Source organism: Prevotella communis (assembly GCF_022024175.1).
Classification (GTDB): Bacteria; Bacteroidota; Bacteroidia; order Bacteroidales; family Bacteroidaceae; genus Prevotella; species Prevotella communis.
On the sequence record NZ_CP091794.1, the window covers coordinates 2,941,249 to 2,998,919 of the forward strand.

49 protein-coding genes and 1 tRNA gene (2 of these 50 only partly in view) are annotated in these 57,671 nt (G+C 48.2%); 24 read left to right on the top strand and 26 right to left on the bottom strand.

Annotation, left to right across the window (positions count from 1 at the left end; genetic code table 11):
- The 17 genes from L6466_RS11760 to L6466_RS11840 all read right to left on the bottom strand — a co-directional run.
- On the bottom strand, nt 1-336 hold the 5' end (the start) of the coding sequence (locus tag L6466_RS11760; RefSeq protein WP_237802750.1) for a fimbrillin family protein. The gene continues 2,379 nt to the left of window position 1, outside the view; only the first 336 of its 2,715 coding nucleotides appear in the window; it begins with the start codon at nt 334-336; its stop codon lies off the left edge, out of view.
- Nucleotides 337-343: 7 nt separating this feature from the next.
- On the bottom strand, nt 344-1,528 hold the full coding sequence (locus tag L6466_RS11765) for a fimbrillin family protein (RefSeq protein ID WP_237802749.1): 1,185 nt from the start codon (nt 1,526-1,528) through the stop codon (nt 344-346).
- Between the two features lie 50 nt (nt 1,529-1,578).
- Nucleotides 1,579-3,405 carry a fimbrillin family protein gene (locus tag L6466_RS11770; protein WP_237802748.1) on the bottom strand — a complete coding sequence of 609 codons (1,827 nt, stop codon included), beginning with the start codon at nt 3,403-3,405 and terminating at the stop codon, nt 1,579-1,581.
- Between the two features lie 12 nt (nt 3,406-3,417).
- Nucleotides 3,418-5,337 (bottom strand): fimbrillin family protein, encoded by a 1,920-nt coding sequence (locus L6466_RS11775; protein ID WP_237802747.1) that lies wholly within the window; start codon nt 5,335-5,337, stop codon nt 3,418-3,420.
- Between the two features lie 8 nt (nt 5,338-5,345).
- Nucleotides 5,346-7,589, bottom strand: a complete 2,244-nt coding sequence (locus L6466_RS11780) for a fimbrillin family protein (RefSeq protein ID WP_091814466.1) — start codon at nt 7,587-7,589, stop codon at nt 5,346-5,348.
- A 70-nt stretch (nt 7,590-7,659) separates the two neighbouring features.
- On the bottom strand, nt 7,660-9,993 hold the full coding sequence (locus L6466_RS11785) for a fimbrillin family protein (protein ID WP_237802746.1): 2,334 nt from the start codon (nt 9,991-9,993) through the stop codon (nt 7,660-7,662).
- Nucleotides 9,994-10,011: 18 nt separating this feature from the next.
- Entirely contained in the window at nt 10,012-11,241 is a 1,230-nt protein-coding gene (locus L6466_RS11790; protein WP_237802745.1) for a fimbrillin family protein, read from the bottom strand.
- On the bottom strand, nt 11,225-12,613 hold the full coding sequence (locus L6466_RS11795) for a fimbrillin family protein (protein WP_237802744.1): 1,389 nt from the start codon (nt 12,611-12,613) through the stop codon (nt 11,225-11,227). Before L6466_RS11795 ends, L6466_RS11790 begins: the two co-directional genes overlap by 17 nt.
- 48 nt (nt 12,614-12,661) lie before the next feature.
- Nucleotides 12,662-13,837 (bottom strand): hypothetical protein, encoded by a 1,176-nt coding sequence (locus L6466_RS11800; RefSeq protein WP_237802743.1) that lies wholly within the window; start codon nt 13,835-13,837, stop codon nt 12,662-12,664.
- Nucleotides 13,837-15,111 carry a DUF3575 domain-containing protein gene (locus tag L6466_RS11805; protein WP_237802742.1) on the bottom strand — a complete coding sequence of 425 codons (1,275 nt, stop codon included), beginning with the start codon at nt 15,109-15,111 and terminating at the stop codon, nt 13,837-13,839. Before L6466_RS11805 ends, L6466_RS11800 begins: the two co-directional genes overlap by 1 nt.
- 345 nt (nt 15,112-15,456) lie before the next feature.
- On the bottom strand, nt 15,457-15,834 hold the full coding sequence (locus L6466_RS11810; RefSeq protein ID WP_091814483.1) for a hypothetical protein: 378 nt from the start codon (nt 15,832-15,834) through the stop codon (nt 15,457-15,459).
- A 254-nt stretch (nt 15,835-16,088) separates the two neighbouring features.
- Nucleotides 16,089-16,535: a hypothetical protein gene (locus L6466_RS11815; RefSeq protein WP_237802741.1), complete on the bottom strand. Its 447-nt coding sequence runs from the start codon at nt 16,533-16,535 to the stop codon at nt 16,089-16,091.
- Nucleotides 16,536-16,712: 177 nt separating this feature from the next.
- A complete protein-coding gene (locus L6466_RS11820) occupies nt 16,713-18,452 on the bottom strand; it encodes a hypothetical protein (RefSeq protein ID WP_237802740.1) in 1,740 nt (579 codons plus the stop codon).
- Nucleotides 18,452-18,931, bottom strand: a complete 480-nt coding sequence (gene ispF, locus L6466_RS11825) for a 2-C-methyl-D-erythritol 2,4-cyclodiphosphate synthase (protein WP_091814492.1) — start codon at nt 18,929-18,931, stop codon at nt 18,452-18,454. Before ispF ends, L6466_RS11820 begins: the two co-directional genes overlap by 1 nt.
- 40 nt (nt 18,932-18,971) lie before the next feature.
- Entirely contained in the window at nt 18,972-20,123 is a 1,152-nt protein-coding gene (gene porV, locus L6466_RS11830) for a type IX secretion system outer membrane channel protein PorV (protein ID WP_371836482.1), read from the bottom strand.
- A gap of 111 nt (nt 20,124-20,234) precedes the next feature.
- Nucleotides 20,235-23,765, bottom strand: a complete 3,531-nt coding sequence (porU, locus tag L6466_RS11835) for a type IX secretion system sortase PorU (protein ID WP_237802739.1) — start codon at nt 23,763-23,765, stop codon at nt 20,235-20,237.
- Between the two features lie 5 nt (nt 23,766-23,770).
- Nucleotides 23,771-24,388 (bottom strand): fumarylacetoacetate hydrolase family protein, encoded by a 618-nt coding sequence (locus L6466_RS11840; RefSeq protein WP_091814498.1) that lies wholly within the window; start codon nt 24,386-24,388, stop codon nt 23,771-23,773.
- Between the two features lie 85 nt (nt 24,389-24,473).
- Here L6466_RS11840 and L6466_RS11845 point away from each other — a divergent pair, with 85 nt between their 5' ends.
- A complete protein-coding gene (locus L6466_RS11845; protein WP_237803583.1) occupies nt 24,474-25,283 on the top strand; it encodes a carboxylesterase family protein in 810 nt (269 codons plus the stop codon).
- Nucleotides 25,284-25,350: 67 nt separating this feature from the next.
- Here the strand turns inward: L6466_RS11845 and tsf are convergent, their stop codons facing one another.
- The 5 genes from tsf to L6466_RS11870 all read right to left on the bottom strand — a co-directional run bounded on the left by tsf (nt 25,351) and on the right by L6466_RS11870 (nt 30,327).
- Entirely contained in the window at nt 25,351-26,346 is a 996-nt protein-coding gene (gene tsf, locus L6466_RS11850) for a translation elongation factor Ts (protein WP_091814501.1), read from the bottom strand.
- A gap of 54 nt (nt 26,347-26,400) precedes the next feature.
- On the bottom strand, nt 26,401-27,219 hold the full coding sequence (rpsB, locus tag L6466_RS11855) for a 30S ribosomal protein S2 (RefSeq protein WP_091814504.1): 819 nt from the start codon (nt 27,217-27,219) through the stop codon (nt 26,401-26,403).
- Between the two features lie 159 nt (nt 27,220-27,378).
- Nucleotides 27,379-27,765, bottom strand: coding sequence for a 30S ribosomal protein S9 (gene rpsI / locus L6466_RS11860; protein WP_091814507.1), 387 nt, complete (start codon nt 27,763-27,765; stop codon nt 27,379-27,381).
- 10 nt (nt 27,766-27,775) lie between these two features.
- Nucleotides 27,776-28,237 carry a 50S ribosomal protein L13 gene (gene rplM, locus L6466_RS11865; RefSeq protein ID WP_091814510.1) on the bottom strand — a complete coding sequence of 154 codons (462 nt, stop codon included), beginning with the start codon at nt 28,235-28,237 and terminating at the stop codon, nt 27,776-27,778.
- 233 nt (nt 28,238-28,470) lie between these two features.
- A complete protein-coding gene (locus L6466_RS11870; RefSeq protein ID WP_237802738.1) occupies nt 28,471-30,327 on the bottom strand; it encodes a hypothetical protein in 1,857 nt (618 codons plus the stop codon).
- Between the two features lie 141 nt (nt 30,328-30,468).
- On the opposite strand from L6466_RS11870, the gene argS reads away from it, so the two are divergent.
- Nucleotides 30,469-32,247, top strand: a complete 1,779-nt coding sequence (argS, locus tag L6466_RS11875) for an arginine--tRNA ligase (protein WP_237802737.1) — start codon at nt 30,469-30,471, stop codon at nt 32,245-32,247.
- A 1-nt stretch (nt 32,248) separates the two neighbouring features.
- The gene (locus tag L6466_RS11880) at nt 32,249-32,707 is read left to right on the top strand and encodes an RNase H family protein (RefSeq protein ID WP_091814519.1); all 459 of its coding nucleotides are present in this window, start codon (nt 32,249-32,251) and stop codon (nt 32,705-32,707) included.
- Here the strand turns inward: L6466_RS11880 and ribD are convergent.
- Nucleotides 32,652-33,617 (bottom strand): bifunctional diaminohydroxyphosphoribosylaminopyrimidine deaminase/5-amino-6-(5-phosphoribosylamino)uracil reductase RibD, encoded by a 966-nt coding sequence (gene ribD, locus L6466_RS11885; protein ID WP_237794708.1) that lies wholly within the window; start codon nt 33,615-33,617, stop codon nt 32,652-32,654. The genes L6466_RS11880 and ribD overlap by 56 nt on opposite strands.
- A gap of 20 nt (nt 33,618-33,637) precedes the next feature.
- Here ribD and prmC point away from each other — a divergent pair, with 20 nt between their 5' ends.
- The 14 genes from prmC to L6466_RS11955 all read left to right on the top strand — a co-directional run bounded on the left by prmC (nt 33,638) and on the right by L6466_RS11955 (nt 45,853).
- Nucleotides 33,638-34,498 (top strand): peptide chain release factor N(5)-glutamine methyltransferase, encoded by an 861-nt coding sequence (prmC, locus tag L6466_RS11890; protein ID WP_091850878.1) that lies wholly within the window; start codon nt 33,638-33,640, stop codon nt 34,496-34,498.
- Nucleotides 34,489-34,977, top strand: coding sequence for a regulatory protein RecX (locus L6466_RS11895; protein ID WP_237802736.1), 489 nt, complete (start codon nt 34,489-34,491; stop codon nt 34,975-34,977). The genes prmC and L6466_RS11895 overlap by 10 nt, the downstream gene beginning before the upstream one ends.
- Nucleotides 34,955-35,656: a ComF family protein gene (locus tag L6466_RS11900; RefSeq protein WP_091850885.1), complete on the top strand. Its 702-nt coding sequence runs from the start codon at nt 34,955-34,957 to the stop codon at nt 35,654-35,656. The genes L6466_RS11895 and L6466_RS11900 overlap by 23 nt, the downstream gene beginning before the upstream one ends.
- Before the next feature lie 92 nt (nt 35,657-35,748).
- Complete coding sequence (gene pyrE / locus L6466_RS11905) at nt 35,749-36,378, top strand: orotate phosphoribosyltransferase (protein WP_237794704.1); 630 nt, start codon at nt 35,749-35,751, stop codon at nt 36,376-36,378.
- A gap of 9 nt (nt 36,379-36,387) precedes the next feature.
- Entirely contained in the window at nt 36,388-36,801 is a 414-nt protein-coding gene (locus L6466_RS11910) for an SRPBCC family protein (protein ID WP_091814539.1), read from the top strand.
- 49 nt (nt 36,802-36,850) lie between these two features.
- Nucleotides 36,851-38,191, top strand: a complete 1,341-nt coding sequence (gene argH, locus L6466_RS11915) for an argininosuccinate lyase (protein WP_091850891.1) — start codon at nt 36,851-36,853, stop codon at nt 38,189-38,191.
- Nucleotides 38,192-38,207: 16 nt separating this feature from the next.
- Nucleotides 38,208-38,765, top strand: coding sequence for a hypothetical protein (locus L6466_RS11920; RefSeq protein ID WP_143005646.1), 558 nt, complete (start codon nt 38,208-38,210; stop codon nt 38,763-38,765).
- 63 nt (nt 38,766-38,828) lie between these two features.
- Nucleotides 38,829-38,913, top strand: a tRNA-Leu gene (locus L6466_RS11925).
- Between the two features lie 171 nt (nt 38,914-39,084).
- On the top strand, nt 39,085-40,773 hold the full coding sequence (locus L6466_RS11930; RefSeq protein ID WP_237802735.1) for a tetratricopeptide repeat protein: 1,689 nt from the start codon (nt 39,085-39,087) through the stop codon (nt 40,771-40,773).
- Between the two features lie 8 nt (nt 40,774-40,781).
- On the top strand, nt 40,782-41,822 hold the full coding sequence (locus L6466_RS11935; protein WP_176944232.1) for a TlpA disulfide reductase family protein: 1,041 nt from the start codon (nt 40,782-40,784) through the stop codon (nt 41,820-41,822).
- A gap of 13 nt (nt 41,823-41,835) precedes the next feature.
- Nucleotides 41,836-43,383 carry a YifB family Mg chelatase-like AAA ATPase gene (locus tag L6466_RS11940; RefSeq protein WP_091814555.1) on the top strand — a complete coding sequence of 516 codons (1,548 nt, stop codon included), beginning with the start codon at nt 41,836-41,838 and terminating at the stop codon, nt 43,381-43,383.
- A gap of 142 nt (nt 43,384-43,525) precedes the next feature.
- The gene (locus tag L6466_RS11945) at nt 43,526-44,272 is read left to right on the top strand and encodes an MBL fold metallo-hydrolase (protein ID WP_237802734.1); all 747 of its coding nucleotides are present in this window, start codon (nt 43,526-43,528) and stop codon (nt 44,270-44,272) included.
- 86 nt (nt 44,273-44,358) lie between these two features.
- Nucleotides 44,359-45,141: a ZIP family metal transporter gene (locus L6466_RS11950; RefSeq protein WP_091850905.1), complete on the top strand. Its 783-nt coding sequence runs from the start codon at nt 44,359-44,361 to the stop codon at nt 45,139-45,141.
- Between the two features lie 397 nt (nt 45,142-45,538).
- Complete coding sequence (locus L6466_RS11955; RefSeq protein ID WP_091814565.1) at nt 45,539-45,853, top strand: nucleotidyltransferase domain-containing protein; 315 nt, start codon at nt 45,539-45,541, stop codon at nt 45,851-45,853.
- Nucleotides 45,854-46,019: 166 nt separating this feature from the next.
- Here the strand turns inward: L6466_RS11955 and L6466_RS11960 are convergent, their stop codons facing one another.
- Both L6466_RS11960 and L6466_RS11965 read right to left on the bottom strand, forming a co-directional pair.
- The gene (locus tag L6466_RS11960) at nt 46,020-46,595 is read right to left on the bottom strand and encodes a hypothetical protein (protein WP_237802733.1); all 576 of its coding nucleotides are present in this window, start codon (nt 46,593-46,595) and stop codon (nt 46,020-46,022) included.
- A gap of 537 nt (nt 46,596-47,132) precedes the next feature.
- The gene (locus tag L6466_RS11965; RefSeq protein WP_091814572.1) at nt 47,133-47,957 is read right to left on the bottom strand and encodes a putative polyvalent protein kinase domain-containing protein; all 825 of its coding nucleotides are present in this window, start codon (nt 47,955-47,957) and stop codon (nt 47,133-47,135) included.
- A gap of 127 nt (nt 47,958-48,084) precedes the next feature.
- Here L6466_RS11965 and L6466_RS11970 point away from each other — a divergent pair, with 127 nt between their 5' ends.
- Genes L6466_RS11970 through L6466_RS11980 form a run of 3 tightly spaced genes read left to right on the top strand, consistent with a single transcriptional unit; the run spans nt 48,085 to nt 51,117 of the window.
- On the top strand, nt 48,085-48,705 hold the full coding sequence (locus L6466_RS11970; protein ID WP_091814575.1) for a flavodoxin family protein: 621 nt from the start codon (nt 48,085-48,087) through the stop codon (nt 48,703-48,705).
- 12 nt (nt 48,706-48,717) lie between these two features.
- Entirely contained in the window at nt 48,718-50,052 is a 1,335-nt protein-coding gene (locus L6466_RS11975; protein WP_237802732.1) for a DNA recombination protein RmuC, read from the top strand.
- A gap of 18 nt (nt 50,053-50,070) precedes the next feature.
- Nucleotides 50,071-51,117, top strand: coding sequence for an NAD(P)/FAD-dependent oxidoreductase (locus L6466_RS11980; protein WP_091814582.1), 1,047 nt, complete (start codon nt 50,071-50,073; stop codon nt 51,115-51,117).
- Between the two features lie 114 nt (nt 51,118-51,231).
- On the opposite strand, the gene L6466_RS11985 is transcribed toward L6466_RS11980, so the two are convergent.
- Entirely contained in the window at nt 51,232-52,218 is a 987-nt protein-coding gene (locus L6466_RS11985; RefSeq protein ID WP_237802731.1) for a malate dehydrogenase, read from the bottom strand.
- A gap of 183 nt (nt 52,219-52,401) precedes the next feature.
- Here L6466_RS11985 and L6466_RS11990 point away from each other — a divergent pair, with 183 nt between their 5' ends.
- The 4 genes in view from L6466_RS11990 to L6466_RS12005 are tightly spaced (at most 1 nt apart) and all read left to right on the top strand, a layout consistent with a single transcriptional unit that may run on beyond the window.
- Nucleotides 52,402-53,247, top strand: coding sequence for a hypothetical protein (locus tag L6466_RS11990; RefSeq protein ID WP_091814588.1), 846 nt, complete (start codon nt 52,402-52,404; stop codon nt 53,245-53,247).
- A complete protein-coding gene (locus L6466_RS11995) occupies nt 53,234-54,628 on the top strand; it encodes an aminopeptidase P family protein (RefSeq protein ID WP_091850920.1) in 1,395 nt (464 codons plus the stop codon). The genes L6466_RS11990 and L6466_RS11995 overlap by 14 nt, the downstream gene beginning before the upstream one ends.
- Nucleotide 54,629: 1 nt before the next feature.
- Nucleotides 54,630-57,029, top strand: coding sequence for a trans-4-hydroxy-L-proline dehydratase (gene hypD / locus L6466_RS12000; protein WP_237802730.1), 2,400 nt, complete (start codon nt 54,630-54,632; stop codon nt 57,027-57,029).
- On the top strand, nt 57,019-57,671 hold the 5' portion of the coding sequence (locus L6466_RS12005) for a glycyl-radical enzyme activating protein (protein ID WP_237802729.1). Its footprint extends 184 nt past the window's final position; only the first 653 of its 837 coding nucleotides appear in the window; it begins with the start codon at nt 57,019-57,021; its stop codon lies off the right edge, out of view. The genes hypD and L6466_RS12005 overlap by 11 nt, the downstream gene beginning before the upstream one ends.

Here is a 57,671-nt window from a genome sequence, read left to right on the forward strand (position 1 = left end):
CGTATGGCCGGTCTTTGGACTCAATGTGCCATCAGTCTTTAAGGTGTCAGGGCCATAGGTGCCCGTGCCAATGACCTTACCGTCGGCATACATGTCAATAGTAAACTCATAAGCCTTATTAACAGCCTGGAACTTATTCATCTCCTCCTCATAATCCTCTTGAGCGCCACGGGTGGCAGGAGCACCAGGCAGAGAAGTGGTAAACATCACTTCCTCGCCATCGGAGATACCATCGGAGAAGAGGCTGTCAATGGTCTCATTACAACCTGTCATTACAAGGATGAAGGTCATCATGAGCACCAGCTGTGATAGTTTATATAGATAGTTTCTCTTCATGTCTTTCTTAGTTCTGATTATCGTCCTTTATCGTACCATCAGCAGAATAGTTGGCTGTATCCATATCCCAGGGTTTGATTTTGGCAGTGACCTCTGCTATCAGACTGCGGCGCAACTCCATATTGTAGATATACTTAGTGCCACTTTTCAACGTCAGGTTCTTCACACCTTTATAGGTGGTCACGTGCTTGACGGCATCGGCAGCGTCGGACTCTCTCCAGGTGATACGGATACCCTGCAGGGTGCCGAATGCTATACATTCGAACGACTTGAGATAGCCGCCCACAGGTGTTGAGCGCTTGAACATGTTGAAAGAAGAACCATAAGGATTGTCTTTTATTGTGGACTGATATTTATTATCGTCAACATTGATGGGAAGGGAGGTGGCGGCAGGAAGCGTACCGTCGGACAGAATGCAATAAGGCACATAGCCCGTCTCGGCCACGCCCAGCAGTTCAACACGCTCTATCCAGGCTGAGTCAATTACAGCAGACTGGTCTAACGAGCTCTTCAGGTTGACCTGTACCTGTGCGAACTGGTGCTTAAAGAACAGTTTTACACGGTTGGCCTCGGGAGTACCACCAGAAGGACGTGCAGTTTCCAAAGCCAGGATAGGGTCTGGTTGCTCCGCCATCGACGTCTTATCACCTCTTGTCAGATCGTAGGCCAGCATATACTTATCCTTATATTTATCGGTGACATCCGGATAGATTTTCAGGGAACTATTGCTAATGCTCCCATCAAGATCATTATTGTCTGTCAGCGCCAGGAAGATATGGTTCAAGCGGTTCTGCCAATAGAAACACTTGGAGTTCACATCGAAGCCATAGATATCCAGACTATCTTTAACTACCTCGGAGTATGCCTTATTCCAATAGACGGCATTACCCGTGCTGTTACTAATCTTCAGCCAGGCTGTGGTCATGTTGACATCGGCAACAGGAGCACCAAACTCAGAACCGATAGTATCGTTTACACCGGCATGGAAGAACATGGAGCAGACAAAGTGACTGTTCTTAGGCATATAGGATGCCGAGGCAGCACGCGTGATAACTGCATCCGTATTGCCAGCCGAGAAAAGCACAGGCATGCGCTCTATCTGCTGTAGTCCTTCGTCAAATGTCTCCTGTTCGGCAGTACATCCTGCCAATACCAAGGCCATGATGATATATATGTTAATCCAGAATTTCACGTCTAAACTCTCAATTTTCAATTCTCAACTTGCGGCAACGCCGCACATCTCTAGTCCCAGTCGAGCGTGGCATTACCGCTACCAGTCTCTTCTATCCAGTCCTTCACTAAAGCACGGAACTGAATCTCTTCTTTTTTTAGTGTGATGGTGTAGGTATAACTCTTGCCACGTTCCCAGGTGGTAATGCCTTCATTATCTTTGTCTTCGCACAGGTTCAACTGCAACTTATACTTTGTGCTATCGGCCAGGGTGACAGTGATGAAAGCATCGTTGGTGATGGTCTGCGGCAGCACGATGACTGTTTCGTCCTTACCCAGTCTGCTGATAGCATCGGTTGCAGAAGTAATACCCGTGATGACTCCATCCTCCATGTTGATAGTACCAGCGGTAATAAGGTTGCTGACGGCAATCGTAGCTTTTTCAAAATCCACGGCATCGGCACCGGTGGTGGTCTCCAGCTTGAAAACGACCTTAGTCATGGCATGCTCAAAAATCAGGGGCACATTACGCGTACGGGGTGCGATGGCCGCACCAGCATCAATGTTGTTATGTTTGGCAGTGGTTCCCCAAAGGACATCCTCATTCTGTTTTACCTCGAGATTGTTTTCGTTACCACTCAGTGCACGGAAGAAGAACTGGTCCGTGCCGTTGGGCCAGTAGATGGCAGGAGAGTTGGTCCACTCGCCAGAGTTAAGAGTGGAAGTGGTGGCCAATGCGTATTCATTGGAGGAAGAAGCCTTCTTCCAGAACAGGCGGAATGAAGCCCCATCCTTAAAGGCTTCACCGGCATCTTCAACAGTCACGTTGACAATGTCATGATCAAAGGCGATGTCGCCATTGCCCTCGGCAGTCACCGTGGTCCAATCTTTCAGAGAGGCTTCCACCGTTATTGCGGTTTTGCTGACGTTTACATCAAGATGATAATCGACGCCCGACTGAGTCGCGATAGCGGTCTGATTAGCATCATAGCCCTCTTTGGCCCATGCCGTAGCCTTCAGCATATCATCGGTGATGGTAAGTGTGTAGTTATTGCCCTCCACGTCAACAATGTTTAGTAGTTTGTCGCCCACGTTGAGCGGTGTGCCGGGGGCCACAATAGCGGTGAAGGTACGAGTGGCGCCCGATGTGTAAGGTTCGCCATACATCTGGATGTTCGCTGCTGTCGTACTTGTGATTGTTCCTTCCGGCGCATTCACCTCTGACACTGCCAGCATCTGGTTCAGCATCAACTGGGTGTCTTTCATCGGTGTCGTACCAAAGGTTTTATCTGTCTTGATGGTGACCGTCACCTCACTCATGGCGTGGGTGAATGGTACTGTCAGTTTACCAAGTTGGGTCTTTGCGTGCTTATAGGTTACGGCAGCCTGTTCGGCCGACCACAGCAGGTCGGCATGCTGCACAACCTCGGCAGATGTCTGCTCTTTACTGATGGTCCAACCCAGTTTGCCAGTCGTTTCTTCCAAAGTGGTTGTAGGTGCTCCACCATTATAGCAATAGCCATAATAGGTCTGCAGTGCATGGCCAGCGGTACGCAGATCCGTGGTCTCAGCACTTGAGTTACTGAAATCATCCCAATAGAGTACGGGCGGTACAGAAGCCTTGAATGTAACAAGTTTCGGAGCTTGGTCTGTAACCACAGTGGTATAGGTGCCTTTCTCGCCTCCTGTGGTATGACGGATATATACCAGCAGCTGGTCATCATCAGCAAAGCTGCCGTTGACTGCTCTTGTCACGAGGCGCTGTGAGTTCAGACTGGTTTCCAACAGTAGGGGTGTCTTCCCACTGCCCGACAGGGTGTCGCTCATGTTTTCATCGCTGGCACATCCTGTCAGCATCAGCGCTATACCAATATATAATATGTTTCTTTTCTTCATCATGTGCATTGTTGCTTAGAACCAAACATTCTCACTGGCATTTACCTTTTTCCAATCAGTCAGTGTGGCTGAGACCGTGAGCTTTGTTTTCTGCAGGTTCAGCACATAAACATAGTGCTCGCCCGACTTCCATGCGGTGATCTTCTCATTAGAGGTTTGATCCACAATCGAAGCCACGTCAGCGTAATAGACATCGGTCTCATCTGTTCCGTTTGTGATGGTGATGCGGAACTTCATGTCGCTCAAATCCTGAGGCACGATGGCACTCAGACGTTTGCTGGCATCGTTGGCATCTTTGTCAAGTACATATTCGCCTGCCACACCCGTAGGAACAACCTCGCGTGTGCCCAGTGTCACGTCTCCAGTATTTTTCACATTTACCAGTTCCACCTTGGCTCCTGTCAGATTCACTTGATTATCACCTGATGATGCCGTGATGAGGTTCACCTCCACCTGTGCCATCATATAGCGGAAGTTCAGGTTGATGTTACCTTCGGTGGCGCAGATACCACCCTCAAAGAGTTTGGTGGTAGTGTGACCTGGTTCCTTGTTGGTGCATACTGCATCCTCGGCAATCTCCGGACGAGCAATCAACAGGTCAGAAGGGAATGTTCCTTCTTGATAAGCCACATTATTGACCTTGATAACCTGCATGCCCATGGTTGCATCTTCGCCATCAACAACCTTTGCTGTCGTAGGCCATACACCACGGAACTGATAGTGCGTCAGGTGGTCGGGCCAATAGAGCTGAGGCGTCATCGTCCAGCCTGTGGCAGTTGCATAGCTCATCTCGGCATCCTTAGAATAGCCATTGTTGAGCGATGTACTGCGATAGAAATCGAAGGCTTTGTCGAAACTCTTTCCCTTGTCGCCATAGGCATTGTTCACGAGAATCTTGGGAAGTTCCTCTGCAGCCTCTACGGTTGTCCAGTCCACCACGGTGGCAGATACCTGAATGGCGGTCTTGTTGACCGTCACCTTGATGATATAGTTCTTGCCCGCCTTGGTGAGGTCATCAGTATCATGGTCTGCAGCATTGATAGCCGCACGAATCTTTTCGGAAGACACATAGTAGATGTTGTCGTCGGCATTGATTCTGATGATGTCAGCACCTTTTATGAAAGCGCTGCCTGGCATCACCAGTGCTTCTTTGGTCACGTTGTAACCGGTGGCGGCAGTGGCAGCCTGATACATGGTGACGCCCGTATTGTTACCTAATGTGACGGTACCATCAGTCACGTTCACCGTGCCGTTAGTATGTGCCCAGTCGAGCAGCGTCACCGTGGGATCATTGACAAACTTGCTATCAGCAAATCCCTCTCCAGCCTTGAGGCTTACGGTCACCTTACTCAAGGCATGGCGAAACTCCAATTGCTTGCCAGTGCCACGTGCATCAAACTTATAAGTATTATTAGCTTTTACATTATTTGATATCAGCAGATTTTTCTCGCTCCAACCAGTGGTTTGGTCGGCATTGACATCCCACACCAGTGCGGTATAGTCGGAAATCGCCGGTGCCGTTGTCAGACCATTAACGGCTGCACCATAGATGGTAAGACCGGTGGTGCGGCCGGTTGTGGCATTAGCAGGGTCGGCCATACCATAGTCGTCCCAATAGAGGACGGGTGTGAGCGACAGACCATTGCTTGTGTTTGTCGATAGTTCGGCTTCTGCCGTTGTGGTTTTCACCACTTCCTCTTGCGTATGTCCTGTCCATGTGCCACTCACCTGCAGGGCGATGGCTGTTCCCACGGTCAATGCCTGATAGGTATCGCCGGCAGCACGCGTCACCACAGCATGACTGCCTTTCACAATGCCGGCAGACAACTGGATGGCATCGTTGGCACGAGGTGTGCCGTCGGTCAGCTCGTCGCTATTGTTGCAAGCAGTGAGCAACACCAGAGTCGTGATATATAAATAATGTTTAAGTCTCATTCTCTTTCTTATCTGATTTGAACATTGTCATCGCCAGCCTCCACGTCTTCCCAGTTGGCCAGTGTTGCAGAGAGCTTGGCAATGCCGGCCTTGGTGAGTTTGAAAGTGTAGGTGTACTTGTAGTTGGGTAACCAACGATTAATGACGTATTTCCCGTTGCCATTTTGAGGGTATGGATTGGCAATAAGGTTATTTCCAACTGTTGTGGCCACAACATCCTCCATCGTTACGATATACTGGTTGTTGTCGGCCGTGGTGATGGTGAGCATCACATCGTCGAGCGACTGTGGAATGAAGCCGTAGTGCCATGGAGTTTGGTTGTTGCCTGTCGTCTTCTCGTTGTTCACGGTCGCAGTACCATTGTCGGGAATTACGAGTCCATTACCCATCAGTACCTTACCTGTGGTGTGGATATTACTCAATTCCATCTTGGCATTAGTCAGGTCTACCTTATCGTCGTCTTCGGTGGTAGTCAACTTGATGTTGACATCGCTCATCATGTGGAACAATACCATGGTGATGGAACCCTCGGTAGGACCGATAGCCTTGAAAATCTGATGACTGGTGCTGCTGGCATCAAAGCCGTTCACATCGTGGTCATAGGTCAACTTACCTGATGTTGATGCAAAGGGTGCGCCCCAGCATACGTCTTTATAAGTATCACCGAAATCCGCCTTCAATGTGACATAGTCGCCATGTTCACTGTCAGCATTTACCTTCCAGCTGTCATCCGTCTTAGGCATTACTGTGCGGAAGTGGTAGAACGTCTTGTTGTCGGGCCAATACCAGGCAGTGTTCGTGGCCGAGGCGTCCTGTGCGGCATAGATACCTGAGTTCTGCGATGCCTCCACCAGCTGTGCTTTACTGTCGGTAAGACTGTAGCCTGTGTTCCACTCATAACTCTCGAATGCATCGTCGATGGTAGCCGAGATGTTGCTGGCCCTGAACAGGTCGAAGTCGGCCTCTCCGGTCTTCTTGTTGTTGTTCTCAAGCAGAGACACCAGGATGCGGGCGTTGGTGGGTTCCATCTCGTCGGCTTCCACCGTTTCCCAGTCAACAACGGCAGCCGTGAAGTTGTCCATTTTCTTTTTGCCCACACTCATGGTAAACTCGTAATGCACACCGGGGCGCATCTTGTTGCCGTCAAGGGCCGGTGTTGTGCCGTCGCTCAGTGTTTTGCCAGCCAATGCCGTCATCAGCATCGACTTACTCATATGATAGAGGTTGTAATCGATGGTGAAGTAAATCTCGTCAGCATTAATGCTACTTAGGTCTGTACCAGGCACCATAAGTCCGTCCAGCACATAGGCATAGGTGCCATTGGTACTGCGATTATCCTCGGTCACCGCCAGTTGACTGATGGTCTCAGTGCCTGGCGTTGTCTGGAACTCGCCTTCGGTGATGTCAAAAGTGCCGCTGGTGTTGAAACCCTTGAGCACAATGTTCTCGTTTGCCTCGGTAAAGGCAAACGCATCTTTGTCTGTAAAGCCCTCACCTTTCTTTATTTTAAAGGTGATGCGGGTCAGTGCGTGGTAAAAGACCAGTTTTCCGCTACCGAATTTTTTGTGCTCAGAACTGAACATCACGCGTTTGTCGTCAGTTTCGCTTAACTTCGCCACATTGTTGCTGAAGCAGAGGTCCTGACTGGCGATAAAGTTATCTTGATTCTGATTGCTAACTCCCTTTTCACGCAATGGCCACGTCAGGGTGGTGGTGCCGTTATCCCTGTCCCAAATGTTATCGTATTGATAGGAACCAGCGATGGCCCAAGTCGTTGCATCTTTCGTTCCATTGGGGCTGCCTTCCAGCGTCTCGTTGACAGAGCCCTCTAAGTAATAGCCAGGTACACAGGCGGCATAGGCCGACAGCTGAGAGTTGCGCGAATAGCTATCCTCCCAGAAACGTCCGAAATCGCTGGCAAAGTGCACGGCATTGGCTTTTGCTGCTGAGGTACCCTGCAGATAACCAATGGTGCGTGTGTAAACTGCGCCGGCGTTGTCCTTTTCACTCTTTAATACCAGATAAACACTGGTACCTGAGGCGAACGGCTTGGCAGCATTCTCGTTGGTGGTTGTCACCGAGCGTGTCACGGCACGATGAATGGCAGGACTGTCGTTCAACACACCCGCTGTCAGTTCTATAGGGGTTTTACCCTGATTGTCGGGAATAGACAGCGCATCGTCTGAGTTGCATGCTGCTGTGAGCATGCAACTCAGTGCGAGTGCTATATATTTTTCCGCCTTTTTAAGCATCTTGTTGTTTTATGAATCTTTTGTTTGTATAGTGCATACCAAGCATTGTTACTTTGGTATGATACAAATATTAGTTCTCCAAATCGATGGTACCAAGGTCACCAGTTACGGTTTCCCAACCAACAACGGCAGCTGTGATACGCTCAACACCTGTCTTCTTGATGGTAACGGTGTAGTTGTACTTAAAGCCTGGATACCATGCATTGATGGTGTAGTTGCTGCCGGAAACTAGAGTATATGGATTTGCGATATTATTAGAAGATACAGTTGCGGTGCAAGTGCTTAGTTCTTTCACAACATACTGGTTACCATCGGGAGTAGTGATACGCAGACCGATGGTGCCACCACTATAGGTCAGAGACTGAGGAACGATACCATAGGTATAACCGTTCACGCAGTCGGGGTCGGAATCTGTGGCAGCAGAGTATGTACCGTTTGTCATTGCGGCAGAGTTTGTTCTGGTGGTAGAGGTGGTAGAAACCAGACCATTACCCATCAGCACCTTGCCATCGGGCAGGAAGTTGAGAATCTCAACCTTGGTGAGCGGTAACTCAGTATTGGTTTCATCCTTCAGGGTTACCTTACTGGCATCAGTAGTGGTTCTGACATTTACCGTAATCTGACTGGTCATGTGGAATAGCAGCATGTTGATGGTGCTGGCAGTAGTACCAATGGCTTGAGAAATCTGATGAGTGGTACCGCTGGCATTATCAAAACCGTCATTTGTAGAATAAGTCAACTTATCTGATGCTGCTGTTTTGAAGGGAGCACCCCAAACATAGTCCTTATAGTCAGAGTCAGAAAGGGCACCAGACTTAATAGCGAAGTAATCACCATTTGTTGCGTCTTGGCTGATTGTAACACCTGTTTCAGAACTGTTATCAGTATAACCAGCAGCGCGGAAGTGATAGTAGGTCAGGTTGTTCTCCCAGAACCAGCCCGTTGTCTTCCAATGATCGCTTTCATACTCCTTAGTAGCTGCTGCACCATAACCTGATTTCCAGTCATAGTTTGCTTCTGTTGCGCCAGTGATGTAGTCGGAAGCGGTCTTTGCTGCACGATAGAGGGCGAACTGATTCTTGTTGGTATCAGTGAGTTTAGTACCGCGATCGTCCAGCGTAAATTCGGGATAGGTATTCTCAGCTACAGCATCTTCTGAGTTTACAGTTTCCCAATCAATAATGGCAGCAGTGATGCGGTCGACGCTCTTCTTTGATACGCTGAGGTTGATAACATAATGCTTGCCAGCCTCGATGGTGGTGAAACTCTGATAAGATGCTGCCTTTGCATCATCCTTACCAGCACCGGTTGTATAATAATTACGAATAGCCTCTGCAATCTTCTGACCAGAAACATAGTACTTGGCATTGTCGATCTCGAACTCTACGACATTTGTCGTGGTGTTATAGAGGTTGGTGCCGGGCAACACGTAGGCATAGAGCTGGCGAGTGGTCTTTCCATCGGGAGTACCGGTTTTCTCAACCATCTGAGTGATGTTGGTCTGTGTTTGACCAGACCACGAACCTTCTGCCACGTCAAAAGTGCCGGTGGTGTTAAATCCTACCAGTGTGATGTTCTGGGTTGCTGATTTTTGACTCTTTGTCCAAGTGAAGTCGGTGTTAGCAGAGTTATTGAATCCGTCACCTTCCTTCAGGTTGATCTCAATCCAAGCCAAAGCGTGATTGAAAACGAGGTGGCCCTTGTCGAACTTACCGGTAGTCTCACCAGCATTATCAGTCTTTACTGTCCATACCAGTGGACCATCACCGAACTTGGTTTCTGTCCAAGCATCATTCTCGTACTTATAAGCATAGCGACCGCCCTTACCACTTTTACTGATATTGTTACTATAGGTAAGGTCCTGGGCAGTCATCGTTTCTGAAGTCTGTTTAGTAGCAACTTCCCAGCTTACCTGAGTGCCGTCAGCAGAAGAAGTATACCAGTTAGGGTTGGTCTGTGCATCTACAGCAGTCCATTCGCTCTTACTCCACGTTGGAAGTGTTGCAGATGTCTGACCGGGAATAGCGAAAGCATAGATGGTCAACTGAGACTCACGACCAAAGGCGTCGTCCCAATAGCGCTCCAGACCTGACGCATAAGAAAGATTAGAAAGATCGCTGCCAGTTGCAGCAGAAGCTGTAGCAGTGGCCTCTGCGTAACGAGCCTTTGCGCTCGGGTCATTTTTGTTGATAGCCTTGATGCGCATTTCTACCTTGGTCTCAGCACTGAATCCACCACGGGTCAGGGCAGCACGGGTAACGCCATTGTCATTGCCAGACAATGAGATGAGTTCCTTACCATTGTTAGGATTAAAAACACCATCGGTGGTGGTGTCGTCAGAACATGATACCAGGGTGGCACAGAGGGCAACCACAGGCAGAGTGTACTTGAAAATCTTTTTCATTTTTATATTCTATTTTTGTTATAATTCGATGATAATATCTGAAGTCTGTACCTCGTCCCAGGGAAGAATCTCGCAGGTATCGAGGAAGATGGTATGCTTGTGCAGGTTGGGGATATGAAGGAAATACACATAGCGGGTGTCGGGCTCCCAGGTAAAGCGGTCACCTGTGGTGCTGATCTTGTCCAGACTGAGCACACTGTCATAGGTAAACGCGTTAGAGGCATCCACCACTCCATTGGTTAGGTGGTCGGTCTGCATCTCTACCTCTACGTGGATTTGCACATCCTTTTGGGGTATCTGCTGAAGATATAACGGACAGAGGTCGAGAGCCGTTTCGCGATTCAGGTTTTCGCGCAGGTTCTTTCCCACATATTCACCATGCTGCAGCAGGGTGTACTCGCCTGTGGCAGTGGTGTTGTCCGAGAAGGTGCCATGGTCCAGTCCCTGTTGGTTTGTGGCAGTATATGACTTACTGCTAATCACAAAGTTGTTGTCAGCGTTGACAACAGATATCTTCACGCTTTTCAACGCTACACGATAGTCGGGCGATGAAGGCTGAGGGTCGTCTATGAAGATGCGGAATCCCACTTTCGTGATTAGATGATGAAAGGGCATATGCACTTCACGTACTGCATTTGCCTTTTCATTGGTGTTAATCTCAATATTCTTTAATTCGTCACGGTCTTCAAAAACGGCACCATTCTTCTGGCGGCTTACTTGTGCCACCACACAGGGCTCTCCCTGTTGGTTGGTCACGTTATACACCTCGTTCAGATAGGTTTGTGACAGGAAAGGACGGTCAGAGAGATTCAGGCTGATGCCTGTTGAAAAGATGCTGGCCCCCTGAAAATAAGGCGATACTGCACGGAATTCGTAAGGGAAGGCAGAGAGGTCCCAATAGCGGAGCACTTGTCCATTCACACCATCGTAGTTCCAGCGGTAGGGAGTGGCGGTGGCATCGAAATCCACTTGATAGCCATTCATCACCTGTTGCTGGCTGTTGTTGCCAAAGTTCTTCCATGTGCCTACCTTAAAACCTGCTTCAAGCATCGATACGCTTCGGGTGTAGCGAGCCTTGGCCACTTGTGAGATTGAGCTTCCGAACGTCATGGGTGTGAGGTTGTCATAGACATCCTCCTCCTGTATCGTTGAGTCTGAAGTACAAGCGGTGAGACTGGCGCACAATAGGAGTGCGCCAGTCCACCAACTTAGTGTTTTGTTGATTCTGTGATTAGAAATTGCTGCCATTTTCTTGGATTGTGTAATCCTCAACAGTAGCACCGTCGAATACGATAGGATATACGGTAGGAGTAGCAGGTACATCGGGCTTGGTGATATCAATGGTGGTATCATCAGGATCGGTAGTACCCTTAGAATCTTTAGTAATCTTGAAAGTGTAGGTGTACTTAGTGTTAGGCTGCCAAGCGGCGATAAACTCTGAACCATTCTTGGCAGGCACATAGACACGTGCATTGTGAACGGTAATCTCCTCGCCGTTGTCCTCAGCAATCAGCTTATAAGATACGTGAAAGGTGAAACCAACCTTGCTGTTTTCGGGCTGAGCTACAGGATAATAAATGGTAGAAGACTTAGCATAGTTCTGTGTGTTGCCGGTTGCTACTGCTTCAGGTATCACATTGTAATTCGTGCTAAGCTTTGAGGTGTATGAAGTCAGTCCGGCTTCAGTTCCGGCTGGAATCACGAACTTCAGGTTGTCCTGAGTCGTTGAAGCAGTGCTGTGGTCAACGGTGGCAGTGGGATTGCCAACAGTGGTGAAGTCGATGGTTGCACCGCAGCTGGTGTAATAGTCAGCCTTGGTGTATGTGTTGCCAGACTTGGTGGCAGGTGTAGCCTGAATACCAGAGTTGGCGTCTGTCACATCGATAATCTGTACTTTGTAACCACGCACATCTTCGTAGAAGCGCAGGTTCACCTGAGCACCGAGGTGCTTGAATGTCAACTTTACGTCCTTCAGATCAGCATTGGTGGCCTGAGCACCAGCATACATGAACTCCTGCAGTGAGGGGTCATCATAACCAGCTACCTGAGCGGTGTTGGCTACAGTAATTATCTTTGTGCTCTCATTGAAACTAACGCCTGTAGCACGATATGGAGCATAAGCATAGAAGTTAGTGTTGGTGTACTTCAAGTCCCAGTAACGCAGGTACTGATTAGCATTGGCTGACATGTAGGCAGCCTGACTGGCAAGGTAGCCTTTGCTTGCATCTGTGTTCTGGTACTCTGCTGTGCCAAGATACTCATAGAACCAAGGTGACTTGTGGTCTTTCTGATCACCGATAGTACTTGCCCAAGTAGTAGCATTTGCATTAGAATAGCCCACGCCATTACCATCAGAGTAACCAACCAGATAGTTGTCCATCACCTTCTGAGTAGTAAGACTTGTGCCATACTTGTAAGCCCACACACCAAAATTGTAGTGGCCTGTAGATTCAAGAGAGGGCAGAGTCGTTGCCTGGTCTCCACGGCTGATGTTCTTCTTCTCCACACTGAAAGCGATAGGAGCCTCTGTGTTCTCGGTTGAGTTGTTTACCAACTCATCGCTACTACAACCAATCATGGTCATAGCAATTGCAGCGAAAATAGTTACTTTTTTCATCATTGTATTTAATGGTTTTTTAAATTATACATAATAATTCTATGAGGTGCGTCAGATTTCAATCTCCCAGAACACCTCGTCATAATCTTCGACGGTAGGAACGAACAAGCTACCGGTGCCCGATGGTAATGGATCGGGCGGTGTGAGCTTAGAACAGTCTATCCACACCGTCAAGATACCACCATGCGCCTGTGCGTGACACTGGTCGGTAACATCAAACTCATATGTCTTGACCTGTCCATCCTTCCATATCAGGTCGTAATACAGATAGTTCCTAAGATTTGAACGCGAACCGGTGTAAAGGGCACCCGAGCGAGTAAAAGGCTCGTTGTCACAGAGTCCAAACGTGGTCAGTTTACCACCGATGATATCGCAATTTTGTCCCTTTACCATCTGATTCTTTTTCATACGCGTATTGAAATAAATCAGGGCTGGCTTATAGCCCGTATGGCCGGTATTTACATTCGTACTGCTGGCCATAGAGGAAAGAGCCGCATTACCATTGATACCCTTGATTCTTCCATCCTCATTGTTAAAGAGGATAAACTGTACAAGATAGATATATACCAAAGGACGCAGCTTTGTTTCTATGTGCTTGATATAGATATTCTCCACAGGGTCGAAATCGTAATCCGACAAGTCACGCGAGATAAAGATATTCTCAGGATAAGCGCTATAGAAAATCTCAGGCTGATTCAGCAAACCAATAACGCCAGAAGGATCGGCCTCGTTTGCTCTGCTATGCTCCAAGATACTACGTGAGATACCTCGTGTTCCGGTTGTCGTAGCCGTGACAGAATCAAGCGTCTCATTCAACACCAACACCTGGGTTCCGTCCTTTGAATCGATATCGCTATAAAAAAGCATATCATAATAGCCAAACTGGAAATAACGACGGAAACGGGTACTACGTATAGAGAATGCCTCGTCTGTAGTATGTTTGGCATAAGGGTCGTCTCCTTTGTAATAGCGGTGCACTTCAAAACTTGTAGGCATCGTATAGCCAATGCTACCCCAGATAGAGTCGTCCTTCAGGTCCCATCCATAATACCAGTCCGTCTGGAAATCCACATCGACATCCCAGATTACCTCCAAATCGGTCTCAACCTGAGGTATCTGCAACTCCATGTTCTGACCTGGCAGATGCAAAGGTGGTTCGATACACGAGGTTATGCCAAGCGTTACAAACAGTACTACAGCTATTATATGATATATATATGTACGCATTATCTGACTACCTCCTTCTTCTTTCTGTAAATAATATCGTATGTCAGATGAATACCGGCGTTGGTAGGACCAAACCACATGAACTGATGGTTACGCTCCTTGAACTGACTGGTACTACCATGATAATCATAATAGTAAAGACCATCAACAAATCCTGTGATTGGATTACCCCATACGTAAGGGTCGTAACGGGTAATAAAAGTTCCTATACTGAGACTTAGCTCCAGTCGAAGACTGCCTTTCTTGTTCAACCTACAGGTATGACCAATGGTAAGACCGGCACCACCACCTTCACCTTCCCAGCCTTTGGTAGCACTAAAACCGATTCCGTATTTTGTGCCCTCCAAGTAAGCAGCAAGATAAGGACCAATGAATGCTCCCCCACCCTTGAAATAACGTCGTAACTCTAACTGTACATCACGCACCTGCATAAACTTATGCTCACTCCAATGACGATGATTAGAGAATGTGAAGCCTGCATTATAGGTATAATGGCCTGTAAGTGGGTAATATTCTAATTGAATATTGCCACTGGTGGCAAGGCCGAATTGTGGCACATAGGCAAAATCATGAAGGAGATTTGTCCTGGCCGCAATCAGATGCCTACGCGCATATTTCTTTTCTACAGCAGGTGCTGACTCAGTTATAGATATGTGATTAGGAAGCGCTGGAATGGCAAGCATCTCTGTCTTTGCGGTAAAATGATAAGAGGGTATAGGCATGTGTTTCGGACTGACTGCAAACCATAGCACTACACGACTCTGACGCAACGTGGGGAAATAAACCTGCAACAGACGCTTCCAGGTCTTTCCCTTATTATATGCCATCAGCTTCTTCTTGCACAGACGTTCATCACCATGGCAACTCTCCCAGATATATTTTACTTGTTTATATTCCGCATCACCAGCAAGCTCCATCAGTTTTACCAAATAGGCATAATCCTCCGTCACACATTTGGCATTCAAAGGACGGTCTGCAATCGGCTGATCCAAGTTACTGCTAAGGAACTCTATCAATCGCTTTGTACGCTCGCGACTCAAGCGGACATTATTCAGGTAAGGACCTTCTGGAGAGGCTGCACCCTTTACATAAACCTCACGTAATACAAGGTTGTTTTTCTTGAGCCAAGGCACAAGACTGTCATTATATAAAGGTATAAAGGGATCGTCCTGAAGCAACTCTGTTCTGTTTACACGGAAGCGGATACCACGAGCTATCACATCGAATAAGGAGTCCGTAATAACAGGGGGAGAAGTAACAATAGAATCTGACACAAAAACAAACGGATAATCTGGCAATTGCTTGTACAACAACGAGTCAGGCTTCTTGGCCAATGTTGACAATTGGCCAAGTAACACAATGGCAATTACGAGAATTACCTGAATTGGGTTAACAAATCTACGCACTGGACTTTCCTGTTTTGTATCAATCTTTTCCGATACAAAATTAGTCGTTTCTTCTATTTTTTAGGTAGAAAAGCCCGTATAATTTACAATATTTAACCCGTTAGTTTTCGTTATATCCAATAGATTCTTCAATTTTTTCGCAAAAATCGAAGAATCATAACCTAAAAACAATTATTAACACTTAAAAGCTCTATACAACTTACATATGATTAATTACAAATCTATTAAACCATAAAAACAGTATTGGCCACGGATTATCTGCAGCTCACATCCTCCCGCCATGTCACTTGGCAAAGTAATATTAGAGGTATTCTCTGGAATAACCTTAGTATATTTTACATTACCACTCTCATCCAAGAGCTGCAAAGTACAACCATCACAAGATGTATTAAAATATAGAGTATGATTCTCTAAACTCAGAGATGGCGTCTTGACAGAACTACGTTTGACAGATTTTGCAGAATCTGCCGAATCTACCTTGCGCACATGCAAGTACACATTCTCAAAAGAAAATAAATTCTGAGATTGTGAATAAGCACCAGAAGGCATCAAGAATAAATGTCCGAGGACTGCTAAGAAATATTCACCCATAGTTTTTTTATTTATGATTTGTGAGGCAAAGGTAAGGCAATTTATACATCGCTCCAAACTTTAGGGATTCTTTTAGTTCGCCAGAGTTCGTCAAAACCGAGCAAACATGCAACTAAACGATTTGATATTCAACGCATTACAAAAATAGTTCGGAAAAGTTCGCCAAGACACCAACTTTAGCATTTTACCATAAAAATAGCGCTTCTTTATGATGTTTTCCATCTTAAAGAAGCGCTATTTATTTGCTTATTCTATTACAACTCCACGAAGCCGAAGAAGCAATAGTTACCACGAAGAATCTGAAGCTCATACTCTCCGTACAGATAGAATGGTAAGGTTATGGTCGAAGTATTCTCCGGTATTTCTATTGCATATTCAACATCACCATCCTCATTTATCAAACGCAGGATACAACCGTCACATGAGGTAGCAAAATACAACGTATGATCAAAAATACTCAAAGAGGGAGCCTTTGCCGGGCTACGCTTAATACCCCTTGTTGGTATTGAAGGATCAATAAGTCGAACCTGTAATGACAGATTATCAAATAAAGACATTGAAGATGCTGCTCTTCGAACGGATGAGACACCAAAAGCCTCTTGAGTTAATTCAGCCTTTGCTAGTTCAGCCCATTCTTGAGCTGAGCTACATAATGACACTAAAAGGAACAATCCCGTGATTATAAAAGATTTCTTAAACATAACTATATTATTAAAGGGTTTTAGTAATTTCCGAGCAAAGTTATACCTTTTTCTTTTATGCACAAAACAAAAAATAGGATAATTTTCCAAGACTTCCTCTCCAAAGAGCAGAAACGCCAAAGAAACCCAACTGATTTACAGTGGATTACAAAAAAAGTTCGGAAAAGTTCGGGAGAGCTACTTTAAAGCATTAAACAGGTTACTTTTTAGCGTTCTAGCACCTTTCTGCCCAAACAGGCGTTCGTTTGCATCTGACTTGGCGTCAGACAAAACAGACTTTGAATTGCCCAACATAATTCTAATAGAAGAATCAGACATTCCAAGAATAATTAAGACACAAACCTGTTGCTGCAACTGGGAAAGTGGCGTTCCCTCAGAGAAAGACTTATATAAGTCGGGGAAGCTCTTGCTAAACTGTCTTATCAATAAGCTCCATTCGCCATCCGAAGGATTGGGCTTTTCTGTTTTAAGATTTGATTTTTTGATAAACAATTGAGCAATGGGACTATTGACAAATGTTTCCGTTGCATCAGTATGTTCTGTCTGATCGTTCTCCAGTTGTAGACGCTTGATGATTTCAGTAAGTTCAGCCTCTTTCGCTTCTTTTGCAGCAATCACGCCTTCGTAGTTCTTACTCTTAAGCATCTGCAGTTCCGCTGATATCTCCGAACGCGCACTAATAGCACTCTCTAATTTTTTAGACAGCTTCAGTATCTCCTGTTTTTTCTTATTCTTATATCGGAGGTATAGCCATAATAGCAGCGCTACGACCAAAAACGAAATAACACCAATGAATGTTGAACGCATTTTCAGTTTTCGAGAGGTCTCACGTTCCTGTTCAGCTTCTTTCTGGCTCCTGTTATAATTATATAAAGCCGACATCTGATGGATTGAATTCGTACGCAGCTGATTGTGGAGCGTATCCTGCGCAGCTTCATATAATAGTGAGAAATGGAAAACAGAATCTACATCATGGCGCTTTCTATATACGTTCAACAAGCCCCTATAGCCTTCGGACAGATAACCATATCTGATTGCCTTACGAAATAGTTGTTCTGCAGAATCCAGACGATTCACAGATAAATCATAGAAGCCTTTAACATAATAATAGCCTTCACGTCCACTTACTATATTCCCATTTTCGTCATACCAACCAGACTCTTTTTCGAAGATTTCTTTAGCCCACGAAGCTTTCTCCATCTCTCCCCTTTCCATATAATAATAAATGGTGGGGCATAAGACTCTTGCAGCACTTTGTTTGTCACCAATACGTTTCAAATCCTCATACACGCCAAGAGAAACATAAAATACAGAGTCAATGTCATTCAACAAGATATATGGACTTACCAATTCATACTTTGCAAGAAGATAATCCTTCTCTGTAGAGGTTTTCTTAACATTCTCAACATAATGGTTCAACGCCCATATCTCATCTTGAGGTAGATTTTGGTTATGAAACACCAAAGACATTTGTCCATAGATATTCTTCAGGAGTTCAAAATTACAGTCAGCCTTGGTTGTATCAACCTTGCTTAGTGCAGAATAATAAGCTTGAATACCTTCGGGTGACTGGCCCAAATCAATCAGGGAGCAACCATACATATAATATGCCAAGGCAGCTTCCTCATCATCACCATTCGCTTCGAAATAATCCACCAACTCTTTTGTCAGAGAATCAGTAGTAAAGACTGCACCCGCTTTCATTTCGGCTGCAGCCAACTGCAACTGATACTGTTTCTGAAAATGAGAGCCAAATTCAGACTGATGAACACCTAAACTATCTAAAATAGCAAGAGCAGAGTCGGCATCATGATACATAACAGCCCTTGCACGCGACAAAGCATCGCGATAATCACGTTTTTCTGTACAAGAAAGAAAAGCAAAAAGAACGAAGATGAATACTAAAAACTGTTTCATCAGATCTTTTCAATCAACGCAACGGCATAGGCTGAGATGCCTTCTTGCCGTCCTGTAAAACCAAGTTTCTCTGTTGTCGTAGCCTTTATGGAAATCTGATCCGGGTCACAGCCTATGACACGCGCCATACACTGCTGCATCTCAGGGATATGCGGGTTCATCTTAGGCTTCTCTGCACAAATCGTGGCATCGATATTACCCAGACGATAGCCCTTAGAGGCAATGAGTTCTATAGTTTTCTTGAGGATAATCTTACTATCCATTCCGTCAGTTTCAGCAGAAGTATCAGGGAAATGATAGCCTATATCACGCATATTTGCAGCACCAAGTATGGCATCACAGATAGCATGAATCAACACATCGGCATCGCTATGGCCCAACAAGCCCATAGTATGTTCCAACTTAATGCCACCCATCCACAGGTCGCGGCCTTCTACCAACTGATGGACATCATAGCCCATTCCAACTCTAATCATCATTCTATTATATTCGTTATGACGTTATCCCGTTAAAATACCATTACTTAAAAAGATCTTTCAGACCATCCATATCAAATGCCAAGGTGAAACGCAGTGTCTGATCAAGGGGATTGGTCTGAGCCGTTGAGATGACATAGCCCACATCAAGTGAGAAGACATTCATGCGGAAGCCACCACCCACGGTAAAGTACTTTCGATTACCCTTTGATTCCGACTCATGGTGATAACCGGCACGGAGCGAGAACTGATCATTGTACACATACTCAGCACCTACACTCCACTGAATCTCCTCAAGTTCTTCCTTGAATCCGCCTGGAGCATCACTGAAACTGGTAAAAATACCCTTGATACTCGACATGTCGCTATATTGCTCGCGCACATACTGCTGATACTCACTAGCATTATATCTCGTATCATCGCCACCGAGCTCCTTATCAATATACTGTTGCATGGTGGGAACCGTAGGAACCAGCAGTTTATTGGCATCAAAAGCGAGTGTGAAGCGGTTGTATTCGTCGACTGGTACCAACAATGAAGCACCTACACGCAAGTTTGCAGGAATAAACTGACTCTCATCGTCACCATAGAACGAAATCTTACTACCGATATTTGTAACAGTAGCACCAAGGCCCAACTGACATTCACGATTGCCAAGCATCATATAGTTATTATAATACATGGCAATATCGGCTGCAAACGCAGAGGCTGGTTTAGAACCTTCACTGAAATAATCATAACGCAGGTCACTATAAATCCAGCGCAATCCTACACCCAGAGAGAATGTCTCACTCAGCATACGAGAATAAGCCACATCAAGTGCCATTTCATAAGGCTTCACCGTCATGGACTCATCCAGTCCCTCCGCATCGGTATACACCTCACCAAGTGAGAAATAACGCAGAGAACCTGACAATGCGCCATAATCGCCTATACGATAATAGCCAGCCACATATGCCAAGTCAATATCATTAACCAACTGTCGCAACCAAGGTGTGTAGTTGAGCGCTACACCAGCACGACTAATACAGAACGGGTATTTTGCCAAGTTCCAGTACTGAGAGTTGACATCAGGATCAGTAGCCACACCCACATCACCCATACCGGCAGCACGAGCGTCTGGGGCAATGGTCTGAGAGATGACAGCATGTTCCACCGGATTGAACGTGGTGTTCTTGTCATCGGCATGAGCCATCACAAAGGACATAGAACAACAGCCTATTGCCAAAAGAATCTTCTTTATTTTCATTGTAATTTTCGTTATGACGTAATAACGTTATATCGTTATAACGCAACAACACCTTATTTATTGTCCCAGGACAATCAATTTCTTGGCTTGCGAGGCTTTAGAGCTGCCATTATTACTAATCAGGACACGGTAAAGATAGACGCCCGTCTTCAATCGGCTACCACTACCTGTAGTCAAATCCCAATCAATCGTATAAGTATGATCCGTAGGTATACCTGTCTCAGACTTCCTCCACAACAGACGGCCGGAAGTATCGAAGACTTCCAGTTCTACATCCACCTCACTTCCTGCACGGTCATGACTGATAACAAAACTGGTAGATGTAGTAGCAGGATTCTTCGTACATATCACGTTACTTAATGTGGGCTGTTGGGTAGCATTCACCACAAACGACAACTCAGCGACAGAGGAATTATTCTGTGCATCCCAAGCTCTGAAAAGGAGCTTATGCGGGCCATCCGACAGCTCCGGCAGTACATAGTCAACTTTTCCCTTGCAATAGTCACCAAAGTCATATTGGAAACGCTCATTGAGTTGATAGGTAAGGTTCATATCATTATCAATGATGAGTTCCAAATCGTGACCGATACCGCCAGAAACATTGATACCGTCCTTATCCGTCAGCTCTGCATAGAAATAGGGTGTGGCATTCACCGTACTGCCATTTACAAACGACTCACTATTCAGATAGCAATAGATTGACGGTCCTACGCCGTCATTGGACAAATCCTCAGTACCTGTCAGCGTGAAACTCTCACACTCACCATGAGCTGACAATGATTTGTCGTTATTGACTGCATAGACAAGGAATAGACCCGTTTTATCGGAATAACTGATATCCTTGGGAACTGCAAAAGAGAACGAGAACTGACCATTACGTATACTGTCACTACCGTTGTATATGGTATTCGGACGATCCAGGAACTCAAAGGCTGTCTCTGTAGCTACCGGATCATTCTGTTTACCAACAATGGTCTCTTCGATATCACGAACCGTAATTGTGACAACACCATTGAAATCCGCATGCCCAGGCAAATGACCTTTCAGGGTTACCTTTGAACCTGCCTTCAGCTGCTGGATTCCATCAGCAACAGCCTTGCCGTTGACACTATCAATAACAGCCTGCTCCGTAGGACTAGCCAGAGTCAGGGCTGGATCTCCCAAAAGGACATATTGCAATTTATTGGTAAGCATTTCCGTAGAACCTGACACGAAATCATTCTTAGCAAGGTAGGCCGCTTCTCCGATTGTAAGACGGCGTCCATTCTTACTGGCCAGGAGGTATTTCATAAACGACTGATTCTGCAGTCGGTTGTAAGAGGCATAAACGGTACGTGTGGTGCCGTAGAAGGCAATAGAACCACCCTTCTTATTAAACATTGCCGTCTCACCTATATTATCACTCTGACCATCAAAAGGAGCCACATCACAAGCGGCAGTAACCCACAAGGGCAGACGCAAGGAAGAGGCTTCTCCAAAATCCGTAATACGCAACACGGCTTCATGAGAAAGCAACGAGGGACCACCATGTCCTGAATAGTTCATCACCAACGCTCCTTTCTGAAGCTGTTGTTTAATCAGGCGCGTAACATCCGGAAAACTATTTCCTGTTGAAGAGGTCACACGTGTATAGGCATCCCAATAAATCTTTTTGATATCGTAATTAGCGTAAAGGCTCTTCACCGTACTCACAACAGCCTCTGCATCCTGCATGTGACGGTTCTGGTCGCCATCATCACCCAGGAAGCACAAGGTATTCTGCCATGCGCCAGCATAGGCATTGGTACGATAAGCATAAATCTTATCCACCAGTATCTTGGCCTCCTCGGCCGTACGAGCAGACAAGCGACCGACGGCGGCATCGAACTTATCCTTCAATATACTGCCACCCTCGTTATCGTCCAGCAAGCAGTAATAATCGTCGGACACATAGGACTTCGTAGCACTGAAAGAGTTCTCACTCTCGTAGCAAAGCAGGAAATCATCAGGTGAAAGACTGCGCCAGCCACTAGACAACATACGGTTATCCCAAGCACCATCTCCAAAGAGCAGCAGATAACGTGGCTGGTCGGCCTCCGTCCCTGCCCTATCATATAGCATCTTCATGTATCGGCGATAGGCATTGGCATCTGGAGTACCACTGGAGAACTCATTATAAAGCTCATCTGCAGGAACAATTCTCACACGCAAGCTATCATAGGTCTCATGGAGCGTCTTCAAGCGTTCTGCCTCTGAAAGAAGCTTCTGGCTGGTAGGTATAATGATTACCATATCTACCGCCGAGTCTGCGTGATGGTCCTGGTTCGTGATGTCATAGAGATACTCTGGTACTGGAAGCGAGGTTGAAAAGTCTGTAAGCGCTTTTGGCGTAGAATAGCACAATGACACGTAATCCAAACGAACTTCACCACCTGATGTCTGACGAAGCGTCAGTTTATTGTCTGTGGTCTTCATCACAGAATCAGGTAATAAAAATTTCCAGCTGGCCTGGGTAGCAACAGCATTACCATCAGACAAAGTCCCGGAACTTGTTAGCCCGGAAGATGCTGTCAACGTCCCAATCGTTGTGCCATTCATCAACAACGTTGCCACAAACTTAGAGTCGTATGACAGGTTTACATTTATCTGCGTCGTCGTGGAATGAACGCCAGGCAAAGTGATGTTACGGTCAGAGCCAACCGTGAGTTTCTCGCTGGTATAGAGATTACGGCCACTGTGGTACCAAGCATAGTCATCTACCTCATACAAGTCATGATAATCACTGGCAGAAGGATAATATGAACTGACAAAAGACGCGCTATCCGCTGTCAGAGGTTCACCATCGCTCTCGGTCAGGAAATAATAGCCATAATCTGAATAGGGATTACGCGTACGGGCAAGAGTTGTATTAGACGCCCAGCTAACTGGTCCTGAAGCATGAAACAGTCTTTTCCCTTTAATCGTACACGTGGCCACTTCCTTCAAATCATCTGTCTCCGAAAGATACTCTCCAGTCAGTACCTCTGGTTGCAGTTCTCCGCCATAACCGTATATTTTGACTTTCTTAGGATTCTTAAATCCTGCCTTTCTAATCAAAGCGTCTGTCAGATGATAAAAACCCGTCTCTGGCACACGAATCTTAGCCCAATGTCCACTAGACAAAACTGAATGGGCTACATAACGATCGCCCGACGATGACGCACGGCGGGTCTTTCCTGCAGGTGCAGATTTCACCTGCAACTGAAAGCTCACAAGTTTCTGATATTTACCCTCACGAAAAACAAGTGGAACGAACTGGGCATACAAAGTACCACTCTTTCGTGACACACCTACATATTGCTGTATCCGCGGCAACTCTGGCAGTTGTTCAGTAGTAATGGCATGATAACGATTAACGTCTTCCTCTGCCATATCCAGAAACTCCGGATAAACAATTCTCACCTCATAAGTCGAGTCCGCATAATTACCTCCCAAAGGCCACGAGTAATTGACGGAAGGCAACAAAGAGTCAATTTTAACTTCCTCGGCTGTGAGATTATAAAAACCCTGTGCCATAGTAGAAACCATGCCACATATCATCATCAGCCAAATCAGAAAAAATCTTCTCATCAGTCTTACTTACAATCAAATTCCAGCACCTTACGGTCTTCCAGCCAACCTTCCAAGTGGTCGTTAATCTTTACCGGACCAACACCAACAGGGGTTCCTGTATATAAGAGGTCGCCCGTCTTCAATGTGAAATAGGTTGAGATATAACTAATCAACTCGTCCACCTTATAGAGCATATCGCTTGAACAGCCTTCCTGCACCGTATTACCATTTATATCCAAATGAAAATGCAGGGCCTGAACATCACGGAATTTCTCCTTTTCAACCCACTGACCTATCACAGCGGAGCCGTCGAAGCCCTTACAAATCTCCCATGGCTGGCCATTCTTACGAGCCTCTTCCTGCCAGTCGCGAGCTGTAAAATCAATCCCCACTGTCACCGCATCATAATAACGATGAGCAAAGCGTACGGGAATGCCTTTACCCAGACGACATATTCGGACAACCAATTCCGTCTCGTAATCCACACGCTCGGACCAGTCGGGGATAAAAAACGGCTTTCCGTCCTTCAATAAAGCAGAATCAGCTTTCGTGAAAATTACAGGCTTCTCTGGTTTATATAACGCACCATCCAACTCTTTATTGTGCAGTGCATAATTCATTCCTACAGCAAAAATCTTCATATCTTCTTTCGTTTTGAGCCTACAAAACTAATATTTTTACTTGATTTGAGCAAACTTTTCAGAGAAAATGCGTACATTTGCACGCATGAAACGTATCGTAACACTCATTTTATCTCTTCTGTGCTGGCTTAACATCTCAGCACAGTATGATTACCTGACGGCCAATCGAAAGGTAATACCCGGTGGTTATGATTTCTGGATATACACGCCAGAGGACTATTATTATTCTCAGGAAAGCACACCTGTGATTATCTTCCTTCACGGCGCCAGCCTGTGCAGTCGTGACCTGAACCGTTCACGCCGCTATGGACCTTTGGATGCCATTGTCAAAGGCCGTGAGATTCCGGCACTGGTCATTGTGCCACAGAATCCCGGTGGTGCATGGAATCCCAAGAAAATCAACGATGTATTAGAGTGGACCTTGAAAAACTACCCTGCTGACAGCACACGCGTCTATGTCTTAGGCATGAGCCTGGGAGGCTATGGCACACTGGACTTTGCAGGTACTTACCCCGAAAAGGTGGCTGCCGCAATGGCCCTATGCGGCGGTTCAACACTAAAGGATCTGCAAGGACTTGGCAAACTCCCTTTATGGATTCTTCATGGAACAGCAGACAGGGCAGTAGGCATTAAAGAGTCCAAACGAATTGTCAAAGCACTTGAAGATGCTCATAACGATAGCAGACTGCGTTACGACTGGCTTCCAGGAGCCAACCATGGTGCATTGGCTCGCGCATTCTACCTGAAACGTACCTACGAGTGGCTCTTCCGGCATAGTCTGAAAGACAAGGACCGTCCTCTCTGTCGTGAATATAGTATTACGAATTCGGATTTGAAAGGAGCTTATAGCGACATGGACCGTAACCTGCCAGACCCGGAAGTCATAGACGATTAACATAAAAAAATCAGCACCACCTATCAGGTAGTGCTGATTTATCATTATTTACGCTATTCGGGCAAAATTACTCAGCAGCCAGAGTAAAGCGACGGAAAGCAGTGATGTCCAGCTCCTTGTCCTGAGCCTTCACCCACTGAGCTACAGTAGCCTTATCGCCATCACCAAACTGGAACTCCTGATCAATCAGGCAGTTCTCCTTCAAGAACTTGTTTACACGTCCCTTAGCGATGTTCTCGATCATAGGCATCTTCAGCTGAGCCTCACCCTCTGCTTTTGCATCAGCGATAATCTTACGAGCCTCATCAGCCTGCTCCTTAGTAAGCCAGCCCTTATTGACATTGCTCTCGATGTGGTCTTCGCTGTCAACGAGGTTGGGGTTCAAACCAGCCTTCTTAAGCTTCATCTCAACGAACTTCTCAACCTGCTCGAGCTTAGTCTTCTCTACAGCAGTCTTGTACTCCTCGTCAAGAATCTTCTGGTCAACAGCCTCTGCATTCAGAGCAACGGGCTTCATGGCAGCCACCTGCATAGCCAGCTTGTGACCTACCTCAGCATTCTCCTTGTTGGTCTGAACCATGGTACACAGAGTGTGCTTACCCATGTGGTCGTATGCCTCGATGTTGGCACCCTCGAGAATCTGGTAGCCATCGAGCTCCATCTTCTCACCAGTGATACCTGAACGCTGTGTTACAGCCTCCTGAGCGGTCTGACCGTTGATGTCGAGGTTCTTCACCTCATCGATGGTCTTACACTTGTTAGCTACAGCAGCATCAAGGATGCTCTTGGTCAGGGCGATAAAGTCAGCACCGTTAGCAACGAAGTCGGTCTCACACTTCAAGGCGATGATAGCAGCGAAGCCATTCTCAACCTTTGTCAGTACACAACCGTTTGAAGTCTCACGGTCAGAACGCTTAGCAGCGATAGCCAAACCACGCTCGCGGAGCAACTCCTTAGCACGGTCGAAATCACCTTCAGCCTCAGTCAGAGCCTTCTTTACATCAGCCAGACCTGCGCCAGTCATAGCGCGAAGCTTTTTGATATCGTCAATTGAAATTGCCATTTTTTCTTTAATTTTTCGTTATACGTTATACGTTATCACGTTATCGCGAAATGATTACTCTGCAGCAGGAGCAGCCTCCTCTGCGGGAGCCTCTTCCTTGCGAGCCTTGCGAACACGCTTGGGCTTAGCCTCAACAGCCTCTGCCTCAGCCTGAGCCTCAGCAGCCTTCTCGTCGGCCTTCTCAGCCTTACGCTCCTCGAGACCCTCAGCGATAGCAGCGCAGCAAGCGTTGAGGATTACCTCTACGCTATCCTTAGCGTCATCGTTTGCGGGAATCACGTAGTCAATGTTCTTAGGATCGCTGTTGGTATCAACGATACCGAACACGGGGATACCCAGACGGTTAGCCTCCTTGACAGCGATATTCTCCTTCATCACGTCGATGACGAACAGAGCGCTAGGAAGACGAGTCAGGTCGGCGATAGAACCGAGGTTCTTCTCCAGCTTAGCACGCTGACGGGTAATCTGCAGCAGCTCACGCTTTGACAGGTTACCGTATGTACCGTCCTGCATCAGCTTATCGATATTGGCCATCTTCTTCACAGCCTTGCGGATGGTGGGGAAGTTGGTGAGCATACCACCGGGCCAACGCTCAATTACATAAGGCATATTTACGCTAGTTGCCTTCTCGGCAATCACTTCCTTAGTCTGTTTCTTAGTACCTACGAAGAGGATTTTCTTACCCTGACGAGCAATGTTCTTCAAAGCCTCTGCAGCATCGTCAACCTTCAGCACGGTCTTGTGCAGGTCGATGATGTGAATACCATTACGCTCAGTGTAGATGTAGGGAGCCATGGCGGGGTTCCACTTACGCTTCAGGTGGCCAAAGTGGCAGCCAGCCTGCAGCAACTGTTCAAAATTTGTTCTTGCCATTTTTTTTGTTTCTTTAATTTTGTTGTTTACTTTCTTTTTAATCTTTTTAGACCAGCCAGCGGGTAATCAAGGTGGACTAGTCGCACTAGTTGAACTAGTAACACTAGAATTTCTAGCCAGAGTCCCGCCAGTTTAGATACTAAACGTAGTCCAGTTGGATTAACGCTTACTGAACTGGAAGCGACGACGTGCCTTGGGACGACCTGGCTTCTTACGCTCAACCTCACGGCTATCACGTGTCAGGAAGCCCTGATCCTTCAGCGCCTTCTTATCCTCTTCGTTAACCTTTACCAAAGCGCGGGCGATTGCAAGACGCAGAGCCTGGCTCTGACCGGTGAAACCACCACCGTCGAGGTTAACCTTAATGTCGTACTTCTCGGCGCACTCCAGCAGGTTCAGAGGCTGCTTCACCACGTACTGCAGAATGGCTGAGGGGAAATATTCGGTTAAGTCCTTCTTATTGATCGTGATCTTGCCAGTACCTTCTGACAGATAAACGCGAGCCACTGAGCTCTTACGACGACCTATTGCGTTAATTACTTCCATCTCTATTCAATTATTTATACAAGTTAATATCAATAGCCTTTGGCTGCTGTGCCTCGTGCTTGTGTTCTGTTCCCTCATATACATAGAGGTTGTTCAGCAGGCTGCGTCCGAGGGGACCCTTTGGCAGCATACCCTTCACAGCGTGACGGAGAATACGCTCTACACCGAAAGGCTTCTTGCGCAGTTCAGCGGGAGTATTGAAACGCTGACCACCGGGATAACCAGTGTAACGGGTATAGACCTTGTCAGTTTCCTTCTTGCCGGTGAACTTCACCTTGGCTGCATTGATAATAATGACATTGTCGCCACAATCTACGTGAGGAGTAAAGCTGGGCTTGTACTTACCACGAATCAGTTTAGCGACCTTTGAAGCGAGACGACCAACTACCTGATCAGTAGCATCGATTACGACCCACTCCTTCTTGGCTGTCTCCTTGTTAATCGAGACGGTCTTGTAACTTAAAGTGTTCATTTCTTCGTTTAATTTTACTAAAAAACAGTTTTACCTAAAAATATTGTTTACTGAGCGCCGATTCACAAACCGTGCTATCCGGCCAAAGACAGGCACTATTTACACGACACTCGTGGGGAGTCTAAGACCCTCCCCCCAATAATCGGACTGCAAAGGTACTGCTTTTTCTCATTATATGAGGTATGACACAGCCTTTGCAGCCCAACTTTTATAATTATTTAACTTTTATATGATTATTTACGAATTACTTTCACGTTCTTGACGCTTCCATCAGCCATACGTTCCTGACGAATCAGCAGGCCTTTTTGAGTACCATCAGCACGACGTCCCATTACATCAACATAGCGCACATTGTCTGGGCAAACACCAGCATTGACAATACCGTCAGCAGACTCGAGAGAAAGCCAACCGATTTCCGACTCATGAGTCTCGCCGCCACCGGTATAGATGCTCTTTACGCCAACACGTTTCCAAGTAGTTACATCCACGCCGTTCAGATAAACGGCATAGCCATGCTCCGTGATATCGTTATCATCAGTAAACTCATAGGGAATCACGCTCATATCTTCCGTCAGATCTTCATAGTTTTCCTTTTTCAGAACGAAAGACTGTGGCGTACCATCCACGTCATAGTAAATCTGATAGCTCATCTTACCTGCCGACAGGAAATTGCCAGCGGTACTTACCAGGGGAACATCCATGACCAAATAATAGCCATAGTCCTCATCCAATTCCATTGAAGCCACAGACGGAGTAACAGGAACGCCAGGCACATCATTGATTTTTGTCAGTGTCACGTCGAGGAAATACTCAAAGGCCTCATCCTGATCATTTTCTATCTGATAGTAATCAGCCTTCAGCGTACCGGCCTGAGCATCATACGTAAAGGCCATAGGTGCAGTATAGAGGTCATACTCCAGAGTCATCAGACTAAGATGACCCAGGAACTGACCACCCTCTACGGTAATTGTACCATCCTGCAGCACACCCTTTGCCCATGCCTTTGGCAGATAAGGCTCCAGTCCCTGCAGATAGACATCAGCACCATCAATAGCCACATAGACCGTACCAACATGTTCTGTATTAAAATAACCATCAACAGCCTGCATATGATATTCGTCGGCAGTCAGGCCCTCTGGTAGTTCAACAACCTCTTCCACTGTAGGTTCACCTTTATGGAGTACAGGCTGGATATAGTAGCCATAGGCATCATTATAATTACGCTCGGGCTGAGCATTCTCCATGATATACACATCCTGAGGAACCGTAATAGTACCAGCCTCTGCATCATAATCGAAGGTATAACTTTCCGGACATTCATCCATCTCTTCATTATAGATGTCTATCAGGAAGTACATGCTACGTGAATAGTTAGCGTAAGCCTCAGAACCATAGTACTGAGGCGAATTAAACGTAATCTGCTTACCATCTTCACTTAGCAGTCCCTTAATCCATGCTTCAGGCAAATAGTAGCTCAAGCCCTGTACATAAACATCCTTACCGTCAAAGCCCACCTTCAGTGCGCGGTTCACGGGTGTCTGGATCTCGTCGTAGCCTTGATACTCAGAGAAATAACCCTCAAGCGTCCAGGTCTCAGTCTGCAAGCCTTCAGGCACAGTCACTACCACGTCTTCCACCACACGTTCACTATTATTCACCAAGTTACCTGTTCCCGCATAGGTCACCTCCATAGCTTCAATGCGCGCCTGTCCGTCAGGCACACTGAAGACAATCTTATCTGCGCTACCCGTCCACACATCATTAGCCAGTGTCCCCACATTAGACTGAAGGTTTTTCTTTCCACCAGAAAAAGTAAACGAGATTTTTGTGATACCAGGACCAGCCAAGGTCAACGTATTCCCCTTATACAGGCGAACGGATTTACCATTGTCATAATACTTTGGATCACTTGAGCCATTGCCCTTTGCTGCAGTAGCTGTCATGTCGTCCGTAACATTAAACTCAGCAACCACGGCCTGATCATCAAAGCCGCCATTCTCTGCCGCCCATGTAAACGTAGCCTGCCCACCTTGAGCAAACGACATCAACGAACACAGCAAAGCAAACATCATCAGTGTAAAATTCTTCATAGTAAATATTTGTTGTGTTTTCTGAAATCGGGGTGCAAAGTTACTACTTTTTCCTGTCACGAACAAAAAGCAACCGCATTTTTTGCTAAATTACCGAAAAAGTAGTACCTTTGCACCCCAAATAATATATATAAGAGGTATATGAATATCGAGACACTGATAAGTCAAGCCGCAGGCGAGGCCGTCAAGGCACTCTACGGCATGGAGGCAAACGAAAAGATGCTACAGCTGCAGAAGACACGCAGCGAGTTTGAGGGTAACCTGACACTGGTAGTCTTCCCCTTTGTGAAGGCAGCCAAGAAATCACCCGAGCAGACAGCTCAGGAGATTGGTCAGTATTTGGTCGACAACTGTTCGGCTGTTGAGAAGTTCAACGTAGTAAAGGGATTCCTGAACCTGAGCATCGGTGAGGGTGCGTGGCTGCAGTTGCTGCAGGCTATGGATCAGGACGACCGCTTCGGCATGAAAGCTGCTAACGAGGACTCTCCCCTCGTGATGATTGAATACTCTTCACCCAACACCAACAAGCCCCTGCACCTTGGTCATGTACGCAACAACCTGCTGGGTTGGTCGCTGGCTCAGATTATGGAGGCCAACGGCAACAAGGTGGTAAAGACCAACATCGTAAACGACCGCGGTATTCATATCTGTAAGTCAATGCTGGCTTGGCTGAAGTACGGCAATGGCGAGACTCCTGAGTCATCCGGCAAGAAGGGCGACCACCTGATTGGTGACTACTATGTAGCCTTCGACAAGCACTACCGCGAGGAAGTGAAGGAACTCATGGCTCAGGGCATGGACGAAGAAAAGGCTAAGCAGGAGGCTCCGCTCATCAAGGAGGCCCACGAGATGCTGGTAAAATGGGAGAACAACGATCCCGAGGTACGCGCCTTGTGGGAAAAGATGAACAACTGGGTGTATGCCGGTTTCGACGAGACATACAAGAAGATGGGCGTTGGCTTCGATAAGATTTACTACGAGAGTCAGACCTATCTGAAGGGTAAGGCCAAGGTAGAAGAAGGTCTCGCCAAGGGTCTCTTTGAGCGCCATGAGGACAACTCGGTTTGGGCCGACCTGACCAACGAGGGACTGGACCAGAAACTGCTGTTGCGTTCTGACGGCACCTCTGTATATATGACACAGGATATCGGTACTGCCGAAATGCGTTTCCAGGACTACCCCATCGACAAGATGATTTATGTAGTGGGCAATGAGCAGAACTACCACTTCCAGGTACTCTCTATCCTGCTGGACCGCTTAGGATTCAAGTGGGGCAAGGAACTGGTTCACTTCTCTTACGGTATGGTAGAGCTGCCTAATGGTAAGATGAAGAGCCGCGAAGGAACCGTTGTTGACGCTGACGACCTGATGGCACTGATGGTAGAGGATGCCTATAAGACCTCTATGGAACTGGGTAAGTTTGACGACATGACCGAAGAGGAGCGCCGCGAGATTGCCCGCATCGTGGGTATGGGTGCCCTGAAGTACTTCATCCTGAAGGTGGATGCAAGAAAGAACATGCTGTTCAACCCCGAGGAGAGTATCGACTTCAATGGCAACACCGGTCCTTTCATCCAGTACACCTACGCCCGTATCCGCAGTATTCTGCGTAAGGCACCTAGTATAACTAGCCCCGCTAGTTCAACTAGTCTCGCTGATAAGGAAATTGAGCTTATCCAGAAGATGTCTGAGTTTGGCGCTGCCGTGGAGCAGGCCGGCAAGGACTACTCTCCCTCTGGTATCGCCAACTACTGCTACGAGCTGACAAAGGTATTCAACCAGTTCTACCACGACTTCAGCATCCTCAACGAACCCGATGAGCAGAAGAAGGCCGTGCGCCTGATGCTGGCAAAGAACGTTGCAAAGATTATCAAGAACGGTATGGGTCTGCTGGGCATCGAGGTGCCCGAGCGCATGTAATATGCAGAACCCTCCCGACTATAGACACGACACCGTACTGCCCTTGCCCATGGAGGTAAGGGCAGACGCGTGGGCTGTGGACGCGGCCTGTAGCGGCAACCCTGGTCCCATGGAGTATCAGGCTATCGACCTGCAGACAGGTGCGCAGGTATTTCATTTTGGCCCAGTGAAAGGTACAAACAATATCGGTGAGTTCCTGGCTATCGTTCACGCCCTTGCCCTCTGTTGGCAGAAGGGCTTGCATAACAAAACCATCTACTCTGATTCCTACAATGCCATCCTCTGGGTCTCAAAACGACAATGTAAGACAAAATTAGAGCGTACCCCTGAGACGGAGCCGCTCTACCAGATTATCCAACGCGCCGAGAATTGGCTACGCACACATAATTATCGCAATCCCATCATCAAATGGGAGACCCAGAAATGGGGCGAGGTGCCAGCCGACTTCGGTAGGAAATAATCATATTACCATCATAATCATGTTGCGCCACGACTTCTGCATCTGCCGGAAGTTGTGGCGCACTTGTTCCACCACTTACCGTCAAACGCATATTCGTCTCCACCCGGATTTCATCCCACAAGCCTTGTTCCAGGAAAGAATCGAGCGTTTTCCTACCGCCTTCGACAATCAGCGATTGTATATGGTGGGCATGTAGCACCTCCAGATTCAACGGATGCTGACGATCAATAACGAGTCGTTTAGGATTTGGACCATCCCACTGACGCACGGTCAGCTGAGGATGTTCGCGTTCATTGGTAACACGTCCTACAAGGATGGCATCCTCCTCAGCACGCAGTTTGTGCGAGAGCATCTGCGTAAAGGGTGTCGAGATAGCCAAAGCCTTACCGTTGTCATCAATAAATCCGTTAGCCGTTTGGGCCCACTTTAATATAATGTACGGGCGCGAGAGACGATGAAAGGTAAAGAACCTTCTGTTCAGGGCCTTACACTCTTCTTCCAGTACGCCCACAGTCACCTCAATACCGGCATCCCTCAGTTTCCTGATGCCCCTACCCTGCACCTCGGCAAACTCATCAATACAGCCTACTACCGCACGCTTCACACCTTTCTTGACAATCAAGTCGGCACAAGGGGGTGTCTTCCCATAATGCGAACAGGGTTCCAGCGACACATAGATCGCTGCCTCAGGCAACAGTCTTTCGTCCTCTGCGCTGACACTTGCAAAAGCATTGACCTCTGCATGCCCTTGTCCACAGCGCACATGATAACCTTCGCCAATGATTCTACCATCAGCCACTATCACAGCTCCCACCATTGGATTCGGCTTCGCATTCTGCTGTCCGTTCTGCGCCAGTTGCAGACAGCGGCGCATATATTTTTTATCCAAAGAAATTTGGTCGGTTTCCATATTTTGTGTAATTTTGCAGTATGACTTATAATGAATTATGGCGCCAGTTGACGCAGGTCTATGATGACTACGAGGCGAAGGCTATTGCCCGTATGGTATACGAGGTCCGCTTCGGACTCATGCCATCCGACTTATTCATCGGCAAAGATACACAATTATCCACAGATGACCAAAAACTCTTAGCGGAAATTACACAACGTCTGCTGACAGGCGAACCCGTACAGTATGTTTTAGGTGAGGCGGAGTTTGGTGGCAGGACCTTCCATGTAGAGCCAGGCGTACTGATTCCCAGGCCAGAGACCTATGAGCTATGCCAGTGGATAATGGAAGAGAGAAGAGGGAAGAAGGAAGAGGGAAGAAACACCTCGATTCTCGACATCGGTACAGGTAGCGGATGCATCGCCTGCACGCTGGCAGCAGAATTGGCAGACGCAGAGGTGACAGCATGGGATATTTCTGACGATGCCCTGCGCATAGCCACAGAAAATGCCAAACGCACCAATGTCCACGTGTCGTTCAAGAAGGTGGATGTGCTAAATACTTCCCTCCTTAATAGGGAGAGGCCAGCGACGGGTCTTGATATTATCGTGAGCAATCCTCCCTATATATGCAACAAGGAACGCGCAACGATGGAGCGCAATGTATTGGAACACGAGCCAGAACTGGCACTTTTCGTACCTGATGACGACCCACTGCTGTTCTATCGCACCATTGCTCGCTTTGCTGCAAAGACATTAAATCCAGGTGGAGCCCTCTATTTCGAAATCAATCCTTTGTATGTCAGCGAGATGCAACAGATGCTCAGCGAAGAAGGGTTCTCACATACAGAAATTAGAAACGATCAATTCGGCAAACAACGATTCACAAAATCATGCTTATAAAAAAGGAAATGACGGGTCAACAAGCCTACCAGAAGCTCACGGACCTCTGTGCCCGTAGTGAACACTGTCAGCAGGAGATGATAGAAAAGATGCGGCAGTGGGGCGTCAGCAAGGAAGAGCAGGCAGAAGTGATGGACCGTCTGATAGCAGAACGCTACGTTGATGACGAGCGCTTTGCCCGTGCATTCATCTATGATAAGATACGCTATAACAAATGGGGGCGCAGCAAGGTGGAACAGGCCTTATGGATGAAACGTATTGACGACAGCATCAGTAAGCCTCTGCTCGATGAAGTAGACGATGAAGAATACCTAAAGATTCTCCGACCAATGCTCAAGCAGAAGCGCAAAAGCACCAAGGCCGATAGTGAATACGAACTGACCATGAAGCTCATCAAGTATGCCATGAGTCGTGGTTTTACGATGGACATCATCAAACAGTGTATCGAGGTAGAAGATGAGGACGAGTTTCTGGACTAGTCTGCTGGACTTAATCGCACCTCGCAGGTGCGCTATCTGCGGAGGCAGATTAGAACCACAAGAAGCCCTGCTCTGCGCTGACTGTGACAACGAACTGGAGAAGACACCCTTTCCCGAGTCGCCTTACGATAACCTCATGGCCCGACTCTTCTGGGGGCAGTTTCCCATAGAGAAGGCATCTGCCTGGTTTTACTACCGTTCCCATTCCGACCCCAGCAAGATGATATACGACCTGAAATACCATGGTCAGATGTTGCTGGGCGAGGATATCGGCGAACAAATCGCCCTGAGACATCAGCCATTTGGCTTCTTCGATGACATCGATGCCATCGTACCAGTGCCCATCACACGCCGACGCCAATGGAAAAGAGGTTATAACCAGAGTATGCAAGTGGCAAAAGGTATTAGCCATGTCACACACCTCCCTATATATAATAAGGTAGTCAAGCGACAACATTTCAGTCAGAGTCAGACGCACCAGACCAGCATCTGGGAGCGCCGCGAGAACGTAAGGGCAGCCTTTCAGTTGGTTGATGCCGACAAGATAAAAGGCAAGCACCTACTGATTATTGACGATGTAGTGACCACTGGCGCCACCGTGATCGCCTGTGGTCAGGAACTGGCCAAGGCCGAAGGCGTCAAGCTAAGCGTCCTATCTATCGGCTACACAAAAGAGTAAATAATCGTTATGCGGCAGCAAATTTTTCACTCTTCACTTTTCACTTTTCACTTAAAATTCGTACCTTTGCACGCAAAAATCAACATAACGTTATGGATATCAAGAAACAATTCGCACAGAAGCTGATGGATATCAAGGCCATCAAACTGCAACCCAACGAACCTTTTACATGGGCCAGCGGTTGGAAATCACCTATTTATACCGACAACCGCAAGACACTGGGACACCCCAGCCTGCGTTCGTTTGTAAAACTGGAACTCTGTCACGTCATTCAGGAGAACTTCCCTGAGGCTGATGCTGTGGCTGGTGTTGCCACAGGTGCTATTGCACAGGGTGCGCTGGTAGCCGAAGAACTGGGTCTTCCCTACTGCTATGTTCGTCCAAAGCCAAAAGATCACGGTATGGGCAACCAGGTAGAAGGCGAAATCAAGAAGGGTGCTAAGGTTATCGTAGTAGAGGACCTGATTTCTACAGGTGGCAGTTCTCTGAAGGCTGTAGCTGCTCTGCGCGAATATGGTGTAGAGGTTATCGGCATGGTAGCCTCGTTCACATACGGTTTCCCTGTAGCAGAGGAGGCTTTCCGCGAGGCTGGTGTCAAGCTCATTACCCTGAGCGACTACAACGCCGTTGTGGAGCAGGCTGCCGAGACAGGCTATATCAAGGAAGAAGAAAAGGCCGTACTGGCTGAATGGAGAAAGGATCCCAGCGTCTGGGGCGTATAAGGAGGGGCTATGAAGAAATTCGAAAGTAGCATCAAGCAGGTGCCCTATTCACAGGAAGCCGTCTATCGCAACATCAGCGACCTGAGCAATCTGGAGCGTGTGCGCGACCGCATCCCTGAAGATAAATTGAAGGAGTTCTCTTTCGACAAGGACTCTGTAACAATCAATGTTGATCCTGTTGGTCAGATAACCCTGCGTATCGTGGAGCGCGAAGAACCCAAATGCGTCAAGTTCGAGACAACACAGTCACCCATGCCTTTCAATCTCTGGATTCAGGTGCTTCCTGTCAATGAGACAACCTCAAAGATGAGAATCACCATCAAAGCCGACATTCCCTTTATGCTGGCAGCTATGGTGAGCGGTCCTATCCAGGATGGCGTAGAAAAGATTGCAGACGCACTGGCACAGATTCCCTATGTATAATCAGGCGTTATAACGATATTACGTTATCACGATATAACGAATTAAAAAGATGGCACAGAAACTTTGGGAAAAAGACTTTGAGATAAACAGCGAGATAGAGCGTTTCACCGTAGGTCGTGACCGCGAGATGGACCTCTATCTGGCACCGTATGATGTACTGGGCTCAATGGCCCACATCACCATGCTCGAGAGTATCGGACTGCTGGGCAAGGATGAGTTGCCCGTATTGCTGAAGGAGTTGCAGAACATCTACGAACAGACGCAGCGCGGCGAGTTCGTCATTGAAGACGGCATCGAGGATGTTCACTCACAGGTAGAACTGATGCTCACCCGCAAACTGGGCGACATGGGTAAGAAAATCCACTCTGGCCGTTCACGCAATGACCAGGTATTGGTTGACCTGAAGCTTTTCACCCGCCATCAACTGCAGTTGGTTGCCGAGGCCGTCAAGGACCTCTTCGACCAGCTTATCGCTAAAAGTAATCAGTACAAGAACGTGCTGATGCCTGGCTACACACATCTGCAGGTGGCTATGCCCTCCAGTTTCGGTTTGTGGTTCGGTGCCTATGCCGAATCTCTGGCTGACGACATGCTCTTCCTGCAGGCGGCCTATAAGATGACCAACCGCAACCCCTTGGGTTCGGCTGCCGGCTATGGATCATCATTTCCCCTGAACCGTCAGATGACCACCGACCTCCTGGGTTTCGACTCAATGGACTACAACGTGGTCTATGCCCAGATGGGCCGCGGCAAGATGGAGCGCAACGTGGGTTTTGCGATTGCCACCATTGCCGGCACAATGGCTAAGTTGGCCTTCGATGCCTGCATGTTCAACTGTCAGAACTTTGGTTTCGTAAAACTTCCCAAGGAGTGCACCACGGGGTCCAGCATCATGCCGCATAAGAAGAACCCCGATGTCTTTGAACTTATCCGTTCTAAGTCGAACAAGTTGCAGAGTCTGCCCCAACAGATCACGCTGATGATGAACAATCTGCCCGTGGGCTATTTCCGCGACCTTCAGATTATCAAGGAGGTATTCCTGCCTGCTTTCGACGAACTGCTCGACTGTCTGCGCATGACGGCCTATATCATCAACCGCATTGAGGTGAACGACCACATCCTGGATGACCCACGCTACGACCCCATGTTCTCTGTAGAAGAGGTCAACCGCCTCGCAGCAGAAGGTATGCCTTTCCGCGATGCCTATAAGAAGGTAGGCCTCGATATTGAGGCAGGTAAGTTCACACCTTGCAAGGACATCCACCACACCCACGAGGGCTCTATCGGCAACCTGATGAACGACCAGATTGCTGCGCTGATGCAGCAGACGCTTGACGGTTTCGGATTCGAGCGTGTGGAAAAGGCAGAAGCCAAACTATTGGGAAAGTAAAACTGAAGAGTGAAGAATGAAGAAATTACTGCCACTACTTTTACTATTATTGAGTGCCTGTGAAGTGGACAACCAGTTCAGTTCGACATACTGCAACTTCATGTTTCAGGCTTCACTCTACCCCACCAGTGCGCTGACCAATGCCATCGCCAGTTCCGGTGGCAACTTCTGTATTGTCAAGGCCGTACAGGAAAAGGGCGTATGGCACCTGAAACTGACGCCCAACCAAGGTTCCTTCGCAGCCAGCGACTTAGACCTGACGATGACCACAGCCATCGGCAACGAGCGCATCAACTATAACGCCATGGGCAGGAAGCGCGGACTCATCATCGGACGCACCTATAGCGGTGTGCTCTGTGCCTACGACCTGCTGTGTCCCAACTGCGATTTCAACTCCGAACTGAAATGGGCCGATGCCCCTCAGGAGCTCCGATGCAACAAATGCAAACGCGTCTACAGCATCTATAGCGAGTACAGCATCGTGAAGACCGGCGAAGAAGGACACACCCTGGAACAATACAAGCGCGTCAGCTATAATCCCGAAAGAGGTATCCTATCGGTACAGAATCCGTGAAAATATTCTGAAAAATTTGGTTATTCCAATAAATAGCCGTACCTTTGCACCCGCAAAACAGCTGCCGCGATGGTGGAATGGTAGACACGAGGGACTTAAAATCCCTTGACCAGTAATGGTTGTGCGGGTTCGAGTCCCGCTCGCGGCACTTGCCAGCGGCAAGGTAGAAAAGTGGATTCAGAGTCATCTGAGTCCACTTTTTCTTGTTAGGCATAATGCTTAATAAATCGAAAAAAAGACGTGTTTTTGAGTTTATTCCAATTATAATATGTAATTTTGCAATGGATAAAAAGAAAACTAAAAGAAAACTTATTGTATAATGAAAACTACTCAAATGCTTTTGCTGTCGGCAGCTGCTGTACTGCTGACATCATGCTCAGGAAAACTGGGTGCTCTCTCAGCAGATAATTTTAAGGTGACACCAAATCCCCTGGAGACACAGGCCGGTGAGGTCTCTGCCACCATCAATGGTATGTTCCCTGAGAAATACATGAAGAAGAAGGCTGTGGTTACCGTAACCCCACAGTTGCGCTTCCAGACCCCTCAAGGTCTCAAATCAGTTAATGGCGAAGGTGCTACCTTCCAGGGCGAGAAAGTGCTGGGCAACGACCAGACAATCTCTTACCTCGTAGGTGGTAACTACACCATGAAGACCAACTTTGCCTACACCCCAGAGATGCAGCAGAGCGATATGTATCTCATCTTCGATGCCAAGGTAGGCAAGAAGACTGTGAAGGTGCCCGAGGTAAAGGTTGCTACAGGTATCATCGCCACATCTGAGCTCTACAAGCGCACACTGACCTCAGCCAATCCCGCTTTGGCAGAGGATGCCTTCCAGCGCATCTCTGAGCAGAAGCAGCAGGCCAACATCAAGTTCCTCATCGGACAGGCACAGTTGCGCAAGAGCGAGCTGCAGAACAATTCTGTTCAGGAGTTCGTTCGTCTGATCAACAAGATTGTGGCCGATCAGGAAGGTATGGCTCTCGACAACATCGAGGTATCAGCCTATGCTTCACCCGATGGTGGCTACGCATTGAATGAGAAGTTGGCCAACAAGCGTCAGGACGTGACCAACGACTACCTGAAGAAGGAGATGAAGAAGGCCAAGATGGACGCTCCCGTTGACACCAAGTATACAGCAGAGGACTGGGAAGGTTTCCAGGAGCTCGTTGCTGCCAGCGATATCCAGGACAAGGACGTTATCCTGCGTGTGCTGTCTATGTATAAGGATCCTGAGGAGCGCGAGCAGCAGATCAAGAATATCTCTGCCGCTTTCCGCGAGCTCACCGATGGCATCCTGCCTCAGTTGCGCCGTTCTCGCCTCACCATCAACTACCTGTTGATTGGTCGTGACGACGAGCAGATCCTGGCTCAGATGAAGAGCGACGCCACCCAGCTGAGCATCGAGGAGATTCTCTATGGTGCAACCCTCTACGATGACGACCTAGCCAGCACAGAGGCAGCCTACAAGAAGGCTGTTGAGCTCTACAAGAACGACCCGCGTGCTTACAATAACCTGGCTCGTCTGGCTTATGCCAAGGGCAACTACAGCGAGGCTAAGCAGTGGCTCGACAAGGCTGCCGCCATCGACCGCAACCAGGCTGAGACCAATGCCAACCTCGGACTGCTGGCATTGCAGCAGGGCGACATGCTGAGCGCAGAGAGCTATATTGCCAAGGCTTCTAATGCCAACGGACTGAACGAGGTACTGGGTAACCTCCACCTGGCTCAGGGCAAGTATGCACAGGCCGAGCAGGACTTCGGCCGTGTACAGTCTAACTCTGCCGCACTGGCTCAGATTCTGAACAACAACTACCAGGCTGCTGCTTCTACATTGAAGAACGTGAAGAATGCAGACGCTACCACCGACTATCTGCGCGCCATCCTGAATGCCCGCACAGGTAAGACAGCCGATGCTGCTGCAGCCCTGAAGCAGGCCATTGCAAAAGATCCCTCACTGGCCGACTATGCCGCCAAGGATCTGGAACTGACCAAGGTTAGCAAGTAAAGATGAAGATGATAACAAGAGAAAAGAGGAGAGCTGAAAGAGGACAGTGGAAAGCCGTTCTTTACGCTTTCCTCTTTCCTCTTCTTTTATGTGCCTGCGGCGAGACGGGCACCCGTTTCCATCTGGAGGGCAAGTTCAAGAATATCAATCAGGGCGAGTTCTATCTGTGCGATTTCGATAATGGCACGAAGGATACCATCTCCCTGCGTGATGGACGTTTCACCTATGACAAGGACATGCCCGACACGGTTGTCCTGACCCTTATCTTCCCCAACTTCTCTGAACTGCCGATTATTGCCACCCCAGGCGGCAATATCAAGATGGAAGGTGACGTTTCTCACCTGAAAGAAACCGAGATAACAGGTACAGAGGAAAATGAGTTGCTCACAGGTTTCCGCCTGCAGACCAAGGAGATGATGCCCCCAGCCGTTAAGCAGAAGGCAGAAGAGTTTATCCTGAAACATCCAGCGTCGCCCGTCAGCCTCTATCTGTTGCGTCGCTATTTCATCATGGCTGTCGATGCCGACTATGCCCGCATTGCCAAACTCAGCGAGACCATGCTGAAAGCCAAGCCCAACAGCATTCCCCTGATACAGTTGCACAAGCGCCTGAAGGCCACAAGCAACCTGAAGAGTTCAGGCAAGCTGCCCAAGTTCAGGGCTACCGACACCAACGGAAAGACCGTCTCTGACAGTCTGCTCCGCAAGAAAGCCAATGTCATCATGGTATGGGCATCATGGAGTTTTGACTCCCAGCAGATGCTTCATCAGCTCAACAGATGGAAGAGCGAGCACCACGACAGCATCGGCGTCATCAGTATCTGCATGGATGCCGATGCCTGCGAAGGACGCAAGGCCCTGGAAAACGACAGTATCAAATGGCCGGATGTATGCGACGGTAAGATGTGGGACTCTCCCCTCGTCTCAACCCTTGGCATCTCGTTTATCCCAGAAAATATCGTTATTGACAAATCAGGAAACATCGTAGGTCGTCACCTGAGTGCAGCCGACCTGAAAGACAAGGTGGACAAGTTGCTCCGCCAGAAGTAAAACTAAAATAATCATGCTGGTAAAAACATTTTGTGCAGCAGTCAACGGCCTTGAGGCCACTACCGTAACCATTGAAGTCAATATCACCCGCGGCACCATGCTCCACATGTCCGGCCTGGCCGATACCTCTGTACGCGAGAGTATCGACCGCATCCGTGCTGCCATGGGTAATATTGGCTATAAGTTTCCCGTTGCCGATATCACCGTCAACATGGCGCCTGCCGATATCCGCAAGGAGGGTAGCGGTTACGACCTGCCTTTAGCCATTGGCATCCTGGCCGCCAACAGTAAGATTACCAGCGACACACTCGGTGAATACATGCTCGTGGGCGAGTTGGGCCTCGATGGCCGTCTGCTCCCCATCCGTGGCGCCCTGCCCATCGCCATCAAGGCGCGCGCAGAGAAGTTTAAAGGTCTCATCGTGCCACGCCAGAACGTGCGCGAGGCAGCCGTTGTCAACCAGTTGGAGGTCTATGGCATGGACTCCCTGCTCGACGTTATCCAGTTCTTCAACGGCGGAGACCTGTATTCCCCCACGATTATCGACACACGCAAGGAGTTTTTTGCCCAACAGGAGCATTATGAGTTCGACTTTGCCGACGTGCGCGGTCAGGAGAGCGTGAAGCGTGCCCTTGAGGTGGCTGCTGCTGGCGGTCACAACCTCATCATGATTGGTCCTCCAGGCTCAGGAAAGTCTATGTTGGCCAAACGTCTGCCCAGTATCCTGCCCCCGCTATCCCTGAGCGAGAGTCTGGAGACCACACAGATACACAGCATCGCAGGCAAGTTGAGCCGCGACACCAGCCTCATCAGCCAGCGTCCTTTCCGTTCACCCCATCACACCGTCTCCCAGATAGCTCTCGTTGGTGGCGGTAATAATCCCCAGCCAGGCGAAATAAGTCTGGCACATAATGGTGTGCTTTTCCTCGACGAGTTACCAGAGTTCAATCGCTCCGTACTGGAGGTGCTGCGCCAGCCATTGGAAGACCGCACCATCACCATCTCGCGTGCCAAGTACAACATCCAGTACCCCTGTTCGTTTATGTTTGTGGCCTCCATGAACCCCTGCCCTTGCGGCTATTATGGCGACCCCACGCACCATTGCGTCTGCACCCCTGGTCAGATTCAGCGTTACATGAACAAGATCAGCGGTCCCCTGCTCGACCGCATCGATATCCATTGTGAAATTCAGGCCGTACCCTTTGCCGAACTCTCCAAGATGCAGCCGGGCGAACCCAGCGCCACTATCCGCGAGCGTGTTATCTCAGCCCGTAAGATTCAAGAGGAGCGCTATAAGTCCTTTGCAGGCATCCATTGTAATGCGCAGATGACCGAAAAGATGCTCCACGAGTTTGCTGAGCCAGACGCCCAGAGTCTCGATATGCTGCGCATGGCCATGGAGCGCCTGAAGCTCTCGGCCCGTGCCTACAGCCGCATCCTCAAGGTAGCCCGCACCATTGCCGACCTCGCCGGCTCTGAGCAGATACAATCCATCCATATCGCTGAAGCCATCGGCTATCGTAATCTGGATAGAGGCGACTGGGCAGAGCGAGGCATCTGACCGAACTGCTGAACGAGCGGCCGCAGAAGAAACTTTTTCCTTTCCGTCTATTTTTGTTTCGTATGACCCTTGGTTATATGAAAAAGATGTTGTATCTTTGCGGCGTAATCTATAACAATTACTAACCAAAACGAAAACGATTATGGAAATTAAAGCTATCCGCATGTTCGACGGCGGTTTCATGAACCAGCAGTTTGCCTTCGGTGGTGAAGGCAAGGAAGGTACTGACGAACAGATTATCTACCGCAGCAGTTTACAGAACTTTTTGATTGATACGGGCAACGAGGTGATTCTGGTTGACACGGGTTTTCAGAACGAGTTCAAAGCGCCAGAGAAGAAACTGGGCGCCCCACTCTACATGGGCGAAAAGGTGAAGGATTATACGGAGTCCTTTGCTGAACTGGGCTACAAGCCTGAGCAGGTGACGAAGATTCTCATCACGCATAAGCATCCTGACCACTCAGCAGCCATACAGTATTTCCCCAATGCCAAGGTGTATATCTCGCCAGAGGATGCCGATGCCATGAAGCTCCCAGAGGGTGGCAACATCATCCGTGCCGAGTACAAGGAGTCGTACAAGAACTTCCCACGTGCAGAAAAAGTGGCTGATGGCATCTGGTTTATCGAGGCTAAGGGTCACACCAAGGGCAACAGTATCATCATTGCCGAGGACGACGGACTCTATTATATGTTCCACGGCGACGTGACCTATTGCGATGCCGCCCTGAAGGCCAACAAGCTCAGTATCGTATTCGAGGATATCGAAGCTGCACGCCAGACGCTCGACCATGTGCGTGAGTTCATCCAGCAGAATCCCACCGTCTATCTCTCCACCCACTGCCCCGAGGGCTACGAGAACCTGGAGATGAAGCGTGTGATGAAACTATAGATGAAAGGAGGGCTTCGGTCCTCCTTTTGCAATTCATATGATTTTAGTATTGTGTAATTCAAATAAAAGAACTATCTTTGCACCCGATGACAACAACACTAATCATAGGACTGCTGATTCCGCTGCTGGGCACCATGCTCGGCTCCGCCTTTGTGTTCTTTATGAAGAACGAGATGTCCGTGCAACTGCAGAAGTCATTGCTGGGCTTCGCATCGGGCGTCATGGTAGCAGCATCCGTATGGTCGCTGCTCATTCCTGCGATGGAAATGGAAGCTGACAGCGGGAAATGGAGTGTGATGCCTGCCGCCATTGGATTTCTGTTGGGCATGGGCTTCCTGTTGCTCATCGATGAACTGACGCCCCACCTGCATATCGGCACAGACAAGCCCGAGGGTATGCGCTCGCACCTGTCGAAGACAGCCATGCTGGCCCTTGCCGTCACTATCCATAACTTGCCTGAAGGCATGGCCGTGGGCATAGTGTTTGCAGGAGCCGACAGTGGTACAACGAATATTTCCCTTGCCAGCGCCGTCGCCGTATCGCTAGGTATTGCTATCCAGAACGTGCCCGAGGGAGCTATTATCTCCATGCCGATGCGAGCAGCAGGAAATAGCCGATGGAAATCATTCCTGATAGGCTCCTTGAGTGGCGCCGTAGAGCCCGTCGGAGCTGTTGCAGTATTGCTATTGGCCTCCATGCTCATGCCCATGATGCCCTATATGCTCGCCTTTGCCGCCGGCGCCATGTTCTACGTCGTGGTAGAAGAACTCATCCCTGAAGCTTCTGAGGGGCAGCACTCAAATCTTAGCACCATCGGCTTCGCCATCGGTTTCGTTCTGATGATGGTACTCGATGTCGTGATGGGATAGAGGGTTAATGGAAAGCAGCCATTTTTCTTAACAAATCATTTTTATCGCTTTTTGGCGTGAATGGGACTTTTTTGCCCAAAAACAGTCTCTAAAATCTCACTCGAGTGATTTCATGAATTCACTCGAGTCATTTCATGAATTCACTCGAGTCAATTCACGACATCAATCAGCTGACAAAAAATATTGTTCCAGCTAAATAATTCAACAATAGTTGTTCAGTAAAAAGTATTGACTTTTGCACTTTCTCACGCCCCCGTGTTCTCTATCTAACAAGCATACAGCAAAGATGATTTACTTTCTTGAAATGAGCATGAAAATCTTTTTTATAATTTCATACCCTTCAAACTTTTTCTTTCCATAATTTTGAATGTTGAAAAATAATTCTTATTTTTGCGGCATGAAAAGGCAAGAGATAGTAAATCGTATCAAGGAACAGACTCAGAAATTCCTTCCCGAGGCTCAAACCATCCTATATGGTTCGGAGGCTCGCGGAGATGCCCGTGCTGACAGCGATATTGATTTACTTATTTTGCTTCCAGACGATAAGGTACTTCCAGAAAGAGAACATGCAATTGTAAGTAAACTCTACGAAATCGAGCTTCAATCTGGAGTGGTAATTAGTTCTATCGTTATGCCCCGTAAACAATGGGAAAATCCTACTTTGATTACTCCTTTCTATCAGAATGTAAAAAGAGAAGGAATCGTATTATGAAGGAAGATGTACTGACCTAGGAACAACGCGTCGATCTTGTCAATTAATATTTTGGGAAAATCAAGGGTACAGGTTTTTGATTTATTAAGGGAATCAAAAAACTGTACCATTAATTTATTAGAGGACGATACTGAAATTCTGCGGTGGCCTTCAGAAATCTTTTTTGTCAGAATTCAAATCCCACTTTAATGGCGACACCCTCAGTGTTCAACTTTCTTGGTGAGCGTGTATAGTCCATGCTCTTGGAACTTGTGAAGCTCTTAAATGTCTCGAACTCCAATTTCTCCGTCGTATAGCCCACAGAAACGTCGATTGCCTGTTTCTCATTCAAAGCGAAACGGCAACCCGCAGATAGATTAAGGTACAGACCGCCATTATTCGTGACATATGTACCAGCCTTACCGTCAATGAAGGGAGAAATCATTCCTTTAGAGATATTGGCTCTCATATTAGCAAAAACAGGGATATCAACCTTGCTTTCACGCTGGTCTAGTGCAATATTCATGCCCTTCGTCTTGTATTCGGGCATAAAGTGCAAACCGAGACCGCCACCGATGAAGAAGAAAGGATTGATTTGATAACCATGAGACGTATTGATTTCAAAACGACCAAAATCATAGTCGCCAATACCAATCGTATAGCCACCATCAACAAATCCACGATAGCAGCCTTCCGACATGTTCTGTGCACACACCATCTGTGATGCGAAAAGCACAACCAAAGATAACAGATTCTTTTTCATCTCGTTCAATATTAGGGTTAATACTATTGCTTTCAACTACAGCCAGCACTAACTTCTTTTCACAAAAAGAGCGCAGACCCGCCATACTCCCTACCAGGCTTGGAACTGCCTCTAACGTACTATGGTGAAGCCTACGCTCTATGGGCGCAGCTCCAATGCACGTTAGTTTCGCTCGCTTTTTCTCGTTCGAGGTTCCAATTCGGTAGAGAGATTGAGCAATCAAGATGTCACATTCCAAAGAATGCGATGCAAAAATACACATTTTTCTTTGATTTTAGCACATCAAGTTGTAAAAATCGTATAAAATATGATGAATCTGTTTAATTTTAAGCTTTCAGAAACAGAGGATGTGGGTAAAGAACTTTTGTCCGAAAGGAAATAAACAAGACTTTAGACAAGTTCTTAGATAGCAAGCAGGGGACAAGCGGAAGAGAGACCCTGTCGTCCTCTCTTTGATAAAAAAACGGATAGTGCCGAAGCCGGTCTATCCGCTCATATCGTTATACCTTTATATTATTATGTCAACAATGCGGCACGCTATGGAATAAACACCACCTTGTTATTAATCCTCCGCGTTCCTCCCTGTCGCAATTCAGGCGTATTAATTCGAATGTCGCAATCGACTACACAGATGGCTCCCGTCTCGGAGCGGATGACATTCTCATCGTGCATGTCGCTGAGGTAAATATCGGGCGTAGCATACGTCCAGTTGCGATGGTTCTTCAGCTCGAAGCCCATGCGCTGCATGTAGTCGGCAATTTCCTCGTCGGACACATGGCTACCGCCGATGAAGGGTTGCTCACAGATAATCTTGAACTCACCTTGGCTGTCGCGCCCGAAGCCGAGTACGACAAGGCGAGTCTCAGGGAAGTAGGCATTGTGCAGGGCGATACGGTCGAGGGCGAAGATGGGCTGGATGAAGTAGTCGAGGCCGATGCTCTTGATAAGCGTGGCACCATGGTCGTAAACCCTGGCCTCGCCACCCTCGGCAATCTCTTCGCCGAAGGAACGTTGAAGCGAGTCGTCAACACGCTCCATCCAGCAGCTAACGGCCTTGGCCCATTTTTCTATAACTGCCTCCTGCTTCGCTCCGCGTTGGCACTCTCTTTGGAAGTCGCTGAGAGCCTGTGCAGCATCTGAATCTGCACAATCTTCTGCTCCCGCGAGTAGGGATGCAATGACATTTGCCTCACCGCCCGCTGCGCAGCCATACTGTTCTCGCGGTGAAAATCGTTGATATACAAGCCTTCCGCTGATAAACTGTTCTGCATAAGTATCGAGTTTATGCAGACCGTCGGGTGTGAAGCCCTCGGCGATGATGCCGCGAACGGATGCCCAGAAGTCTGCGTTATTCATATTCATGTTGTATTGATGACATGCAATTCGACGGCAAAGATAAGCATTTTCTTTCAATTATTCATCATTTTTACATTAAATTGAGAATTATTTCTTAACTTTGCGGTCACAAAAACAAACAAAGGAGAGAACGATGAAAGTACTATTGATTAATGGAAGCCCAAAAGAAAACGGCAATACGTTTACAGCATTGAGCGAGGTAGCCAAAACGCTAAATGAAGAAGGCGTTGACACAGAGATTATCAGTATTGGAAAACATGCTGTGCAGGGTTGCATAGCCTGCGGCATGTGTGGCAGAAATGGCAATAAATGCACGTTCCACGATGATTTGTATTTTAAAGTATGGCGTGCCATAAAGGATGGTATTGACGGACTCGTCATTGGTTCTCCCGTCTATTATGGTGGCCCCAACGGTTCGCTGTGTGCTCTGCTCGATCGTGTGTTCTACTCTATGAGCAATGAACTGTGTTTCAAGCCTGCCGCCAGCGTGGTGGTATGCCGCCGTGGTGGAGCCTCAGCCGCTTTTGACCGTCTTAACAAATACTTCACCATATGTAACATGCCCATTGTCAGTTCGCAATACTGGAACATGGTGTATGGCCAGACACCAGGACAGGCAACTCAAGATGAAGAAGGCATGCAGACCATGCGTACCCTGGGACGTAACATGGCATGGATGATACAGAAGCTAAACGTCAGCGAAGAGGGACATCCCTCACTGGAAGCCCCCCTGAGGACCAATTTTATCAGATAAAGACACCATCATATGGAGATTATTCTTGCCATTATCGTCATCGTTGCCGTCGTCATTGCTGCCGGTGCCTACTGCGTTGTACAGAAGAAAACCTACGAAAAACAACTGGATGTAGAGGAGAAACGTCACGCAGAAACCCTGACAGAGGTGAAGAATGCCTACGAACAACGCATAGAAGACCTGAAGACATCGTTCGAGAAACAGCTGCGCCAGACCAAAGAGGCACACGAGGGACAGATAGTTGCCCTGAAGCAGATGAACGAGGAACAGGTGAAGAGTCAGCTGGACCTGATTCGCGAACAGATGCAGACCACCTCCGAGAAAATCCTGAAGCAACGTCAGGAGGAGTTGGGTGTACAGAACAAAGAGCAGGTATCAAAGATTATTGACCCACTGCAGAAGAGTCTGAAGGATATGCAGGAGGCACTCGACAAGACCAAGGAGCAACAGACGGAGGCGTTGACCCGACTGGACGAGACCATCAAGATTAATATGCAGAAGAGTCAGGCTATCGGCGAGACGGCCGACCGACTGACACGTGCGCTGACGGGCGAGGTGAAGGTGCAGGGTAACTTCGGTGAGTTGAAGCTCAAGCAACTGTTGGAAGACCTGGAACTCCACGAAGGCGAACAATACGACACACAGGAGACGCTACGCGACAAGGGCGGCAAGGGTCTGAAAGGTGACGACGGCAAGGGACTCATCCCCGACTTCATCCTGCATTTCCCCAACAACCGCCATGTGGTGGTAGACTCCAAGATGTCGCTCACCGACTACGAGCGCTACATGAACGCGGAAGACGGCACGCCCGAGAAGAGTCTCTTCCTGAAAGCCCATATCGACAGCGTCAGGGCTCAGGTGAAGCGCCTGGCCAAGAAAGAATACACCAAGTACCTGCCCGAGGGCTATAACCGCCTGAACTTCGCCATCATGTACGTGCCCATTGAGGGGGCCTTGAACCTGGCATTGCTCAACGATGCCACACTATGGCGCGAGGCCTACGATGAAGGTGTGATGATACTGGGTCCGCAGACCATGTACATGAACCTGCGTGTGCTGGAGATGATGTGGACACAGGTGCGCCAGTTGAGCAACCAGCAGGCCATGATGGATGCCGCCAATACGGTGATAGAACGTGTGCAGGACTTCGGTCAGCGCTTCATAGATGTGGAGTCGAGCATGAACGACACCATCAAGAAGATGTCGAAACTGAAGATTACCACAGCCGACAGCGGTCCCAGCATTATCACCGCTGCACGCAACCTGCTGAAAGCGGGCGCAAAGGAAAGCAAGAAAAAGAAATCGCTCACAGAGATGGACCAGAGCATGTTCATCGAAGGAGAATAATTAACCAGAACCAGAAATATGGAACAGACAAAAGTACTGATTGTAGGAGCAGGACCGGCAGGAACTACCTGCGGCCTGTTGCTCAAACAAAGAAACATAGACTGTATACTCATTGACAGAGCCACCTTTCCAAGGGATAAAATCTGCGGTGGCGGACTGACACCACGCTCGTATAAACTGCTGTCTAGACTGATGCCCGACTTCAGGTACGACTATAACAGCGTGCACCGCCTGAAGCTATGCATTGAGGGCGAACAGGTGCTCGACTTCATGATGGACGAAGAGATACGTATCGTGAAGCGCAGGACATTTGACGCACAGCTCCTGGAGCGCTACCAGCAGGCTGGCGGCACCTTTGTCAATGACGCGCTGATAGGTATTGAGGAAAGTGGACCGCAGGTTATCGTCACGCTGAAGAGCGGACGGCAGATAGCCTGTGAATATCTTGTAGGTGCCGATGGTGCCAATAGTCGTGTGCGCAAATACCTGAATCCGCACGCCAGTCATGGCATCCTCTGCATGGAACAGTATGGTCCGAAATCAGCAGATCGCTCGGCCGAAGGACGCTCGCTACCAACGGGACGCGAGAATGCCATCGTGGGCAATCTCTCGCGTTTCTACCGTCAGGGCTACTACTACAGTTTCCCCAACGAAAGCTACGACGTGCAGGGCTTCGGCGACTATATGACCACGCCCCAGATGTTTCGCAAGGTGCTGAGAGATATGGGCTGTCCTGACGAGAAGCCACTTGGAGCTTATATTCCCCAAAGCACAGAATATCCTCTGCGCAAGAACATCATCCTGATTGGTGATGCTGGCGGATTCCCCAACCGACTGACCTTCGAGGGGCTCTATTATGCTTTCCTCACTGCCAGTCATGCGGCTATGGCTATCAGTACGGGCGCACCCTTCCCCCTTGTCAACAAGCAGGTATTTGAAAACAAGAAATGGGAGGAATATGCCTCACGCTTCTTCTACAGCGAGATAGGTCTCGCCATCCTGAAATTCTTCTGCAAGACGACACCAGGACTCATCACCTGGGCTTTCAACAAAGCAGCGAGATAAGGGAAAAGGGAATAGTGAAAAATTTGCTACCGCAATATAAATAAAAAAATGCTACCGCATCAATCTTAATGCGGTAGCAAATTTTTCACTTTTCGTTATTACTTTTACCCTCAATTAGAGGTTTGTATTGTCCTTGCTCCAATCCTCAACAGCGGGGATAATGCCGAGAGAGATAATCTCGTCGCGCATCTTCTGCAGGTGCTCGTAAGAAGCCTGAAGTGCAGCCATCTCCTCTGCAGTACCCTCGGGCTCTGTGAAGTGAACACCGTCCTTGTCGATAACGGTAGGCATAGCCATCATCACGTTCTTGAAGCCGTAAGCGTTAACATAGCAACCTGCAGGCCACTTGAAGGGCTCACCGCCCATAGCACCCTCGATCATCTTTACAGCCTGATAAGCGGGGCTCTGGAATGAACTGCGACCACGGAGCTTGATGATGTTGCTACCACCCTGTGTAGTCATGTGCTTGATCTCAGCCCAACGCTCGGCAGAGAGAGGAAGCTCAGAGAGGGGCTTGCCATCGATGAGAGCCTTGCTGGCGAATACAGCCATCTGCTCACCGTGACCACCGTATGTGAAGGCGTTGGTAACCTTGTCCTGACGAACGCCGAACTCCTGAGCCAGCTGCTGCTGCAGACGGGTAGAGTCGAGAGCTGCCAGAGAGGTCAGCTGGTTGGGCTTCAAACCTGAGTGAATCAAAGCGGTCAGAGCGGTAACGTCAGCGGGGTTGAAGATAACCACCACGTGCTTCACGTCGGGGCAGTACTTCTTGATGTTCTCACCGAAGTCGGCTGCAATCTGACAGTTGCCCTTCAGCAGGTCCTCACGGGTCATACCCTCCTTACGGGGAGCACCACCTGAAGAGATGATGTACTTAGCACCTGTGAAAGCCTCCTTGGGATCAATAGTGTAAGAGATGTTTGCGCCAGGGAATGCGCAGTGGCACATTTCGTCATACACACCATGAACACCGGGCTCATAGATATCATACAAGCAGATGTTAGGAGTAAGACCCAGCATCAGCACACTCTGTACCATGTTAGAACCGATCATACCACCGGCACCAACAATAACCAATTTCTCGTCAGTTAAAAAAGCCATATTATATAAGTATTTTGTTTAAGATTTTATTTTGTGCCGCAAAGTTACGCAAAAGATTTGAGATATATGCTTGGAGGTTTGAGTTTTTTTGTTTTCATAAGAGATTTTTTTTCACTTCTTAATCGTCAATTATAATTTATTTAGTATCTTTGCCAACTGGAAATTGCAAATTCTACAACTAAAATGAAACGAATCTATTTTTTCCTGACTGTAACGCTGCTTTTTTCTGCCTGCAAGAACAACCAGAACGCATCAGAAAAGGCTGTAGAAGAAGAGGTGCTCAACATACCTGAATGTGTGGTCACCACCCCACCCGATTCACTGGGTCTGGATCCCTTCTACAAGAAATATGTGGATGTCAACGGACTGGCGCTCATCTCATCCTGGCGCGTGCCTGATTCCGCCTTTGTGGCTGCCCACAGAACGCTGTACGCCATGACGTCGATGTTGCCTGAAGCGGTACTCGACTCGATGGTGGCCCGTGGTACCCGTGTGGCCATCATGGCACGCTATGAAGGCACCACCGACATCCCTGAGCATCATTATCTGGTAAACGATACGGCGCTGAACTGGGACTTGCGTGCCCGTGGACTGGGAGGTGACCTGGAGTTGCCACTCACTTCGTGTGCAGAGGAAAACATCCTGGCCTACCAGATAGACAAATATCATGCGGAAGACATCCTGATTCATGAGTTTGCCCATAGCATCCATCTCATTGGCCTGATGCTGGCCGTGCCCGATTTCGATAGTCGGTTGAAACAATGCTATGAACAGGCAAAAGCCAAGGGTATCCTGGCTGGCACCTATCGCGAGACAGATAAAGAGGAATATTTTGCCGAGGCCGTGCAGGACTGGTTCAACGTGAATGCAGAGATGCCCCATACCGACGGCAAGCACAACTGGTGTAACACACGCGAGGAACTACAGGTCTTTGACCCTGACCTGTATAACCTGTTGGCCGAATATTTCCCACAAACCAACATGCAGATTAGCAAACACAAGAAAGTAAACGAATATGGCAATCAATAAGGACACCTATATCAAGCGTCGCGCCCGTCTGAAGAAGGACGTAGGAAGCGGACTGCTTTTGTTTCTTGGTAATGACGAGGTAGGCATGAACTATGCCGACAACACCTATCGTTTCCGTCAGGATTCTACATTCCTCTATTTCTTCGGTCTCGACTACCCTGCGCTGGCAGCTGTCATTGATATCGATGCCGACAAGGAGATTGTGTTTGGCAACGAGTTGACCATCGACGATATTGTCTGGACGGGCATCCAGCCATCACTTCGTGATAAATGTGAACCGGCTGGCATCAGCGAGGTATTGCCCATGAAGGAACTCAAGAACTATATCGACAAGGCGCATGCCAAGAGTCAGCCCATTCATTTCCTGCCTCCTTATCGCGGTGATCACAAAGTATGGCTGTGGGAACTGCTCGGCATAGAGGCAGCGGCACAAGCCGACAAAGCCAGCGTGCCCTTCATTAAAGCCATTGTCAGTCAGCGCAACTATAAAGATGACGAGGAGATTCAGCTGATTGAGGAATCGGTTGACCTGAGCACAGAGATGCACCTTGCCGCCTATCGTACCGTGCGCCCGGGCATCCACGAGAGCGAGGTGGCTGCAGCTGTAGAAGAGGTAGCCTGTCGTCATGGAAATGCACTGGCCTTCCCCACCATAGCAACAGTACAGGGACAGGTACTGCATAATCATGGTTTCATACACCAGTTGAACGAGGGCGACATATTCCTGCTTGATGCCGGTGCAGAGACAAAGAGTCATTATGCCGGCGACCTGTCATCATCCATGCCTGTGGGCGAGAAATTCACGGACCGTCAGGCTGAGGTTTACAACATCCACCTGCGCAGTTTCTATGCCGCAGTAGACAAGCTGGAACTGGGCGTGCCTTTCCGTGAGGCTCATATCGCTGCTGCCACGGAGATAGCACGAGGCATGAAGGAACTGGGACTGATGAAGGGCGACCCTGCAGAAGCAGCCGAATGTGGCGCTTATGCCCTGTTCTTCCCATGCGGACTGGGTCACATGGTAGGACTGGACGTCCACAACATGGAGAATCTAGGAGAGCAATATGTTGGTTATGCCGAGGGACAGGTAAAGAGCAAGCAGTTTGGTTTCAAGTCGTTACGACTGGCCCGTCCACTGGAAAAGGGATTTGTATTCACCGTTGAACCAGGCATCTATTTTATTCCCGAACTGATGGACAGATGGGAGGCTGAAGGTCAGTTCCGCGACTTCATCTGCTACGACAAGCTGAAGCCCTGGCGCAACTTCACCGGTCTGCGCAACGAATTGAACTATGCCATGACCGAAAAGGGTGCCCGCCTGTTGGGAACCATCAAGAAGCCGATGACGATTGAAGAAGTATACAAAGCAAAAAACAACTGATATGAACTATACAATAAAATACCCTGAGAACCTGGGTGGCATGAATGAGCGCATACGTCATTTGCGCCAACAGAATTTCGACACGCCCACCACACTGAGCATCGAACGTGCCCTGATAGAGACTGCTTTCTATAAGGAGAACTACGGCACCATGCCTATTGCCATCCTCCGGGCCCGGAATTTCTACGAGATATGCAAGAAGAAGGCTATCTATATCGGTGACGAGGAACTGATTGTAGGTGAGCGCGGTCCGCTGCCTAAAGCCGTGCCTACCTTCCCAGAGTTGACCTGCCACTCGGTGGAAGACTTGCACACGCTGAACGAGCGTGAACTGCAACGCTATACCATCAGTCAGGAGGATATCGACACCTACGAGCGTGAGGTCATTCCCTACTGGCAAGGAAAGACCCAGCGTGAACGCATCTTCAACCATGTGTCGAAGGAATGGGAAGAGGCCTATCATGCAGGTGTCTTCACAGAGTTCATGGAACAACGCGCTGCCGGTCATACGGCGATGGATGGCAAGATGTACCACGAGGGACTGCTCGACGTGAAGGCACGTATCGAGAAACGCATCAGCGAACTGGATTATATCTACGACCCTGAGGCCACCGATAAGCAGCAGGAACTGGAAGCAATGGCCATCTCATGTGATGCAGCCATTCTCTTTGCAGAGCGTCATGCCGCGTTAGCCGAGGAAAAGGCAGCAAAGGAACAGAACCCGCAACGCAAGAAGGAGTTAGAGAAAATTGCCGACGTGTGTCGCTGGGTACCAGCCCATGCGCCTCGCGACCTTTGGGAAGCCATCCAGATGTATTGGTTCGTACACCTGGGCACCGTCACCGAACTCAACGGCTGGGACTCGATGAACCCGGGACATATAGACCAGCATCTGTGGCCGTTCTACCAAAAGGGTATTGAGGATGGTACGCTGACACGCGACAAAGCCAAGGAACTGTTATCATGCCTGTGGATTAAGTTCAACAACCAGCCGGCACCTCCAAAGGTAGGAGTCACGGCATTAGAGTCGGGTACATATAACGACTTCACCAATATTAATATAGGTGGTGTAGACCGCAACGGTAAAAGTGCCACCAACGATCTCTCGTATATGATACTGGAGATTCAGGAAGAACTGCATGAGCTGCAGCCAGGCCTCAGCATCCATATCGCAGAGAACACTCCCGACGAGTTCCTACTCGAAGGCATCAAAGTGATCCGCCAGGGGCATGGCTATCCATCTATCTTCAACCCCGACACGTATATCAAGGAATTGGTACGTGAGGGAAAGACGCCGGAAGATGCCCGCGAAGGCGGTTGCTCGGGATGTATTGAGGTGGGCGCTTTTGGTAAGGAGGCCTACCTATTGACGGGCTATCTGAACACACCGAAGATTCTGGAGATTACGCTGAACAACGGCATCGACCCAGAGACAGAAAAGAGACTGGGACTGGAGACTGGCGATCCACGTACGTTCCGTTCTTTTGATGAGCTCTACGAGGCATGGCACAAGCAGATGGTTTATTTCGTGAACCTGAAGTTGAGCGTCAACAATTACATCGAACGCATGTTCTCACTCTATGCACCTGCCACGTTCCTCAGTCTGTATATTGACGACTGCATAGAAAAAGGAAAGGACTATTACAGCGGAGGTGCCCGTTACAATACCACCTATATCCAGTGTACGGGTCTGGGAACGATCACCGACTGTTTCACCACACTAAAGAAGCATGTATTCGAAGACAAGCGTTACACCATGGAGGAGATATTGGAGGCCTGTGCTAAGAATTGGGAGAATAAGGAAAAAATGCGCCAATACATCCGCAACCACACACCTTTCTTCGGTAATGATGATGAGTATGCCGACACGATAGCCATACGCGTGTATGACGACTTGGTGAAAGCCATCGAGGGACGCCCCAACACCCGTGGCGGTAAGACACAGTTGAACATGCTCTCTACCACCTGCCACAATTATTTCGGCAGCGTCTGCGGAGCTACGCCCAATGGCCGTCTCGCACATTTCGCCATCTCTGATGGCACGTCACCGGCTCACGGTTCTGACAGTCATGGTCCCACGGCTGTGATTAAGTCACTTGGAAAACTTGACCAGACAAAGAGTGGCGGTACACTGCTGAACGTACGTTTCGTGCCTCAGCTATTGAAACGCGACGAGGACCAACGCAAACTCGCCTCACTCATTCGCACATACTTTAAGTTTGGTGGGCATCATATCCAGTTCAACATCGTTGACACAGCCACTCTTCACGATGCCCAGAAACATCCCGAGGAATATCGTGACCTATTGGTGCGTGTGGCTGGTTATAGTGACTACTTCAATGACATGACGGAACAATTGCAGAACGAGATTATTGCACGAACGGAAAACGATGACCTCTAATCTTATTTTTGATATCAAGCGCTATGCCATCAATGATGGCCCTGGCATTCGGACAACCATCTTTATGAAGGGTTGCCCTTTGCGTTGCGTGTGGTGCCACAACCCTGAGTCATGGTCACCTGAGTCACAGGAGCTCTTCAAACAATCGAAATGTATCCGCTGTGGCACGTGCTCTGAACCGGGATTTAAGGTGGACGACTGTCCCACGATGGCTCGCGAGATTTGCGGACGGGCCTACACGATGGAGGAGCTGATGACCGAGATTGAGAAAGAGCGTGACATCATGGAGGATAGTGGTGGTGGCGTGACACTCTGTGGCGGCGAACCCCTGATGCATGCCGAATATTCGCTTGAGATTCTCAAGGAACTGGGGCGACGCGGTTTCCACCGTACTGTTGACACCTCGCTTTATGCGCCACAAGAGGTTGTAGAAGCCATCGCCAACGAATGTGAGTTATTCCTCGTAGACTTGAAACTGATGGATAGCGACAAACATCGGCTTTATACAGGTGTTGGCAATGAACTGATTCTGCAGAACATCCGTTACCTGACAGAGCGACAGGCCCAATTCTCTATCCGCATACCTCTGATAGAGGGTATTAATGCGGATGAGGAAAACATCGGGGCAACAGCGCAATTCCT

Coding starts and splice junctions, on each gene's coding strand:
- L6466_RS11770 (WP_237802748.1), bottom strand. CDS start 3,405: ATGATGAAGAAAAGAAACATATTATATATTGGTATAGCGCTGATGCTG.
- L6466_RS11775 (WP_237802747.1), bottom strand. CDS start 5,337: ATGAGACTTAAACATTATTTATATATCACGACTCTGGTGTTGCTCACT.
- L6466_RS11780 (WP_091814466.1), bottom strand. CDS start 7,589: ATGCTTAAAAAGGCGGAAAAATATATAGCACTCGCACTGAGTTGCATG.
- L6466_RS11785 (WP_237802746.1), bottom strand. CDS start 9,993: ATGAAAAAGATTTTCAAGTACACTCTGCCTGTGGTTGCCCTCTGTGCC.
- L6466_RS11790 (WP_237802745.1), bottom strand. CDS start 11,241: ATGGCAGCAATTTCTAATCACAGAATCAACAAAACACTAAGTTGGTGG.
- L6466_RS11795 (WP_237802744.1), bottom strand. CDS start 12,613: ATGATGAAAAAAGTAACTATTTTCGCTGCAATTGCTATGACCATGATT.
- L6466_RS11800 (WP_237802743.1), bottom strand. CDS start 13,837: ATGCGTACATATATATATCATATAATAGCTGTAGTACTGTTTGTAACG.
- L6466_RS11810 (WP_091814483.1), bottom strand. CDS start 15,834: ATGGGTGAATATTTCTTAGCAGTCCTCGGACATTTATTCTTGATGCCT.
- L6466_RS11815 (WP_237802741.1), bottom strand. CDS start 16,535: ATGTTTAAGAAATCTTTTATAATCACGGGATTGTTCCTTTTAGTGTCA.
- L6466_RS11820 (WP_237802740.1), bottom strand. CDS start 18,452: ATGAAACAGTTTTTAGTATTCATCTTCGTTCTTTTTGCTTTTCTTTCT.
- ispF (WP_091814492.1), bottom strand. CDS start 18,931: ATGATGATTAGAGTTGGAATGGGCTATGATGTCCATCAGTTGGTAGAA.
- porV (WP_371836482.1), bottom strand. CDS start 20,123: ATGGCTCATGCCGATGACAAGAACACCACGTTCAATCCGGTGGAACAT.
- porU (WP_237802739.1), bottom strand. CDS start 23,765: ATGAGAAGATTTTTTCTGATTTGGCTGATGATGATATGTGGCATGGTT.
- L6466_RS11840 (WP_091814498.1), bottom strand. CDS start 24,388: ATGAAGATTTTTGCTGTAGGAATGAATTATGCACTGCACAATAAAGAG.
- L6466_RS11845 (WP_237803583.1), top strand. CDS start 24,474: ATGAAACGTATCGTAACACTCATTTTATCTCTTCTGTGCTGGCTTAAC.
- tsf (WP_091814501.1), bottom strand. CDS start 26,346: ATGGCAATTTCAATTGACGATATCAAAAAGCTTCGCGCTATGACTGGC.
- rpsB (WP_091814504.1), bottom strand. CDS start 27,219: ATGGCAAGAACAAATTTTGAACAGTTGCTGCAGGCTGGCTGCCACTTT.
- rpsI (WP_091814507.1), bottom strand. CDS start 27,765: ATGGAAGTAATTAACGCAATAGGTCGTCGTAAGAGCTCAGTGGCTCGC.
- rplM (WP_091814510.1), bottom strand. CDS start 28,237: ATGAACACTTTAAGTTACAAGACCGTCTCGATTAACAAGGAGACAGCC.
- L6466_RS11870 (WP_237802738.1), bottom strand. CDS start 30,327: ATGAAGAATTTTACACTGATGATGTTTGCTTTGCTGTGTTCGTTGATG.
- argS (WP_237802737.1), top strand. CDS start 30,469: ATGAATATCGAGACACTGATAAGTCAAGCCGCAGGCGAGGCCGTCAAG.
- L6466_RS11880 (WP_091814519.1), top strand. CDS start 32,249: ATGCAGAACCCTCCCGACTATAGACACGACACCGTACTGCCCTTGCCC.
- ribD (WP_237794708.1), bottom strand. CDS start 33,617: ATGGAAACCGACCAAATTTCTTTGGATAAAAAATATATGCGCCGCTGT.
- prmC (WP_091850878.1), top strand. CDS start 33,638: ATGACTTATAATGAATTATGGCGCCAGTTGACGCAGGTCTATGATGAC.
- L6466_RS11895 (WP_237802736.1), top strand. CDS start 34,489: ATGCTTATAAAAAAGGAAATGACGGGTCAACAAGCCTACCAGAAGCTC.
- L6466_RS11900 (WP_091850885.1), top strand. CDS start 34,955: ATGAGGACGAGTTTCTGGACTAGTCTGCTGGACTTAATCGCACCTCGC.
- pyrE (WP_237794704.1), top strand. CDS start 35,749: ATGGATATCAAGAAACAATTCGCACAGAAGCTGATGGATATCAAGGCC.
- L6466_RS11910 (WP_091814539.1), top strand. CDS start 36,388: ATGAAGAAATTCGAAAGTAGCATCAAGCAGGTGCCCTATTCACAGGAA.
- argH (WP_091850891.1), top strand. CDS start 36,851: ATGGCACAGAAACTTTGGGAAAAAGACTTTGAGATAAACAGCGAGATA.
- L6466_RS11920 (WP_143005646.1), top strand. CDS start 38,208: ATGAAGAAATTACTGCCACTACTTTTACTATTATTGAGTGCCTGTGAA.
- L6466_RS11930 (WP_237802735.1), top strand. CDS start 39,085: ATGAAAACTACTCAAATGCTTTTGCTGTCGGCAGCTGCTGTACTGCTG.
- L6466_RS11935 (WP_176944232.1), top strand. CDS start 40,782: ATGATAACAAGAGAAAAGAGGAGAGCTGAAAGAGGACAGTGGAAAGCC.
- L6466_RS11940 (WP_091814555.1), top strand. CDS start 41,836: ATGCTGGTAAAAACATTTTGTGCAGCAGTCAACGGCCTTGAGGCCACT.
- L6466_RS11945 (WP_237802734.1), top strand. CDS start 43,526: ATGGAAATTAAAGCTATCCGCATGTTCGACGGCGGTTTCATGAACCAG.
- L6466_RS11950 (WP_091850905.1), top strand. CDS start 44,359: ATGACAACAACACTAATCATAGGACTGCTGATTCCGCTGCTGGGCACC.
- L6466_RS11955 (WP_091814565.1), top strand. CDS start 45,539: ATGAAAAGGCAAGAGATAGTAAATCGTATCAAGGAACAGACTCAGAAA.
- L6466_RS11960 (WP_237802733.1), bottom strand. CDS start 46,595: ATGAAAAAGAATCTGTTATCTTTGGTTGTGCTTTTCGCATCACAGATG.
- L6466_RS11965 (WP_091814572.1), bottom strand. CDS start 47,957: ATGAATATGAATAACGCAGACTTCTGGGCATCCGTTCGCGGCATCATC.
- L6466_RS11970 (WP_091814575.1), top strand. CDS start 48,085: ATGAAAGTACTATTGATTAATGGAAGCCCAAAAGAAAACGGCAATACG.
- L6466_RS11975 (WP_237802732.1), top strand. CDS start 48,718: ATGGAGATTATTCTTGCCATTATCGTCATCGTTGCCGTCGTCATTGCT.
- L6466_RS11980 (WP_091814582.1), top strand. CDS start 50,071: ATGGAACAGACAAAAGTACTGATTGTAGGAGCAGGACCGGCAGGAACT.
- L6466_RS11985 (WP_237802731.1), bottom strand. CDS start 52,218: ATGGCTTTTTTAACTGACGAGAAATTGGTTATTGTTGGTGCCGGTGGT.
- L6466_RS11990 (WP_091814588.1), top strand. CDS start 52,402: ATGAAACGAATCTATTTTTTCCTGACTGTAACGCTGCTTTTTTCTGCC.
- L6466_RS11995 (WP_091850920.1), top strand. CDS start 53,234: ATGGCAATCAATAAGGACACCTATATCAAGCGTCGCGCCCGTCTGAAG.
- hypD (WP_237802730.1), top strand. CDS start 54,630: ATGAACTATACAATAAAATACCCTGAGAACCTGGGTGGCATGAATGAG.